Annotated in this window: 40 protein-coding genes (1 of these 40 running past the window's edge); 15 read left to right on the top strand and 25 right to left on the bottom strand. The window is 60.4% G+C overall.

Annotation, left to right across the window (positions count from 1 at the left end; genetic code table 11):
• The 3 genes from gltB to hemE form a co-directional block, all read left to right on the top strand.
• A protein-coding gene (gene gltB, locus QRN36_RS02530; RefSeq protein WP_285422687.1) for a glutamate synthase large subunit crosses the window boundary here: on the top strand, window positions 1-1,877 show its end. 2,569 nt of this gene lie to the left of the window's left edge; the window shows 1,877 of its 4,446 coding nt (coding positions 2,570-4,446); its start codon lies off the left edge, out of view; its stop codon occupies window positions 1,875-1,877.
• Between the two features lie 120 nt (window positions 1,878-1,997).
• Window positions 1,998-3,416, top strand: a complete 1,419-nt coding sequence (locus tag QRN36_RS02525) for an FAD-dependent oxidoreductase (protein ID WP_285422686.1) — start codon at window positions 1,998-2,000, stop codon at window positions 3,414-3,416.
• 192 nt (window positions 3,417-3,608) lie between these two features.
• Window positions 3,609-4,673, top strand: a complete 1,065-nt coding sequence (gene hemE, locus QRN36_RS02520) for a uroporphyrinogen decarboxylase (RefSeq protein WP_285422685.1) — start codon at window positions 3,609-3,611, stop codon at window positions 4,671-4,673.
• A 210-nt stretch (window positions 4,674-4,883) separates the two neighbouring features.
• Here hemE and QRN36_RS02515 read toward each other — a convergent pair whose 3' ends face one another.
• Window positions 4,884-6,152 (bottom strand): MFS transporter, encoded by a 1,269-nt coding sequence (locus QRN36_RS02515; protein WP_373568686.1) that lies wholly within the window; start codon window positions 6,150-6,152, stop codon window positions 4,884-4,886.
• Between the two features lie 117 nt (window positions 6,153-6,269).
• On the opposite strand from QRN36_RS02515, the gene QRN36_RS02510 reads away from it, so the two are divergent.
• On the top strand, window positions 6,270-7,160 hold the full coding sequence (locus QRN36_RS02510) for a LysR family transcriptional regulator (protein WP_285422684.1): 891 nt from the start codon (window positions 6,270-6,272) through the stop codon (window positions 7,158-7,160).
• A 35-nt stretch (window positions 7,161-7,195) separates the two neighbouring features.
• Here QRN36_RS02510 and QRN36_RS02505 read toward each other — a convergent pair whose 3' ends face one another.
• On the bottom strand, window positions 7,196-7,804 hold the full coding sequence (locus QRN36_RS02505) for a hypothetical protein (RefSeq protein WP_285422683.1): 609 nt from the start codon (window positions 7,802-7,804) through the stop codon (window positions 7,196-7,198).
• Between the two features lie 167 nt (window positions 7,805-7,971).
• Between QRN36_RS02505 and QRN36_RS02500 the strand changes: the two genes are divergently transcribed.
• Window positions 7,972-8,751, top strand: coding sequence for a ParA family protein (locus QRN36_RS02500; protein WP_285422682.1), 780 nt, complete (start codon window positions 7,972-7,974; stop codon window positions 8,749-8,751).
• 305 nt (window positions 8,752-9,056) lie between these two features.
• Here QRN36_RS02500 and QRN36_RS02495 read toward each other — a convergent pair whose 3' ends face one another.
• From QRN36_RS02495 to trxC, 3 genes are all read right to left on the bottom strand, one after another.
• The gene (locus QRN36_RS02495) at window positions 9,057-9,575 is read right to left on the bottom strand and encodes a DUF2778 domain-containing protein (protein WP_285422681.1); all 519 of its coding nucleotides are present in this window, start codon (window positions 9,573-9,575) and stop codon (window positions 9,057-9,059) included.
• Between the two features lie 159 nt (window positions 9,576-9,734).
• The gene (locus QRN36_RS02490) at window positions 9,735-10,115 is read right to left on the bottom strand and encodes a PAAR domain-containing protein (RefSeq protein WP_285422680.1); all 381 of its coding nucleotides are present in this window, start codon (window positions 10,113-10,115) and stop codon (window positions 9,735-9,737) included.
• Window positions 10,116-10,250: 135 nt separating this feature from the next.
• Window positions 10,251-10,685 carry a thioredoxin TrxC gene (gene trxC / locus QRN36_RS02485; RefSeq protein WP_285422679.1) on the bottom strand — a complete coding sequence of 145 codons (435 nt, stop codon included), beginning with the start codon at window positions 10,683-10,685 and terminating at the stop codon, window positions 10,251-10,253.
• Window positions 10,686-10,849: 164 nt separating this feature from the next.
• Here trxC and QRN36_RS02480 point away from each other — a divergent pair, with 164 nt between their 5' ends.
• Window positions 10,850-11,545 carry an aspartate/glutamate racemase family protein gene (locus tag QRN36_RS02480; protein WP_285422678.1) on the top strand — a complete coding sequence of 232 codons (696 nt, stop codon included), beginning with the start codon at window positions 10,850-10,852 and terminating at the stop codon, window positions 11,543-11,545.
• Window positions 11,546-11,939: 394 nt separating this feature from the next.
• A complete protein-coding gene (locus QRN36_RS02475; RefSeq protein WP_285422677.1) occupies window positions 11,940-12,848 on the top strand; it encodes a hypothetical protein in 909 nt (302 codons plus the stop codon).
• Here the strand turns inward: QRN36_RS02475 and selO are convergent.
• From selO to QRN36_RS02460, 3 genes are read right to left on the bottom strand one after another with little or no spacing between them, the layout of a single operon-like run.
• The gene (gene selO, locus QRN36_RS02470) at window positions 12,832-14,295 is read right to left on the bottom strand and encodes a protein adenylyltransferase SelO (protein WP_285422676.1); all 1,464 of its coding nucleotides are present in this window, start codon (window positions 14,293-14,295) and stop codon (window positions 12,832-12,834) included. The two genes, QRN36_RS02475 and selO, sit on opposite strands and share 17 nt — an antisense overlap.
• A gap of 48 nt (window positions 14,296-14,343) precedes the next feature.
• Window positions 14,344-17,712, bottom strand: a complete 3,369-nt coding sequence (gene mscK, locus QRN36_RS02465; protein ID WP_285422675.1) for a mechanosensitive channel MscK — start codon at window positions 17,710-17,712, stop codon at window positions 14,344-14,346.
• Between the two features lie 36 nt (window positions 17,713-17,748).
• Complete coding sequence (locus QRN36_RS02460) at window positions 17,749-19,491, bottom strand: potassium/proton antiporter (protein ID WP_285422674.1); 1,743 nt, start codon at window positions 19,489-19,491, stop codon at window positions 17,749-17,751.
• Between the two features lie 293 nt (window positions 19,492-19,784).
• Here QRN36_RS02460 and QRN36_RS02455 point away from each other — a divergent pair, with 293 nt between their 5' ends.
• Window positions 19,785-22,337, top strand: a complete 2,553-nt coding sequence (locus tag QRN36_RS02455) for a dermonecrotic toxin domain-containing protein (RefSeq protein ID WP_285422673.1) — start codon at window positions 19,785-19,787, stop codon at window positions 22,335-22,337.
• Window positions 22,338-22,347: 10 nt separating this feature from the next.
• Here the strand turns inward: QRN36_RS02455 and QRN36_RS02450 are convergent, their stop codons facing one another.
• Both QRN36_RS02450 and putA read right to left on the bottom strand, forming a co-directional pair.
• Window positions 22,348-24,150 (bottom strand): acyl-CoA dehydrogenase, encoded by a 1,803-nt coding sequence (locus QRN36_RS02450; protein ID WP_285422672.1) that lies wholly within the window; start codon window positions 24,148-24,150, stop codon window positions 22,348-22,350.
• A 244-nt stretch (window positions 24,151-24,394) separates the two neighbouring features.
• Window positions 24,395-28,348, bottom strand: a complete 3,954-nt coding sequence (putA, locus tag QRN36_RS02445; protein WP_285422671.1) for a trifunctional transcriptional regulator/proline dehydrogenase/L-glutamate gamma-semialdehyde dehydrogenase — start codon at window positions 28,346-28,348, stop codon at window positions 24,395-24,397.
• Between the two features lie 435 nt (window positions 28,349-28,783).
• On the opposite strand from putA, the gene putP reads away from it, so the two are divergent.
• Window positions 28,784-30,268 (top strand): sodium/proline symporter PutP, encoded by a 1,485-nt coding sequence (putP, locus tag QRN36_RS02440; RefSeq protein WP_285422670.1) that lies wholly within the window; start codon window positions 28,784-28,786, stop codon window positions 30,266-30,268.
• A gap of 76 nt (window positions 30,269-30,344) precedes the next feature.
• Here putP and QRN36_RS02435 read toward each other — a convergent pair whose 3' ends face one another.
• Window positions 30,345-31,016, bottom strand: a complete 672-nt coding sequence (locus tag QRN36_RS02435; RefSeq protein WP_285422669.1) for a polysaccharide lyase family 7 protein — start codon at window positions 31,014-31,016, stop codon at window positions 30,345-30,347.
• 322 nt (window positions 31,017-31,338) lie between these two features.
• On the opposite strand from QRN36_RS02435, the gene QRN36_RS02430 reads away from it, so the two are divergent.
• The 3 genes from QRN36_RS02430 (at window position 31,339) to QRN36_RS02420 (ending at window position 34,405) form a co-directional block, all read left to right on the top strand.
• Window positions 31,339-33,480, top strand: coding sequence for an EAL domain-containing protein (locus QRN36_RS02430; protein ID WP_285422709.1), 2,142 nt, complete (start codon window positions 31,339-31,341; stop codon window positions 33,478-33,480).
• Between the two features lie 54 nt (window positions 33,481-33,534).
• Window positions 33,535-34,038: a YgjP-like metallopeptidase domain-containing protein gene (locus QRN36_RS02425; protein ID WP_093465617.1), complete on the top strand. Its 504-nt coding sequence runs from the start codon at window positions 33,535-33,537 to the stop codon at window positions 34,036-34,038.
• A 70-nt stretch (window positions 34,039-34,108) separates the two neighbouring features.
• On the top strand, window positions 34,109-34,405 hold the full coding sequence (locus QRN36_RS02420; RefSeq protein WP_285422668.1) for a winged helix-turn-helix domain-containing protein: 297 nt from the start codon (window positions 34,109-34,111) through the stop codon (window positions 34,403-34,405).
• Window positions 34,406-34,444: 39 nt separating this feature from the next.
• Here QRN36_RS02420 and QRN36_RS02415 read toward each other — a convergent pair whose 3' ends face one another.
• Complete coding sequence (locus QRN36_RS02415; RefSeq protein ID WP_285422667.1) at window positions 34,445-34,903, bottom strand: GNAT family N-acetyltransferase; 459 nt, start codon at window positions 34,901-34,903, stop codon at window positions 34,445-34,447.
• Window positions 34,904-35,216: 313 nt separating this feature from the next.
• Between QRN36_RS02415 and QRN36_RS02410 the strand changes: the two genes are divergently transcribed.
• On the top strand, window positions 35,217-35,954 hold the full coding sequence (locus tag QRN36_RS02410) for an ABC transporter substrate-binding protein (protein WP_285422666.1): 738 nt from the start codon (window positions 35,217-35,219) through the stop codon (window positions 35,952-35,954).
• Here QRN36_RS02410 and yccS read toward each other — a convergent pair.
• The 12 genes from yccS to QRN36_RS02350 form a co-directional block, all read right to left on the bottom strand.
• Entirely contained in the window at window positions 35,935-38,142 is a 2,208-nt protein-coding gene (gene yccS / locus QRN36_RS02405; protein ID WP_285422665.1) for a YccS family putative transporter, read from the bottom strand. The genes QRN36_RS02410 and yccS overlap by 20 nt on opposite strands.
• 314 nt (window positions 38,143-38,456) lie before the next feature.
• On the bottom strand, window positions 38,457-39,635 hold the full coding sequence (locus QRN36_RS02400; RefSeq protein WP_285422664.1) for an NAD(P)/FAD-dependent oxidoreductase: 1,179 nt from the start codon (window positions 39,633-39,635) through the stop codon (window positions 38,457-38,459).
• Window positions 39,636-39,773: 138 nt separating this feature from the next.
• On the bottom strand, window positions 39,774-41,153 hold the full coding sequence (gene dbpA / locus QRN36_RS02395) for an ATP-dependent RNA helicase DbpA (RefSeq protein WP_285422663.1): 1,380 nt from the start codon (window positions 41,151-41,153) through the stop codon (window positions 39,774-39,776).
• A 244-nt stretch (window positions 41,154-41,397) separates the two neighbouring features.
• On the bottom strand, window positions 41,398-42,840 hold the full coding sequence (mdtD, locus tag QRN36_RS02390) for a multidrug transporter subunit MdtD (protein ID WP_285422662.1): 1,443 nt from the start codon (window positions 42,838-42,840) through the stop codon (window positions 41,398-41,400).
• Between the two features lie 133 nt (window positions 42,841-42,973).
• Window positions 42,974-44,299, bottom strand: coding sequence for a TldD/PmbA family protein (locus QRN36_RS02385; protein WP_285422661.1), 1,326 nt, complete (start codon window positions 44,297-44,299; stop codon window positions 42,974-42,976).
• The gene (locus QRN36_RS02380; RefSeq protein ID WP_285422660.1) at window positions 44,299-45,741 is read right to left on the bottom strand and encodes a TldD/PmbA family protein; all 1,443 of its coding nucleotides are present in this window, start codon (window positions 45,739-45,741) and stop codon (window positions 44,299-44,301) included. The genes QRN36_RS02385 and QRN36_RS02380 overlap by 1 nt, the downstream gene beginning before the upstream one ends.
• A 235-nt stretch (window positions 45,742-45,976) precedes the next feature.
• The gene (betA, locus tag QRN36_RS02375; protein ID WP_285422659.1) at window positions 45,977-47,677 is read right to left on the bottom strand and encodes a choline dehydrogenase; all 1,701 of its coding nucleotides are present in this window, start codon (window positions 47,675-47,677) and stop codon (window positions 45,977-45,979) included.
• Window positions 47,678-47,913: 236 nt separating this feature from the next.
• The gene (gene betB / locus QRN36_RS02370) at window positions 47,914-49,386 is read right to left on the bottom strand and encodes a betaine-aldehyde dehydrogenase (RefSeq protein WP_285422658.1); all 1,473 of its coding nucleotides are present in this window, start codon (window positions 49,384-49,386) and stop codon (window positions 47,914-47,916) included.
• An 83-nt stretch (window positions 49,387-49,469) separates the two neighbouring features.
• A complete protein-coding gene (betI, locus tag QRN36_RS02365) occupies window positions 49,470-50,069 on the bottom strand; it encodes a transcriptional regulator BetI (protein ID WP_285422657.1) in 600 nt (199 codons plus the stop codon).
• 309 nt (window positions 50,070-50,378) lie between these two features.
• Entirely contained in the window at window positions 50,379-51,560 is a 1,182-nt protein-coding gene (gene choV, locus QRN36_RS02360; protein ID WP_093465246.1) for a choline ABC transporter ATP-binding protein, read from the bottom strand.
• Complete coding sequence (gene choW, locus QRN36_RS02355; RefSeq protein ID WP_177182163.1) at window positions 51,557-52,405, bottom strand: choline ABC transporter permease subunit; 849 nt, start codon at window positions 52,403-52,405, stop codon at window positions 51,557-51,559. Before choW ends, choV begins: the two co-directional genes overlap by 4 nt.
• Window positions 52,406-52,469: 64 nt before the next feature.
• On the bottom strand, window positions 52,470-53,417 hold the full coding sequence (locus tag QRN36_RS02350; protein ID WP_285422656.1) for a choline ABC transporter substrate-binding protein: 948 nt from the start codon (window positions 53,415-53,417) through the stop codon (window positions 52,470-52,472).
• 477 nt (window positions 53,418-53,894) lie between these two features.
• Between QRN36_RS02350 and QRN36_RS02345 the strand changes: the two genes are divergently transcribed.
• Together QRN36_RS02345 and QRN36_RS02340 are read left to right on the top strand one after the other, a co-directional pair.
• On the top strand, window positions 53,895-55,271 hold the full coding sequence (locus tag QRN36_RS02345) for an L-serine ammonia-lyase (RefSeq protein WP_285422655.1): 1,377 nt from the start codon (window positions 53,895-53,897) through the stop codon (window positions 55,269-55,271).
• Window positions 55,272-56,103: 832 nt separating this feature from the next.
• A complete protein-coding gene (locus QRN36_RS02340) occupies window positions 56,104-57,207 on the top strand; it encodes a GlxA family transcriptional regulator (RefSeq protein WP_093465236.1) in 1,104 nt (367 codons plus the stop codon).
• Window positions 57,208-57,283: 76 nt separating this feature from the next.
• On the opposite strand, the gene QRN36_RS02335 is transcribed toward QRN36_RS02340, so the two are convergent.
• A partial coding sequence (locus QRN36_RS02335) for an integrase core domain-containing protein (protein ID WP_285422654.1) occupies window positions 57,284-57,671 on the bottom strand: 388 nt, incomplete at its 5' end.

Genomic DNA, 57,671 nt, shown 5'->3' with positions numbered 1-57,671 from the left:
TCGATTCGGCCGGCATTTCGCTGGGTGCGTTGTCGCCCGAAGCGCACGAAGCGCTGGCGGAGGCGATGAACCGTCTGGGCGCGCGTTCCAACTCGGGCGAGGGCGGCGAAGATCCGTCGCGCTACGGCACTATCCGCAGCTCCAAGATCAAGCAGATCGCGACCGGTCGTTTCGGCGTGACCCCTGAATACCTGGTCAACGCTGACGTCCTGCAGATCAAGGTCGCGCAGGGCGCCAAGCCGGGCGAGGGCGGTCAATTGCCAGGCGGCAAGGTCAACGGCCTGATTGCCAAGCTGCGTTACGCAGTGCCGGGCGTGACGCTGATTTCGCCTCCGCCCCACCATGACATCTACTCGATCGAAGACTTGTCGCAGCTGATTTTCGACCTCAAACAGGTCAACCCGGCGGCGCTGGTTTCGGTGAAGCTGGTAGCGGAAGCGGGCGTGGGCACCATCGCCGCGGGTGTGGCGAAGGCCTACGCTGACCTGATCACCATTTCCGGCTACGACGGCGGCACGGGCGCCTCGCCTCTGTCGTCGATCAAGTACGCCGGCGCGCCATGGGAAATCGGTCTGGCCGAAACCCATCAGACCCTGCGCGGCAACGACCTGCGCGGCAAGGTCCGGGTGCAGACCGACGGTGGTCTGAAAACCGGTCTGGATGTGATCAAGGCCGCGATCCTCGGCGCCGAAAGCTTCGGCTTCGGCACCGCGCCGATGATCGCACTGGGCTGCAAATACCTGCGCATCTGCCACCTGAACAACTGCGCCACCGGCGTGGCGACTCAAAACGACAAGCTGCGCAAGGATCACTACATCGGCACCGTCGACATGGTGATCAACTTCTTCACATACGTGGCGGAAGAAACGCGTGAGTGGCTGGCGAAACTGGGTGTCCGCTCGCTGGAAGAGCTGATCGGCCGTACCGACCTGCTCGACATCCTGCCGGGCGAAACCGCCAAGCAGCAGCACTTGGACCTGACGCCTCTGCTGGGCAGCGACCATGTGCCGGCTGACAAGCCGCAGTTCAGCCTGGTAGACCGCAACCCGCCGTTCGACAAAGGCCTGCTGGCCGAGAAGATGGTGGAGCTGGCCAAATCGGCTATCGAGGGTAAATCCGGCGGCGAGTACGAACTGGATATCTGCAACTGCGACCGTTCCATCGGCGCGCGGATTTCCGGTGAAATCGCCAAGCTGCACGGTAACCAGGGCATGAAAGACGCTCCGGTCACCTTCCGCTTCAAGGGCACGGCGGGTCAGAGCTTTGGCGTATGGAACGCCGGTGGCCTGAACATGTACCTGGAAGGCGACGCCAACGACTACGTGGGCAAAGGCATGACCGGCGGCAAGCTGGTCATCGTGCCGCCCAAGGGCAGCCCGTTCAAAACCCAGGACAGCGCCATCATCGGCAACACCTGTCTGTATGGAGCCACGGGCGGCAAGCTGTTTGCCGCTGGCACCGCAGGCGAGCGTTTCGCGGTCCGTAACTCTGGCGCCCACACCGTTGTGGAAGGCACTGGCGACCACTGCTGCGAATACATGACCGGCGGTTTCGTCTGCGTGCTGGGCAAGACCGGCTACAACTTTGGTTCGGGCATGACCGGTGGTTTCGCTTACGTGCTGGATCAGGACAACACCTTCGTTGACCGGGTCAATCACGAACTGGTTGAAATTCAGCGCATCAGCGGCGAAGCGATGGAAGCCTATCGCAGCCACCTGGAGCGCGTTCTGGCCGAATACGTGACAGAAACCGACAGCGAGTGGGGCCGTAATCTCTGGGAAAACCTGGATGACTACCTGCGCCGCTTCTGGCTGGTCAAGCCCAAGGCCGCCAACCTGAAGTCGCTGTTGTCCAGCACCCGTGCAAATCCGCAGTGAAGCAGCAGCAAGCTACAAGCTTCAAGCCGCAAGTTAACGGCAGTGCGTGATTTGCCTGCGAACATGGTTCTTACGGCTGCAGGTGTGTGACCTGCAGCTGTTGTGTAGAGGTTCTAGAGAATGGCTGAACGTCTGAGTAACGACTTCCAGTTCATCGATGTCGGGCGTAAAGACCCGAAGAAGAAACTGTTGCGGCAACGCAAGAAAGAGTTCGTGGAAATCTACGAACCCTTCAAACCCCAGCAATCGGCCGATCAGGCCCACCGCTGCCTGGGTTGCGGTAACCCTTACTGTGAATGGAAGTGCCCGGTGCACAACTTCATTCCCAACTGGCTCAAGCTGGTCTCCGAAGGCAACATCCTTGCGGCTGCCGAGCTGTCGCACCAGACCAACACCCTGCCGGAAGTCTGCGGTCGCGTGTGCCCGCAGGACCGTCTGTGTGAGGGCGCGTGCACGCTGAACGACGGTTTTGGCGCGGTCACCATTGGTTCGGTGGAGAAGTACATCACCGATACAGCGTTCGCCATGGGCTGGCGTCCGGACATGTCCCGTGTCGTACCGACCGGCAAGCGCGTTGCGATCATCGGTGCCGGCCCTGCGGGTCTGGGCTGCGCCGATGTACTGGTGCGCGGCGGCGTGACCCCGGTCGTGTTCGACAAGAACCCCGAGATCGGCGGCCTGCTGACCTTCGGTATCCCGGAGTTCAAGCTCGAGAAGAGCGTGCTGAGCAACCGTCGTGAAGTGTTCACCGGCATGGGGATCGAGTTCCGCCTCAATACGGAAGTCGGCAAAGACGTCACCGTTGACCAGTTGCTGGAAGAGTACGATGCCGTTTTCATGGGCATGGGCACTTACACCTACATGAAGGGCGGCTTCCCGGGTGAAGACCTTCCGGGCGTGCACGACGCGCTGGATTTCCTGATCGCCAACGTCAATCGCAACCTGGGCTTTGAAAAGTCGCCGGAGGCGTTTGTCGACATGAAGGGCAAGAAGGTCGTGGTACTGGGCGGTGGCGACACCGCGATGGACTGCAACCGCACGTCGATCCGTCAGGGCGCCAAGTCGGTTACCTGTGCGTACCGTCGTGACGAAGAAAACATGCCGGGCTCGCGCAAGGAAGTGAAGAACGCCAAGGAAGAAGGCGTGAAATTCCTCTACAACCGCCAGCCCATCGCCATTGTCGGTGAAGACAAGGTCGAGGGCGTGAAGGTTGTCGAGACGCGTCTGGGTGAGCCCGACGCGCGTGGTCGCCGCAGCCCTGAGCCGATTCCAGGCTCCGAAGAGATCATCCCGGCTGATGCCGTGGTCATCGCCTTCGGTTTCCGCCCAAGCCCGGCGTCGTGGTTCGAGCAGCACAGCATCGAGACTGACAGCCAGGGCCGCGTGGTAGCGCCGGAGCAAGGCAAGTTCAAGCACCAGACCAGCAACCCCAAGATCTTCGCCGGTGGCGACATGGTCCGCGGTTCCGATCTGGTGGTGACTGCCATCTTCGAAGGCCGTAATGCGGCTGAAGGGATTCTGGATTACCTGGGCGTGTAAACACGGCAGCTTCGAGCTGCAAGCCACAAGCTGCAAGCCGTGCGCGTACTGCTCCTGCTTGTGGCTTGAAGCTTGCCGCTTGTGGCTGGCCCCATGCGACAAATCGACCCGATAAATAAAAGGCACGGTACTGACCGTGCCTTTTGCGTTGGTGTCTGAGAAAATGCCCGCACTTTTTTTCCGGATGCCGCCATGACTGCCCTGAAGAACGACCGTTTCCTTCGCGCCCTGCTCAAGCAACCCGTAGACGTCACGCCGGTATGGATGATGCGTCAGGCGGGTCGCTACCTTCCGGAATACCGCGCCAGTCGCGCCAAGGCCGGGGACTTCATGAGCCTGTGCATGAATCCGGCGTTCGCCTGTGAGGTGACCCTGCAACCGCTGGAGCGTTACCCGCTGGACGCGGCGATCCTGTTTTCGGACATCCTCACCATTCCCGATGCGATGGGCCTGGGCCTGTACTTCGAAACGGGCGAAGGGCCGCGCTTCAAGAAAACCGTCACCACACTGGCCGATATCGAAGCGCTGCCGATTCCGGATGCGCAAAAAGACCTGGGCTACGTCATGGATGCGGTCAGCACCATTCGCCGCGAACTCAACGGCCGCGTGCCCTTGATCGGCTTCTCGGGAAGTCCGTGGACACTGGCGACTTACATGGTCGAAGGCGGCTCGTCCAAAGACTTCCGCAAGTCCAAGGCCATGCTCTACGACAATCCGCAGGCCATGCACCTGTTGCTGGACAAGCTGGCACAGTCGGTCACCGCTTACCTGAACGGCCAGATCCTGGCAGGGGCGCAAGCCGTGCAGATCTTCGACAGCTGGGGTGGCAGCCTCTCGGCGGCGGCGTATCAGGAGTTTTCCCTGGCCTACATGCGCAAGATCGTCAACGGCCTGATCCGTGAGCACGACGGGCGCAAGGTGCCGGTGATTCTCTTCACCAAAGGCGGCGGCCTGTGGCTGGAAAGCATCGCCGACGCTGGCGCCGATGCGTTGGGCCTGGACTGGACCTGTGACATCGGTGAAGCCCGTCGTCGCGTGGGCGGCAAAGTCGCACTGCAAGGCAACATGGACCCGACCGTGCTGTATGCGCGTCCGGAGGCCATTCGCCAGGAAGTCTCGAACATCCTCGCCAGCTACGGCAGCGGCACTGGTCACGTCTTCAACCTCGGCCACGGCATCACGCCTGAGGTCGACCCTGCCAACGCAGGTGCCTTCATCGAAGCCGTGCACGAGCTGTCAGCGAAATACCACCAGTAAGCGCTGAACCTCACCTATAAAACGCCCGGACTTGCCGGGCGTTTTCATTTGGGTGGGGTCATGCTGCTTGGAATTCCCACGGCGTGTAGATCCTGTCAGCAGTTGTCGAGATCGTCATAGGAGTAAAGCGTGAATCAAATATTCACGCCTTACTGCCAGGCCATGTGGATGCGGAAGATGTGAAACGAATCCAGGGTTTGTAGGACAGACTCAAACCTTCACGTTCACTGCCAATGGTGGCACTTTCGCGAGTTTCAGCGCGGCGCCCAAGGCAATCAGCAGCAGGATGCCGATGAAGATGCCGATGCCATTCCAGCCCGCGTAGTGCCAGAAGACGCCGCCGCCGGTGCCGGCCACGCTGGAGCCGACGTAGTAGCTGAACAGGTACAGCGATGATGCCTGGCCCTTGGCCTTGATGGCGCGACGGCCGATCCAACTGCTGGCGACGGAGTGAGCGCCGAAGAACCCGAAGGTAAACATCAACACGCCGACGATGACGATCGCCAATGGGCTGAAGAGGGTGAGTGTCACGCCGACGAGCATCAACAGAATCACGGCCCACAGCACGTTGCGGCGGCCCAGTTGATCGGCGAGCGCACCGATTTTCGCGGAGCTGTAGATGCCCGACAGGTACACGACAGAGAACAGGCCAACGACCGCCTGACTCAGGTTGTACGGATCTGCGAGCAGTCGGTAGCCGATGTAGTTGAACAGCGTGACGAAGGCGCCCATCAACAGGAAACCCTCCAGAAACAGCCACGGCAGGCCGGCATCGCGAAACTGCAAGAGGAAGCCGTCCAGCAGATTGCGGCCGTTGAGTGGACGAGCGCGGAAATTGCGCGACGGCGGCAGAATCTTCCAGAACACACAGGCGGCTGCCAGCGCGATGACGCCCATGATCGACAGCGATGCATGCCAGCTGACGAAGTCGCTCAATACGCCAGTGATCACGCGACCGCTCATGCCGCCAATCGCGTTGCCTCCGATGTACAGGCCCATCGCCAGGCCGATGTGTTGCGGATGGATTTCTTCGCTCAGGTAGGTCATTGCCACGGCAGCCAGCCCGCTCAACGATAATCCGACCAGCGCGCGCATGAACAGCACTCCTTCCCAGGTTGGCATGATCGCGCTGGCGATGGTGAAGATCGCGGCCGAAAACAACGAGAAGACCATCACTGACTTGCGCCCCAGCCGGTCAGAGATCGGTCCGGTGATCAGCAGGCCGATGGCGAGCATCGCGGTGGACACGGAGAGGATCATGCTGCTCTGCGCAGCGTTGATGGAAAAATCGCGGGACAACACCGGCATCATGGGCTGGACGCAGTAGAGCAGGGCAAACGTCGCGAATCCGCCGGAAAACAGTGCCAGTACGGTGCGAATGAACGCGGGGGTGTCTTTTTCAATATAGGCGTCGCCGAGCGGGATGGCGGCTTCGATGACCTCGGAAGCGGGCGCGGCGGCAGATGCAGCAGTATTCACAGGTGACCTCAGAAGGGGAGCAGTGCGGCGATAGGAAAAAGCATATAGCCCGCTAACGATCCTTTCCAATATATTGTTCGACCTGTTTGATAGCTTCTACGACCTAATGAGATCGCCATGGAATTACGCCATCTGCGTTACTTCATCGCGGTGGCTGAAGAGCTGCACTTCGGGCGTGCCGCTGAATCCCTCGGGATCTCTCAGCCGCCCCTCAGCCAGCAGATTCAGGCACTTGAGCAGGAACTGGGGGCGCCTCTGTTCGAGCGCACGAATCGACGCGTGGCGCTCAGCGAAGCCGGCCGACTGTTCCTCGATGAGGCGCGCCTGGTGCTGGCGCAGGTCGAAAAGGCCTCTGACGTCGCGCGAAGAGCGCAACTCGGCGAGCTGGGCGAGCTCAAAATCGGCTTCACCGCGTCGGCGCCTTTCACCTCGAGCATCCCCAAGGCCATCTTCGCCTTTCGCCAGCGTTACCCCGCCGTGCACTTGGCGTTGCAGGAAATGAGCAGCAAGGAAGTCGCGGAGCGACTGGAAGAAGAGTCGATGCAGGTGGGCATCATGCGGCCATTGCCGTTGCCGGACTCACTGGTTGCCGTCGAATTGTTGCGCGAGCCGCTGGTGGCGATTCTGCGGTCCGATCATCCGCTGGCCGAGGGCAGCGCTGACGGTATCCACCTCAGGGAGCTGGCGAGCGAGCCGTTCGTGTTTTTTCCACGTACCTATGGCAGCGGGCTGTATGCGCAGTTGCTGAGTCTTGCTCGAGAGGCAGGCTTCAGTCCTTTGTTCACTCAGGAAGCAGGCGAAGCCATGACCATCATCGGGCTGGTGGCGGCAGGACTGGGAGTCACCGTCCTGCCGGCCTCGTATCAGCGCATGCGCATCGACGGTGTGGTGTACAGGACTTTGCTCGACCCGGATGCCACGTCGGCGGTCTGGCTGGTGCAACGCCGGGATCAGAAATCGCCGATGGCCAAGGCTTTCATCGAGCTGGTGACGCGCAAGGCCGGGTGAGGTCTCGACATGTCGCTGGCTTGCGCGGCGCGGAGTCAGCGGCTTGCCTTGCCTCTTGCAGGGCTCAGCAGATAGCTCGTGCCATCAGACAGCGTCACACGGAAAAAGCCCTCAGAGGCGTAGCTGACCTGCCAACGTCCCTCAAGGCTTCTCTCATAAGGTTGCAGTGCAACGCCCGGGTAGACGAACCGCACTTCTTGCACGGAAGTCAGCGCGAACAGCACTGCGCCGAATAAATCCCGTGCATCGTAGTCGGCATCCGATTTGGCTCTGTCTTGCCAACCGTCGTTCGTGAGGTCCTGTTTGGCGAGCAGCGTTCCGGATGCACCGGTCAGGGTGAAGCGCACGCCGTGGTCTCGTTTCTTGATTTCCAGCAGTGGGGCTTGTTGTCCGTCATCCGGCTGATGTTGGGCATGCAGGACAATTGGCAGCTTCAAATGAGGCACCTGCGCCGGCAGCGTTTCTCGGTCAGCGCACGCGCCCAGCAGCAACAGCATGCTGGCCAATAACAGGTTTCGGATCATCGACTTACCTACGATTTTGAAGGGCGCCGCCAGCGTTTGCGCAATCGGCACATGGCAGGCGGGCGCAGCGGCCGTCATTATCGGGCCGTTACCGCATACAGGCAAATCATGGTCACGCAAGGCGATACCGTGATGGAGCCTTCCGCCGTTTGCCCGCTGCAGTTGTCGTCCGGTTATCCGATTTCTCCTGGACACTCGCCCTTGTTGCCCGGATTGCCTAGACTCGGGACCATTCATGCGGTCGCCGGGCGACCCTTCATGGCAAGACAACGACAGGGAGTTCCTACATGCGGCGTGTGGTGTTCAATCAGAAAGGCGGCGTCGGAAAATCCAGCATCGCCTGCAATCTGGCGGCAGTCAGTGCTCATGAGGGTTACCGTACGCTGCTGATCGACCTGGATGCTCAGGCAAACTCGACGCAATACCTCACGGGGCTGACCGGCGAGGAAATCCCGATGGGCATCGCCGACTTCTTCAAGCACACGCTGTCTTCGGGACCCTTTTCCAAAAAGAACCAGGTGGACATCTACGAGACGCCCTTCGAGAACCTGCACGTGGTGACGGCCACGGCGGAGTTGGCTGATCTGCAGCCCAAACTTGAGGCCAAGCACAAGATCAACAAACTGCGAAAGCTGCTCGACGAGCTCGACGAAGACTACGACCGCATCTATCTGGACACGCCTCCAGCGTTGAATTTCTACGCCGTTTCCGCGCTGATCGCCGCCGATCGCGTGCTGATACCCTTCGATTGCGACAGCTTTTCCCGTCAGGCCCTGTATGGCCTCCTGAAAGAAGTGGAAGAGCTCAAGGAAGACCACAACGAAGACCTGGAGGTGGAGGGCATTATCGTCAACCAGTTCCAGTCACGTGCCAGCCTGCCGCAGCAGATTCTCGACGAACTGATCGCCGAGGGGCTGCCGGTCCTGCCGGTTTATCTCAACAGTTCGGTCAAAATGCGCGAGTCTCATCAGGCCAATATGCCGCTGATCCATCTGGATCCCCGGCATAAGCTGAGCCAGCAATTCGTTGAGTTGCACCATTTGCTGGAGAGCAATACTGCGCATTGAGACCGCGATCAAGTGCCCGGGTTTCAGAGTCCTCGATGCCCGACTGGGTGTCTTCTCGCTAGTGTGGCTCTCGGGCGCGCAATCGCCTGAAGAGCCTGATAATCACGCGATATGCAATGACCGCGGCGACTAGGTCAATCAACCACATGGTGGGAAAATAGAGGTTTTCCGGGTTGGATATACCCAGAAGATTCGCCGCATGCATCCAGTATTCGAGTTGTGCCAACGGCATGGGATATGGATACGTATGCAGAAATAGAACCGCTGATGTCAGCAAGGTTAAAAATAGTAAAACCCTGCACGCCTTACGGGCAACTGCTTGCATGTGCAATGACCTCTATCCACCCATAAGCCTGTAATCCTGTGGATCTCACGGGAATTTTGTCGGTGCTGGCGAACGCGTTTCGGATCATCGTGAAGTCGGAATGATGCTGAAGCGTTATGCAGCCTTGTGAAATACCTAGAGGTCCGATTGGGTGCAGACGAAAGCTTCCTCGTGTGACGCCGTTGACCCATGTGAAGTCGTCAATCTTTCCGTCATCCCTATACAGCGCAAACCATTCGCTATGATCGGTGGGTGTATCAGTCATCCAGGTCGGAATGTCTTTAGCCAATGTGTAAACCCTGCTCAAGAATCCTCCTCCTGGTCGATCAACGATCCAGTATTTCCCCGGAGGCAATGGACCGTTATCTGGGATGGCGAAACAGCCGCCCCGATTCCGGTAGATGCCGTTGCCAGAGAAAGCCATGAAGCTGCCAACACCATAAATGGCTAAGGAGGAAGACTCTGCGTTGTTAATTATGAATCGTCCGTGAAAAGGCATTGAAACTCCCGTCGATAATTGCCTGTGGCATCCACACAGCATTTGCCGAATACTCGATATCTGACTCGATGACGGTACGCAGCGCCATGTTCTGGTGCTGTCAGTTCCTTCGCGTTAGCGTGTAGGGAAAGTCGCAAAGGCTGATGCTCTGCAACAGTGCTAGAGAGGTGCCGATGGGAGGTCAGGCTGGATGGATTTAGCCAGGCGCTTCGCCCGCTTACGCGCCTGATCTGCCTCATCCTTGGGAATGGAAATGGCGGCGTCCATATCAGCCACCAGTTGGTCCTGGCTGGCGATCAGTCGATTGATACCTTCGCAACAGCCACATTTCACAGCCTGTGCGTGGGTCGCCACCGCAATCAGTGCATCAATGAACGTCGGGTTGCCTTCGCAGATGAACCCGACCTGTTCGCATGCCGGGCACCACACCGGGTCGCCCATGCGCGCAAGCTGTCGACCTTCGCACGCCAACGTTCCTGATGCCTTGAGTACTGTGCCGCCTGTCGTAGTCGAATCGCCTTCTCTGATCACGAATGTCATCGCTTGTCGCTCCAGGGTGCCGGTGTGAGCGGTAACCCTAGACGCGGTTTTCGATGTTTTTTCGGGCTCGGGGTCGTTTCAGAAGAAGCCTACGACACGCGCTGTCGGATGCTGCGGACCTTGTAGAAACGGCTTTCAAATCCCTTGGCTGCTTAGCCAGGCGGTCAGTTGCTGGAGCGGCATGGCGCCGCTTTGTCGAGCGACTTCGCGGCCGTTCTTGAACAGAATCAGGCTGGGAATCGATCGAATGCCCAGTTGCGCCGACAGTTGCGGGTTTGCCTCACTGTCCAGTTTGGCCAGGCGGACGCGGCCACTCAACTGCAATGCTGCTTGTTCGAACGTCGGGGCGAAGGACTTGCACGGCCCGCACCAGTCCGCCCAGACATCCACCAGCAACGGCAGATCGCCTTTGATCTGGCCCGCATAATCGCCTTGAGTCAGGTTGAAGGGTTTGCTCAGCAGAACGGCCTGTTTGCAGCGGCCGCACTTGGGCTGATCGCTCAGCCGGTCGGCGGGAATGCGGTTCAGGCCATTGCAATGCGGGCACGGGATCAACAATGAGTCGGACATGACAGACACCTGGAGATGGGCTAGTGACCGATAAGTGGAGCCGGCAGGCGGCTTTATCAAGCTGGGTGACGCCAGACTGTACCGCAAGCTTCAAGCGTTTCTGTCACTGGCCTGGCGGCAGGTTCGGGCCTAGCCTGCTGCTGTGACTTTGACGGGAGGCCTGCATGAAAACCTTGGGTGTATTGGGCGGAATGAGCTGGGAATCCACCGCCACCTATTACAAATGGCTCAATGAAGGCGTGCGCAATGAGCTGGGCGGGCTTCATTCGGCACCGTTGCTCCTGCACTCCGTGGATTTCGCCGGCATCGCCGCGCTGCAGAAGTCAGGTCAGTGGGAGCTGGCGGGCGAGCAACTGGCCGAAGCGTCCAGAGGGCTGGAACGCGCCGGAGCGGGCGCGATCCTGTTGGCGACGAACACCATGCACAAAGTCGCGACCGCAATCGAAGGTGCGGTCGACATCCCGTTGCTGCACATCGGCGATGCCGTTGGCCAGGCCCTGCAGGGTAAAAACGTGACGTGCGCCGCGCTGCTCGGCACGCGCTTCACGATGCAGGAAGACTTCTACAAACGTCGCCTGTCCGAGCGCTTCGGTATTGAAGTGGTATTGCCGGACCCGGATGCCATGGCAGAAATCGACCGCATCATCTTCGCCGAGCTCTGCCTGGGCCAGTTTCACCGGCCTGCCCGCGCCTTCTATCTGGGCGTACTCGAACAGCTTCGCGAGCAGGGCGCTCAGGCCGCGATTCTTGGCTGCACCGAGATCGGCCTGCTGCTGGATGGCGTGCAAAGCCCTTTGCCGCTGGTCGACAGCACCGAGGAGCACGTGGCGATGGGGCTGACATGGTTGTTGAAAGGGTGATGAAGTTATTTCCCACAGCATTGGCGGTATCTTCGCGGGGCTAGTTTCACTGGGCGCGAGTCCACCCATCCGATCACCAGATCGCAGATTCACTCACACGTGAAGGCCGAGCCCATTCCTCGATTCGTCCGCTGATTACGCCTGTTTATCGTGATCCGCGGCCCTGCCGCCTGACTTTTTATCCAATAGAACGCCCTGATTGGCCAGCTAGCCGCAGGCATCGGCCCCGCATAGCTTCACGCTCAGGGGCGTTGCAGTCGCTTGAAACCATCGCCCCTGTCCATTCATTGTCAGAGAGTCGTCGATGATCAGCCAGATTCAGGCCGCCGTTTCCGCCATCATCTCGAGTAAAACGCCAGCGCTGTCAGCTGGGCAGAAAAGTGATCAACCTGCTGTGGATAAGACGGAGCCGGCAGCCGCCGACAAGGCGAGCTTTTCCACGCTGGCCAGTCAGCTCAACGACTGCGCCGCGCGAGCAGCCAAACGGGATGCTGGAATGACCCACGCCGAACTGGGGCAATACGGGCGCAATCGCATCAGTGAGTTCCTGATCGAAAGCCGCACCGTCAACAGCGGGACGCGCGCCATGGAAGTGCCCAAGACGAATGACCCCGAACTGCTGGACCGTGCACGCGAGGCCAGTGCGTTCGTGACCCGGACACTGGCCGGTGACAAGAACGCCAAGAGCCCGTTTGAAAATCTCTCGCGAGAACAACTGAACCTGATTGCCTTTGACGACAGCGCCACCTTCACCCTCAACGAGCGACGCGCGGCGTGGCATGGCGTGCAAAAGTTGGACGAGGCCTGGCGTAAGGTTGCGATTCCCGAAGGCGTCATCGAGCAGACGCGCACCGGCAAAGCGTCGAAGTTCTACAACGAGGCATTGAGCTACTTCAAGGCATTGCCCGCGATCGAGAAAGCAGTCGATTACCCCAAAGATGCCGAGGCAATCCTTGAGGCGCGCATCAAGGACGACAAGACACTGCCAGGCCTGCCGGGAACCTCGATGCGACAAGCCGCGGATCGCAAATTGACGCTGTACGACATTCTCGCGGGCATCGTTGACGCTTCCAGGGACAAGAAAACCGATGCTGCAAACCCGGTTCACACGAAGAAATTCAGCCCGAGAACCTCGCCGGTCGCCACGAGCTGGACCGAAAAATTCCTCAGTAAGGAAGTCGTGAAAGCGGCGGCCAAGCCGGCTGTTCAGCCAGCGGTAGCAGGTAGCCAGACCACTCCCGCCGCCGGGCAGCCTGCACCCGCCAACAAGACCGGATCAGCGGCACTCACGAAGAACAACTGATCTCCAGATGCTTGCCCCAATCCGGTGGACGCTGTGCATAGCTGTCCATTCCGGCCTGCTCTTCGAACGGTTTGCACAGCACCTGATGGAGGCGGCGGACTTCGCTGTAGTCGCCTTGTTCGGCGGCTTCGATGGCACGCTGGGCCAGGTAGTTACGCAGGATGTACAGCGGGTTGACGGCGTGCATGCGCGTGCGGCGTTCTTCCTCGCTGGAGGCCGGCTCCCGCGCACTGCGCGCTTTGTAAGCGTCGGCCCAGGCATCGAAACCCAGCATGTCGACGAAGTCGTCGCGCAGTCGGCTCACGGCGAGCTCAGCGGATTCGTCTCCCAGGCGGCGGAAGAACAGGCTGTAGTCGACGCCACTGTTCTGCATCAGTTGCAGCAGGCGTGCGATCAGGTCCGCGTCGTCTTCTTCGGCGGTCGTCAGTCCCAGGCGACGGCGCATCAGGTCAAGGTAATGTGCCTGGTACAGCGGCAGGAACAGGCCCAGCGCTTCACGCAAGGCTTCGACGCTGATGAACGGCGTGAGCGCCTGAGCCAGCGCGCTGAGGTTCCACTGTCCGATCGGCACCTGATTGCTGAAGGAATAGCGACCTTCGTGATCGGAATGGTTGCAGATGAAGTGCTGGTCGAAGTCGTCGAGGAAGGCGAACGGGCCGAAGTCGAACGTGATGCCCAGAATCGACATGTTGTCGGTATTCATCACGCCATGACAGAAGCCGTAGGCCTGCCATTTGGCGATCAATTCGGCCTGACGCTCGACGATCGTACGAAACATCGCCAGATACGGTTCAGGCTGTTCACGGCACTCGGGGTAGTGCAACGCCAGCACGTGATCGGTCAGTTCTTTGAGTTGTTCGTTCTGCTTGGTGTAGAAGAAATACTCCAGGCTGCCGAAGCGTACATGACTTTGCGCGAGGCGCAGCACCATCGCGGCGCGCTCTTGGGTCTCGCGCCAGACCGGCGTGCTCGAGCCTATTACGCAGGCGGCGCGACTACTGGGAATGCCCAGCGCGTGCAGCGCCTCGGAGGCCAGGAACTCACGAATGGAAGAACGCAACACCGCGCGACCATCGCCCATTCGTGAGTAAGGCGTCTGACCGGCGCCCTTCAGGTGCAGATCCCAATGCTCGCCGGCATCGTTGTACACCTCGCCGAGCAGCAGGCCTCGACCGTCGCCAAGGCGCGGGTTATAGGAGCCGAACTGATGACCGGAATAGACCATTGCGCGAGGGTCGGCTTCGGCCCAGAGCTTGTGACCGCTGAAGAGTTCGGCAAACACCGGCTCTTCGGCTTGCGAAGGATCCAGATCCAGCAATGCCAGCGCCGCATCGCTGGCCACCACCAGTCGGGGTTCGGCGATCGGCTCGGGCAGCACGGACGTGGAAAACGCGTCACCCAAACGGGCAAAGCGGTTGTCGAAGGTCAGCTCGTCGAGGGCTTTCAAGGGATGCCTCCAGCAGAATGTTCAGCCATTCTGCTGGCATTACCGATGTCAGTCGAGCCTGACGTCCGGCGGCTCGGGCACGTCTTTGGGAGCGGCAGGCACCGGGGCGGGTGCTGAGAGGGTTTTGTGCTCCTGCTCGATCGGCACCATCTTGTACTCCTGTCCCTGCATGTTCTTGAGGTAAACCTCCATTTGCCGGAACGAGATGTTGATGTGCTGCTTCTTGAATTCCTTGTTAATGAACCGGTTGATCTCGTCGAGCACCGGGTTTCGGTCGCCCAGGTCGCGCACGTGCATGCGCAGTTCGTGGTCCAGCGTGCTTTCGCCGAAGTTCAGGAAGTACACGATAGGCGCCGGCTCTTTCAGCACGCGGGGGTTTTCGTTCGCGGCTTTGAGCAGCAGGCTGCGCACCAGGTCAAGGTCCGAGCCGTAATCCACACCCAGCTTCAGCGTGACGCGAGTGATGGTGTCGGTCAGCGACCAGTTGATGAGCTGACCGGTGATGAACGTCTTGTTCGGGACAATGATGTCCTTGCGGTCAAAATCGGTGATGGTCGTGGCGCGAATGCGGATCTTGCTGACGGTGCCGGACAGGTTGCCGATGGTGATGGTGTCGCCGATTCGGACCGGACGCTCGAACAGGATCATGATGCCGGAGATGAAGTTGGCGAAGATCTCCTGCATGCCGAAACCCAGGCCGACCGACAGCGCCGCCACCAGCCATTGCAGTTTGTCCCAACTGACGCCCAGCGCCGAGAGCGTCGAGACGAAACCCACGCCGGCAATCGTGTAGGACAGCAGTGTCGTGGTGGCGTATGAGCTGCCCTGCTTGAGGTTCAGCTTCGACAGCACCAGCACTTCGAGCAAGCCGGGCAAGTTGCCGGCCAGTACGAAGGTGATCCCGATGATCACCAGCGCGCCGATCAGGTCGCCGAGGCTGATGGGCACCATGCTCATGGTGGGACCGGTGCCGCTGGTGTATTCGTAGAGCGTGATGTTGTCCAGATAAGAGAAGACGGTGATCAGGTCGGCCCAGACGAAATACAGCGCGCCGATGAAGCCCCCAATCAACGCGAGTCGGATCAGTCGCAGCGATTGCTGGTTGACCTGCTCGATGTCCAGCGTCGGTTCTTCGATCAGCGTTTCACCTTCGCCCGCTTCCTTGGCCGCCTGACGTTTGCTCAGCGCGCGCTGATACGCGAGGCGACGGGCGGCAACGCTGAGCCCGCGGACGAATGCCGCCTCGATGACGAGCCAGAGCATCAGCAGATAAAGCGTATCGATCAGCCGATCACTGAGCTTGAGCGCGGTGTAGTAGTAGCCGAAACACACCGCCAGAAACAGCGCGACCGGCAGCGCCGTGAACGCAAGGCCGACAGCGCGGCGGAACAGCGATGCGTTCTGGTGCGCCGGACTGGTCAGCAGCAAGCGCCCGAGCAGCCAGGTCATCATCGCGTAACAGGTGAGCACCACCGCGATACCGATGACATCGTCGGCCAACGCCGAAGGTTCGTGCTCTGCGACGGCGACGACGGTCACCAGCGCAAGGACCACCAGACCGAGGCGTCGAATCCAGCCACGGAGGAACTCGACCTGAGGTTTGTCCCAGCGGAAGTGCAGCTGCGCGACGCCGCCCGGTGCGAGGATGCGATAGGCGGTATAAAACACCAGCCAGGCGAGCGAGACCTGCAGCAGGGCGGCGCCCAGGTTAATGTTCTGCCCGCGGGCGTCGATTTGCAGCGCAAAAGCGCAGAGCGCGAGGGCGAGCGACAGGGGCATGGCCAGCAGTATGTTGATGAGGATGGCCAGCGGCGTCTGCCATTGCCGGTCACGCTTGAAATGGCCGATGTCGCCATGCAGGCGGTTGAGCTTGTCGTAAAGCGCTTTGCGTTTCCACATCAGCGCGCCGATCACCAGCAACAACGGCAGGAAGATCAGCGGACGCTGAGTCAGCCCATCTTTCAGTTCGCTGATGCTGGAGGTCCACGGCAGCGTTGTGAGCTGCTTCATCAGGCGCGGCTGAACACGCTCGAACCACTCGAGGTCCAGCGGTTTGTTGCTGGGAATCCAGAACATCTGCTCATCCAGCGTCTCGCGCAGGCTGATCGCTGTGCTGACGAGCTGCTTCTGATTGAGCTGCAGGGTGATGGATTCATTGAGCAGCGCACTCAACTCGCGATTCAGGCGCTCGAGCAGATCGCTGCGTGTGGTCGCCAGGTCCAACAACGTTTTGCGCAGGGCGGGGGTGACGTCTTCCGGCTTCTGCGTCGCGAGCAACGTTTCGACATAAGCGCTCGGGCTGCTCATCTGTTCGCGTTGTTGATTGACTTCGAACTGATACAGCCGGATATCGGCGATTTCGTCCGCCAGGCCGCTGTCGAGCTTCAGCTTGGGCAGCGATTGCTTCTGTTTGTAGAGAATCTTGGAGAGCAGCAAGCTGCCGCTGAGCACGTTGATCTGCTCATCCAGCGCTTGATCGGTCTGGGTAAGGGCATCGAGCTGAGTCTTGGTCTTGAGGTTCTGCTGGGTCAGCTCGTTGAGCCGGTCCGTGCCGCGCAGCAGGTAATCGGACAGCTTGAGGTTCGCGGCGCTCTCGGTGGCCAGCAGGCTACTGCCGCCAGCTTTCTGCGCCTCGATCGACAGCTGCGTCACGGTTTCCTGGGACTGGGCACGGCGTTTGTCGTTGATCAACGTCTGCAGGTCCTGGATTTCCTGATCCTGACGACTGACCTTTTCGGTGAGCAGATCGTGCTGGCTGCCGCCCAAGTCCTGAAGCTGGCTGTTACCGGCCAGTTCCTGACGACGCAGGGCGATCAGCGCGTTGATAGAAGCAAGCTCGGCGTTGAACTGGTTGCGCTGATCGGCGTTGATCGCCTTGCCACCGTCCTTGCCTGACTTGAGGATGCTGTTGATCGTCTGAATACGCGTCTGCGCGCTGCTGATTTCGGCCTGAGCCCGTTCGGGGCGTGTCTGCGCGGTGATGGTCAGGCTGTTGGCATCGTTCAGCGCTTTTTGCAGATCGGACTGCTGAGTGCTGCGCTGGCTGAGGATCTGCTCGAGCTGCGGCACATCGAGATTGGCATAGCGCTGAGCGACCGGCATCGGTTTACTGGCTTTGAGCTTGGCCAGCTCGCGCTGGTTTTCGCTGGTCTGCCGCGGTGCATCGGTCAGCTGTTTCTTCAGATCATCGAGCTTCTGCTGATTGTCTTTCTGCGCGGCGATGAACTTGAGGGTCTGTTCCAGAACTTGCTGCAGCGCTTTCTGATCATCGGCCGAGAGCTTGCGGTCGGCGATTTTGTCCAGGCTCTGCTGGACGGCTTCGCTGGAAGGTGGAGGCGTATCGGCGGCGAGCGCCGGAACAGACGACAGGCATAGCCCAAGCAGGGCCGAGGCAAAAAAAGTACGCAGCGTGAACATAGACACCGGGTCGAGCGATCAGGAATGAGGAGCAGTTTAGAGGAACAACCCGGGACCGGGGCGGCTTCCTTCGGGGAATCTGACGCCCACTTTGAGGATCTTGTTCCCCTCCATAACCGCAACTGTCCAAATAGTTCCGTTCCATTCGACCTGGTCGCCCACAATCGGCGCGCCGCGATTTTTCTGAATGATGAACTGGCTCAGCGGCATATTTGAATCCAGCCCGTCGAGCTTCAGACCGTACAACGCCGCGACAGCCCCGAGCTGAGCGTCTCCCTCCAGAACGAAGTCACCGAAGAAGCGCAGATCCAGACCGCGTTGTGGTGCCTGACTGAACAGTTTTCCGAGGGCTGGAAGGTCGTGTTCATGCCCGATCACGCACAGCAGGTCACCCACTTCCAGCACCGTACTACCCGACGGATGGAGCAGTTGCTGCCCCCTGAACAGCGCCGCGATCCGCGTGCCTTCCGGCATTTTCAGCTCTCGCAGCGCCGCGCCGATGCACCATTTTTCTGCGCCGAGCCGATACACGAACAGCTCCCACTCACTGGTGACGTGCACCTCCAGCGCCGCGCGGGAAATAGGCGCCGGATCGGGTGGAACCGTCACTTTCAGCAGTTTGGCAACCCACGGCAGGCTCGTGCCTTGAACCAGCAGCGAGACCAGCACGATGAAGAACGCGAGATTGAAGTACAGCTGAGCATGGGGCAGCCCCGCCATCAACGGGAACACCGCGAGAATGATCGGCACCGCGCCGCGCAGTCCCACCCAGGCAATGAAGGCTTTCTCACGTCCGTGGAAGACCTTGAACGGGAGCAGCCCGGCTACCACCGACAGTGGACGGGCGACCAGAATCATCCACAGCGCCAGCCCCAGCGCGGGCAGCGCGATTGGCAGCAGATCGTGTGGCGTGACCAGCAACCCGAGCACGAGGAACATGCCGATCTGAGCCAGCCAGGCCATGCCGTCGAGCATGTGCAGAATGCCGTGGCGGCTGCGGATAGGCTTGTTGCCCAGCACCAGGCCGCACAGATAAACCGCCAGGAAGCCGCTGCCGTGGATGGCGTTGGTCAGGGCGAAAACCGCCAGACCGCCTGCGATGACCAGAATCGGATACAAGCCGTTGGCCAGATTGATCCGGTTGACCAGCTGCAGCATCAGCCAGCCGCCGCCCAACCCGATAATTGCGCCGATGCCGAACTCTTGAATCAAATGGCCCAACAGGCTCCAGTGCAAGCCGGTCTGGCCGCTCGCGATCATGTCGATCAGCGTTACGGTCAGGAACACCGCCATTGGGTCGTTGCTGCCGGATTCGATTTCCAGGCTGGCGGTGACCCGTTCGTTCAGGCCTTTGCCGCCGAGCAGCGAGAACACCGCCGCTGCGTCCGTGGAGCCGACGATGGCGCCAATGAGCAGTCCCTGGATGATATTCAGGTCGAACAGCCAGGCCGCGACCATGCCGGTCAGCCCCGTGGTGATCAACACACCGACGGTTGCCAGCGACAACGCCGGCCAGAGCGCCACGCGGAAACTGGCGACCCGAGTACGCAAGCCGCCATCGAGGAGGATGACCGCCAGCGCCAGGTTGCCGACCAGATAAGCCGTGGGGTAGTTATCGAAGATGATGCCGCCGCCGTCGACACCGGCGGTCATGCCGACCGCCAGGATGATCACCAGAATCGGAATGCCGAGTCGCGATGACAGCGAGCTGACCAGAATACTCGCACCCACCAGCAACGCGCCGATCAGGAACAGGCTGTTGATGGTCGTGGCATCCAAGTGCGGTACTCCAGACGAAAGTGATAAATGCATCCGTGAACTGACCATGCAGTCCGCGTGCCAAGGGATTTAACCTGTTGAATTGGTTGGCTGTCAAAGCGTAATTGCGCAAGGCCAGGCACTTGGAGCGGGTGGAATCGACTGGTCACCGGGCTGCGGCCGGTGCAGTTCGGAGGATCAGTGTCGGCGTGCGCACCTGGGGAGCGTCGCGAGGCCCCATAACTATTTATGGCAGATCGCACCTTGAATTCTGATTACGTCATGCGTTCATTCAGGAAGAAGCGATCCGCTCCATGCATGTTTCAAACGCAGTCGTAACAACCGAGTCAGACGAAAAGCAGCTCAAACGAACAGCAAGTGACTACGTCGCCGATTATCCCGATCTCCACGAACTGGCCAGATCCGCAGCGCAGAAGATTATCTTCAGCCACACGGGCAAGCACCTCGATCCCGCTCGCGTGTACTGGCACAGGTTTTCATCGGCCAGCAGCAGTCGGCTGTCTTTCAACGGCTGGAGGCACGGCAGCGCTCCGGTGGAGTCGATGACGATGATCGAGCTGATGATTCATCGTTTCAATGTCAGTGACCAGCAGTCTGCGGATGAGCTGGGGCCGTACAGCGGTTTCTACACGGATGACGCCAGCCATGAGTGCTTCGACGAACGCAATGAAGTCCGGATGCGGCCAGAAGATGTGCTTCGGGATTTCTGGGCATTGGATTTCAGCGCGGGCTATCGGCGCAGGATGGACCGGTTCTGGGCTCGACACAGCGACAATTTTTGCGTGCTGGGCAAAGCCAGATTTCTGGCCTGCGCGGCGGCGAGTTTTGGACAGAATCTTCTTTCCCTCGCCGATTTCCAGCTGTTGCGAAGCATCGTCACGACTGATCCGGTGTCAACCCTGGCACACCTGCGAGCGCCAGCAGCGCAAGGCAACTCGGTCTTTTATCTGGAGCTGGGCGAGTTCAAGGCGCGAGATGTCCTGCGAATAGTCGGCGCGGGCGATCGGCAGATTCTGTATTTGAGTGGAGATGCAGCGCCGTTCCGATGCTTTGATTCGCACCAGCACTTGTATGAATGGCTTAAAGCACAATTTCTGTCAGCACGGACGCGGCCTGCGATCTGCGCCCGGTTTCTTCGCTCGACTGGGGATTGGCAGGTGCGTCGCGAGGCGTTCCAGCGCAACGTGGCGCAATTGTTAAGTCGAGCACAGGACCCTGAGGGACCCGACCAGCTCGTCAATCCGGGGCATGTGCGCATACCGGGCGACCCGTTCGTTCACCTCCGGGATCTGGCGCGCCGCGAAATGCGTGAGGATGCTGACACGCTGCTGATCAGCAATAGCGATCTGCGCAAACGCATCTGGCTCGGCTATCTGAACGCGTTTCTTTCGGTCTTTGGCAATCTGGCGCCGCTGGCCTGGCCGATGGCCCTGGCGGTTGTCGGCGCGAGCGCAATCAGTCTCGGTCTGAGTATCGATCAGGCGGTCAACGGCACTTCGGCGCCGCAGCGCCGGGCGGGTATCCAGAGCGCGATCAATAGCGCGATTTACTTGTTCTTCAACCTGCCATTTCTGCTGCAGATGGGCGGGGGCGTCAGGTCGGCGGCGACGCGGGTCACCCTTTCGACGGATGAGTTGCCCGCCGATCCCTTGTCAGGCATGCAAGGCGACAGGGTTCTTGAAATGCAGGTGCCATCGGCGCAAGAAGGCCGCTTCAGAGGAACCTACTCGTTGAATAATGGCGAGACATGGGTGTTGATTGACGGCGAGGCGCGTCGGGTCATGTTTGATGAAAGTCTGGGGTCTTGGGTGATGGTGGAGGCAGGCAATCCGTTTGCCTTCGCAGGTCGCTGCCCGCTGCGTCTGAACCCGGATGGCCAATGGCAGCGCCTGCCACGGGCCGGGTTGTCTGGCGGCATGCCGATGGACGCAGCCGTCGCGGCAGTCGCTGATCAACCTCGTTTTACAACCGTGCAATCTGCGTTCTGGGACCGTTTCATGCAGCTTGATCTGTTCAATGAACAGCTTCATTCCAGCGACGCGCTCGCTCGACAGAAAGCCGTGGTCGAAGTGTTCCCGCTGGAACCGGACGAGGTCACTTCCCTCGATTCGGAAGGTGAAGATATCCACTTCGACGAATGGGGCGCCAGGCATCATGTGTTTCGCACTCATGACGGCGAGTACGTCGCATCCAGCATCCGGCAGTACACCCGGGAGGACGACGCGTACAACCAGTTCCTGCGCACGGGTGTACCGAAATATCCTGAACAGATCGCAATGCTCCAGCGGCTTGCGACCGATGTGGCGACCGTGGGCTGTAACAATGACGTCGCACTGTATCGAGGTGGGAGCGGCGCGCGAGGCACATCGGGGGCTTTTTTCCGTACGGGCGAGGTTCGCTCAGGTGATGTGCTGGTCAACACCGATATCACCTCGTTCAGCGAGAACCCCTACATGGCGAGAACCTTCGCCAGTAATCAGGGCGGGATGCACGCCAGCGCCACGACCGCACCGATTCTCTTCGATGAAACCAGCGTGGTGTTCGTACTCCCTGAAAAAAATTATCTGAACGCCGTGCCAGTCGCGCCCTTTTCAGCGAACCCAGAGGAGGCCGAGTCTATTTTCTTGCCGGGGCATTATTTTCAGATCGACAGCATCGAACACGTTCTCGGAACGTTTTATCAATTCATGAAAGTGCAATTGCGTGAGGTCGCAGGGCCGATAGAAGGGAAAAAGCTGCTTGATCTGCGAACGGGGGAAGCTTTTAGCCGCGAGCGTTTTGCAGTCCTTCTTGGACCGGACGCGAAAACGCTGACCGACACCTTCTTCCCCCTTTCCACCCATTAACGGCGAGCCGTCAAAACCACTCATCCTGCATCGACAGGCAGGCGTCGTCCCGGCGTTCGAGAATCGCCAGTTCGTGATGACATCCCGGTACTTCCCACGTCAGAAAGTACCGGGCAGCTTGCAGCTTGCCGTTGTAAAAACGCGTGTCGGACTCGTCCGCCCCGTTCAATCCCTCTCGGGCGCGAATCGCTTGCTCCAGCCAGCGCCAGCCAATCACGGTATGGCCGAACGCTTTCAGGTAGAGCGCTGAGTTGGCGAGGGTGGCGTTGACTTTGCCCTGTGCCAGATCGGTCAGCAGCCCGATGGTGACGGATTGAAGGCGTGCAACCAGCTGCTCGAGCGGCTCACGCAGGGCATCGAGCGCTTCATGCGTCTGTGCCTGCTCGCAGGTGTGGGCGATCAGCCTGATCAGTTGCTTGAGGCCTGCGCCTCCATTCTGCGCCAGCTTGCGTCCCAGCAAGTCGAGCGACTGAATCCCGTGCGTCCCCTCGTGGATCGGGTTCAGCCGGTTATCCCGGTAGTACTGCTCCACCGGGTATTCCCGGGTGTAGCCATGACCGCCGAGAATCTGAATCGCCAGCTCGTTGGCCTTGAGGCAGAACTCCGAAGGCCAGGATTTGACGATCGGCGTCAGCAGGTCGAGCAGTTCGTGGGCCTGTTTGCGCTGGTCTTCACTTTCGCCGGTCTGGGTATCGTCGAACAGGCGCGCGGCGTATAGCCCCAAATCAAAGGCACCTTCGACATAGGCCTTCTGCGTGAGCAGCATGCGTCTGACGTCGGCGTGCTGAATGATCGATACCGGCGCGGCCTGTGGATTCTTGCTGTCGGGCAGCCGACCCTGCGGACGCTCGCGTGCGTATTCCAGCGAATACAGATACCCCGCATAGCCCAGCATGACCGCGCCCATGCCCACGCCAATCCGTGCCTCGTTCATCATCTGGAACATGTAGCCGAGCCCCTGATGCGGCTTGCCCACCAGATAGCCTACGCACTGCCCGTTGTCGCCGAAGTTCAGCGCTGTGGACGTCGTTCCGCGCCAGCCCATCTTGTGAAACAGCCCGGCGAGTAACACGTCGTTTCGCGGCCCCAGACTGCCGTCGTCGTTTACCAGGTATTTCGGCACGATGAACAGCGAGATGCCTTTCACGCCGGGTGGCGCGTCGGGGAGCTTGGCCAGCACCAGATGCACGATGTTTTCCGACAGCGGGTGATCGCCTCCGGAGATGAAAATCTTGTTGCCGCGCAGGCGATAGGTCCCGTCTTCCATGGGTTCGGCGCGGGTCCGGATGTCGGAGAGCGATGATCCGGCGTGAGGTTCTGTCAGTGCCATGGTGCCGAAAAACCGGCCCTCGATCATGGGCTGCAGAAAGCGGCCTTTCTGTTCGTCGCTGCCAAAGCTTTCGATCAGGTTCGCCGCGCCCATGGTCAGGAATGGATAGGACGTGGTGGCGGCGTTGGCCGACTGGAAGTGCGCGAAGCAGGCTTGCGACAGCAGCGTCGGCAGCTGCATGCCACCGGCTTCGAAGTCGCGCGCGGCATTGAGGAAGCCTGCTTCGAGAAACGCGTCGACAGCGGGCTTCACCTCCGGGATCAGGACCGCCTCGCCGTTCTCGTAGCGCGGCTCGTGCTCGTCATTCTTGCGGTTGTGCGGCGCGAAGTATTTTTCGGCAATGGTGCGCGCAGTCGTGATCGCCGCATCGAACGTCTCGCGACTGTGCTCGGCAAACCGTTCACGCCGGGTCAGCGCTTCGGCATCCAGCACTTCATACAGCTCGAAAGCCAGATTGCGCGAACTGAGCAGCGTCTCGGACATGGCAGCGTACCTTTTGATGAATTGCCGTCGAGTCTAGGTAGGCGCGGAAGGGGTGAACAGGAAGATTGATTTGCGTGATGGAGGGGTAGTACGTGGGGTGAATGCCTTGCAGCGAATCTGTGGGGGTGAGCGAACTCACTCCCGCAGAAATGCGTGGAGCATCTGCGGCTGTCCGACTCGCCGGCGGTGGGCCTTTAAGGCGCCGCCGCTGGCAAGCCAGACTGCCATGGCTATCAGCGATCAATCAGCCGATCGTCATGAGGCTCGCATTACCGCCCGCTGCCGCTGTGTTGACGCTCAGCGCGCGCTCGATCACCAGGCGTTCCAGGGCGATCCCGGTTTCGCCTTTGGACAGGCCGTGCACACCGATAATCGCGCCGCCACGTTGGGCAACCTGCTCGCAGATGGCGCGCAACTGGTCCGAATCGCCGTGATGCAGAACGGCGTCGAGCGAGACGTCCTCCTTGCTCCAGTCGGCCACCAGTTTGATGCGTGCCTGCACATCCTTGGGAAGGCGATTGCGCAGCGATTTTCCTGGTTCTGCGTCCGGAACGATGGCCGTGCTGCCCACTGCCATGACAGCGGCAAGTTGTGCCAGCAGGTCGGTTTCGTCTTCAGCCAGGCACAGCACGTGTTCGCGCGGCAGAATGCTGTAGGTGTTGCGCTCGCCGGTCGGACCGATCAGCGCGCGGGTCACGCCGCTTTGCGACTGCTCGGCAAACTGCGCGCACAGGGCTTCCAGCTCAGGCTGCTGCTGGCTTGCCGCCCACGCCTTGAGGCTGTTCAGCGGCTTGAGCATGGCGTCGCGCATTCGCGTATCGGGAGCCACCTGAGCGTCCCGCGCGGCGAACGACTTTTGCACGGCATCGACCGGTCGCGTCGACAGCAGGCGATACAGGTACAGCGGACCGCCCGCTTTTGGGCCGGTGCCCGACAGGCCTTCGCCGCCGAACGGTTGCACGCCGACCACAGCGCCGACGATGTTGCGGTTGACGTACATGTTGCCCGCATTGACGGTATCGATGACCTTGGCGATGGTCTCATCGATGCGCGTATGCACGCCCAGCGTCAGGCCATAACCGGAGGCGTTGATCTGGCCGATCAACTGGTCCAGTTCCCTGCGCTTGTAGCGAACGACGTGCAGCACAGGGCCGAAGATTTCGCGCTGCAGTTCGTCGAAGCTTTCGAGCTCGATCAGCGTCGGCATCACATAGGTGCCGCGCTTGATTTCATCGCTGTCGGCAATCGCCACCTGATACACCGCGCGGCCTTTGTCGCGCATGGCTTGAATGTGTTTCTCGATGCCGGCCTTGGCGTCGGCGTCGATGACAGGACCGATGTCTACGGACAGGCGCTCGGGGTTGCCCAGGCGACTTTCGGCCATGGCGCCTTTGAGCATCTCGATCACGCGATCGGCGGAGTCTTCCTGCAGGCAGAGGACACGAAGGGCCGAGCAACGCTGGCCGGCGCTGTCGAAGGCCGACGAGACGACATCAATGACCACCTGCTCGGTGAGCGCCGAGGAGTCGACGATCATTGCGTTCTGGCCGCCGGTTTCAGCGATCAGCGGAATCGGACGTCCTTGAGCGTCGAGACGACCGGCGATGTTGCGTTGCAGCAGACGCGCGACTTCCGTGGAGCCGGTGAACATCACGCCTTTGACGCGATCGTCGCCGACAAGGCGGGCCCCCACGGTTTCGCCGCGGCCCGGCAGCAATTGCACCACGCCTTCAGGAATGCCGGCTTCAAGCAGGATGCGCACGGCTTGAGCGGCCACCAGCGGCGTCTGCTCGGCAGGCTTGGCCAGCACCGGGTTGCCAGCCGCCAGCGCTGCTGCGACCTGACCGCTGAAGATCGCCAGCGGGAAGTTCCATGGACTGATGCACACGACCGGGCCGAGCGGGCGATGAGCGTCGTTGCTGAAATCGTTGCGCGCCTGCACGGCGTAATAACGCAGAAAGTCCACGGCTTCACGCACTTCGGCGATGGCGTTGGCGAAGGTCTTGCCGGCTTCACGGGCCAGCAGGCCCATCAGCGGCTGTATTTCGGCTTCCATCAGGTCGGCCGCGCGCTCCAGAATGGCGGCTCGCTCGGCGGGCGGCGTGGCCTGCCAGATCGGGCCGGCACTCAAGGCGCTGAGCAAGGCGTTGTCGACGTCTTCCAGGCTTGCTTCCTGGACATGACCGACCACATCGCGCAGGTCGGACGGGTTCAATACGGGTGTCTGAGCACCTGCGCTGACCGGGCTGCCCAGCATCGGCGCGGCTTTCCAGTCGTTATGAGCCGTGGCGAGCAGGGCAGAGGACAGCGACGCCAGGCGATGTTCGTTGGCCATGTCGATGCCGGCGGAATTGGCGCGCTCGCTGCCGTACAGATCACGCGGCAATGGAATGCGCGGATGTGGCAGGCCAAAGCCGCCTTCCTGGGTGGCCATGCGCTCGATCGTGGAGACGGGGTCGGCGACCAGTTCCTGGATCGAAATCGACTGATCGGCGATGCGGTTGACGAACGAGGTGTTAGCGCCGTTTTCCAGCAAGCGGCGAACCAGATACGCCAGCAAGGTTTCGTGGGTGCCGACCGGTGCGTACACGCGGCACGGACGATTCAGCTTGCCGTCGGCGACCTTTCCGACAACCTGCTCGTAGAGCGGCTCGCCCATGCCGTGGAGGCACTGGAATTCGTACTGGCCGGGGTAATAGTTCTGGCCCGCGATGTGGTAGATGGCCGACAGGGTGTGGGCGTTATGGGTCGCAAACTGCGGGTAAATGACTTCCGGCACGGAGAGCAGCTTTCGGGCACAGGCGATGTAGGAAACATCGGTGTACACCTTGCGGGTATAGACCGGATAACCTTCCAGGCCCTCGACCTGGGCGCGTTTGATCTCGCTGTCCCAGTAAGCGCCCTTCACCAGACGGATCATCAGGCGATGGCGGCTGCGGCGAGCCAGATCGATCACGTAATCGATCACGTACGGGCAACGCTTCTGGTAAGCCTGAATCACGAAGCCGATGCCGTTCCAGCCCGTCAGTTGAGGTTCGAAGCACAGACGCTCGAGCAGATCCAGCGACAGCTCCAGACGATCTGCTTCTTCCGCATCGATGTTCAGGCCGATGTCGTACTGCTTGGCGAGCAGGGTCAGCGACAGCAGGCGAGGGTAGAGCTCCTCCATCACACGCTCGTACTGCGCGCGGCTGTAACGCGGGTGCAGCGCCGAGAGCTTGATGGAGATGCCCGGACCTTCGTAGATGCCGCGGCCGTGGGAGGCTTTGCCGATGGAGTGAATGGCCTGCTCGTAAGACGCCAGGTATTTCTGCGCGTCGTGCTCGGTCAGCGCCGCTTCGCCGAGCATGTCATAGGAGTAGCGAAAGCCTTTGGATTCGAATTTGCTGGCGTTGGCCAACGCTTCGGCAATGGTTTCGCCGGTCACGAACTGCTCGCCCATGAGGCGCATCGCCATGTCGACGCCCTTGCGGATCATCGGTTCGCCAGACTTGCCGATGATGCGGCTCAGCGAGGAAGTCAGTCCCGCTTCATTGTGGGTGCTGACCAGTTTGCCAGTGAGCAGCAGGCCCCAAGTGGCGGCGTTGACGAACAGCGACGGGCTGTTGCCCAGATGCGGCTGCCAGTTCCCGGTGCTGATCTTGTCGCGGATCAGGGCGTCACGGGTGCCCTTGTCAGGAATACGCAGCAGCGCTTCGGCCAGGCACATCAGCGCCACGCCTTCCTGCGACGACAGCGAAAACTCCTGCAGCAAGCCCTGGACAATGCCCGCACGGCCGCCGGCGCTCTTCTGGTTACGCAGCTTTTCGGCAATCGAGGCGGCGAGTTTGTGAGTCGCATCGGCCATCTGGGCAGGCAGGCGCGCCTGCTCCAGCAGCATGGGAACGACTTCAGGTTCAGGGCGACGATAGGCCGACGTGATCGCGGCGCGAAGCACCGACTGAGGCAGGATGCTCTCGGCAAACTCAAGAAACGCCTGATGGCCATTTTCGGCGGGCAGCTCGCCGTGGTCATCGGCGTCTTTGGCGTTCAGGCCATTGAGTTCGTTCAGGGTTGCACCACCCTCGAGTTTCTCCAGGTAATTGAAGATCGCCTGTTTGATCAGCCAGTGCGGCGTCCGGTCGATGGACTGTGCAGCTGCTTTCAAACGCTCGCGGGTCGGGTCGTCGAGTTTGACACCCAGGGTGGTGGTCGCCATGTCTTGTCCTCATGAAAGCCACGATTCGTGTGGCTATAGATGGCCTCAAGAGTAGCTGCGCTTGGGGCGGGGTGCAACCGGGTGCAACCGGTTTTTGCCGAATATTTCTGGCGTGTTTTCCAACCGTCTGATTGCGCCTCGTGAAGCACCGTTTGCGTGCTTCAGTGCTCGAAATGACCTGTTTCGGCGCCGATGGGCTTATTGCGCCGACTTGCGCGCCATGAAATTGTAAGAAGGTGCAACTTGGCCGGAATTTCGGGTTGCACCTGTCCGGCTGTGTCCACTAGCATGCCCCGCCTTGGTGCAGCCAAGTGTTCTCTACGTCGCCGACATCGCGGACGGGCGTTAGGTACGCGAACGGTGAGCCTGCGACTCTGCGGTGCGCAGCGCAATCGGCCTCGTTCGCGCCCATAAAAACAACGGCAGGGCATCACAATGAGCGTCAGCAACCCCACCTTGATCACCTTTGTGATCTACATCGCGGCAATGGTCCTGATCGGACTGTTGGCCTACCGCTCCACTAACAATCTCTCGGATTACATTCTCGGCGGCCGCAGCCTCGGCAGCGTCGTCACCGCGCTTTCTGCTGGCGCCTCGGACATGAGCGGCTGGCTGCTCATGGGCTTGCCGGGCGCGATCTATATGTCCGGCCTGTCGGAAAGCTGGATCGCCATTGGCCTGATCGTCGGCGCTTATCTGAACTGGCTGTTCGTCGCAGGCCGTCTGCGCGTGCAGACCGAACACAACGGCGATGCCCTTACGTTGCCGGATTATTTCTCCAGCCGTTTCGAAGACACCAGCGGCCTGCTGCGGGTCATCTCGGCCATCGTCATCCTGCTTTTCTTCACGATTTATTGCGCGTCGGGCATCGTGGCGGGCGCTCGGTTGTTTGAAAGCACGTTCGCCATGCCTTATGAAACCGCTCTGTGGGCGGGCGCTGCGGCGACGATTGCCTACACGTTCATCGGCGGTTTCCTGGCCGTTAGCTGGACCGACACGGTCCAGGCAACATTGATGATCTTCGCCCTGATCCTCACGCCGATCATCGTGCTGCTGGCGACCGGCGGCGTCGATACGACTTTCCTCGCGATCGAGGCCAAGGATCCTGCCAATTTCGACATGCTCAAGAACACCACCTTCATCGGCGTGATTTCACTGATGGGCTGGGGCCTGGGCTATTTCGGCCAGCCGCACATTCTGGCGCGCTTCATGGCCGCAGACTCGGTCAAGTCGATCGCCAGTGCGCGGCGTATCTCCATGGCCTGGATGATCCTCTGCCTGGGCGGCACCGTTGCAGTGGGTTTCTTCGGTATCGCCTATTTTTCGGCGCACCCGGAGCTGGCAGGGCCGGTCAACGAAAACCATGAGCGAGTGTTCATCGAGCTGGCGAAGATCCTGTTCAACCCATGGATTGCCGGTGTACTGCTTTCGGCCATTCTGGCGGCCGTCATGAGCACGCTGAGCTGCCAGTTGCTGGTGTGTTCAAGCGCGTTGACCGAGGACTTTTACAAGGCTTTCCTGCGCAAAGGTGCCTCCCAGCGCGAACTGGTCTGGGTGGGCCGGGCGATGGTCCTGTTGGTGGCGCTGATTGCGATTGCGCTGGCGGCCAATCCGGAGAACCGGGTGCTGGGGCTGGTGAGTTATGCATGGGCCGGCTTCGGCGCCGCGTTCGGCCCGGTGGTGCTGATCTCGGTGGTCTGGAAAGGCATGACCCGCAACGGCGCGCTCGCGGGGATTCTGGTCGGGGCGATCACAGTGGTGGTCTGGAAGCACTTCGAGTTGCTGGGGCTGTACGAAATCATCCCGGGCTTCATCTTCGCCAGTGCCGCCATCTTCCTGTTCAGCTCGATGGGCAAGGGACCGACGCCCGGTATGCTGACTCGCTTCGAGGCTGCGGAGAAAGAATACCGAGCGGCCTGATCCGTCTGGCTCATGAAGAAACCCGCGCTCGAAATGACGCGGGTTTTTTCATTTCAGCCTCAGCGCCTGAAAGGGCTCAGCCTTTGTTGTGATCGGTATCGAGGTTGAAAAACATGGCTTTGCCGCCTTCGCTGGTATAGCCCGTGTTGTCCTGACAATAGACGCCGGCCTTGAAATACAGCTGCTGTTTGCTCCACGTCGCGCTGATCCGGTCGTTCCAGACCATGCCGCGAGCGGTCACGCTGAGCAATCCCGCCTTGTTCAAATGGATGACGTAATTGAAAGTCTCGTTGAGCGGCACGTCTTCGGCAATGGTGATGACGCGGGCTTTCTTGTCCTTGGGATGAAAGCGCACTTTCGCAACGATGTTGCCCATGTGAGTAGCGTCTTTGTACTGATATTCCACTTTGAGCAGCGGCTGGGTGCTCTCATAAACGTGGATCTGGCCGATGACGATCTTGCCGGACGACGGCACCTGAATGACCTTGAGCTTGGCCCGCAGGAAATTGTCCGCGTCGGGGTAATACCAGTTATGGAGGGTGCCGTTGGACCAGGTTTCGCGCAGCTCGGTGCGGGGGTAAATGGCATTGGCTGTCTTGCTGCCGGTGACCGGAACCCAGAAACTCACATTGGATGAACCGGATTTGAAATATTTACCGTCATAGCCTTGGATCAGTTGTTTGGTCTCAATCGTGGCGGGGGGCGAGCCCACAGGAATGCTCAGATTCCACGTGCCTAAATCAATCATTTTCTCTTTCGTCCGATGTGTCTCATTGCCAGCAAACGCGTCTGGCGCAAGGGTTAGGGGGCGCTCCTTATACGGTTCGAAAATGGATTTGTTAACGTCAATCCGTCGAGTGGCTAGCGTCAATGTGCCTCCATTTTTGTTGCGGGACAGGCAGGCGCTGACGTACGGTGCAGCTACCGTTAGTCGGGAGGTAAACGGATTTGCGATGGCAAAACGGTGGCCTTCCTTCTCTTTTCCACATTCGGGGCTAGAGTATCTGCCTATCGGATCATCGGCGGAGCCTGTTCCCCCGGGCAGTAAGTGAATGATGAGTAGTAGCAGCATGGATCGCGTGCAACCCCTGCCTCCCAATGGCAAGTCAGTCCTATTGGTAGTCGATGACTACCCGGAGAATCTCGTCACCATGCGTGCGGTCCTGCAACGACAGGACTGGGAAATCGTGACGGCCAGCTCAGGCATGGAAGCGTTGGGCCTTTTGCTCGACGTGGACGTGGACCTTGTCTTGCTCGACGTGCAGATGCCTGAGATGGACGGCTTCGAAGTCGCCCGTCTGATGCGCGGCAGTCAGCGCACACGCCTGACGCCCATCATCTTCCTGACCGCCAACGAACAATCACGCGACGCCGTGCACAAGGGTTATGCCAGCGGCGCGGTGGATTACCTGTTCAAGCCGTTCGACCCCAATATCCTCAAGCCCAAGGTGCAGGCCCTGCTGGAGCAACAGCACAACCGGCGTGCCCTGCAGAAACTCAGCCGAGAGTTGGAGACGGCGCGGGCGTTCAATGCTTCGGTGCTGGCCAACGTCGGCGAGGGCATTCTGGTGGTCGACGAAGACGGCATCATCAGCTTCGCCAACCCGGCCATTTGTCGCTTGCTGGGCATGACCGACGGCGAGCTGCGGGGCACGGATCTGTGCAGCTACCTTCAGGAACCCTGCTTCACCGAATGGAAAGAATCGGGGTTCTACCACCACTACCGCCGCGCCGACACGTATCGCGTTCACGATGCCGTATTGCGTACGCCCGAGGGGCGTCAGGTGCCGGTGGCCTTGTCCTGTGCGCCGCTGCCGGAAGAGCAGAAAGCGATGGTGCTCAGCGTGCTCGACATGTCGGTGGTGCGCGACCTGTATCGTCAGCTTGAACAACAGGCCGTGACTGACTCGCTTACCGGCCTGCTCAACCGCCGGGGCTTCTATCAGACGGTCGAAGGCATGCTGCTGCGCAACGAGCACTCGGGCAAATACCTGGTGGTGTTGTACCTGGATCTGGACGGCTTCAAGCACGTCAACGACTCACTCGGGCACGACGCAGGCGATCAGGTGTTGCAGTGGGTCGGCGAGCAATTGAAGGATTGTTTGCGCCCTTACGACGTTCTGGCGCGAATGGGTGGCGACGAGTTCGTGGTCGTGATCGACGGACTGGATTTCCCCGAGCACGCGGCCAAGGTTGCCGAAAAACTCATCGAGCGTGTCTCGGCTCGCCGTCATATCGACGGGATCGAGGCAACGCTGGGCGCGAGCATCGGCATTGCGGTTTACCCTGACTGCGGCACCAATCTGGATGGTCTGCTGCGGGCGGCGGACATCGCCATGTATGAGGCCAAACGGGCAGGCCGACATCAGTATCGATTCTTCGATCAGTACATGAACGGCCGCGCGCGCTCGCGTCTGATGCTCGAAGAAAGCGTGCGTACGGCCATCGATGGCAAGGATTTTTCGATGGTGTACCAACCGCAGATCAACGTCACCACTGGCCGGATCCGGGGTTTCGAGGCGCTGCTGCGCTGGCAGCATCCCGATGCGGGCGATGTGCCTTCCGGCGTGTTCATCCCGTTGCTCGAAGAGACGCGCCTGATCAACAAGCTGGGCGGCTGGATTTTCGAGCAGGGCGCTGCCCAGCGGCAGCGCTGGAATGGCGTGTTCCCGGACGATCTGATCATGAGTGTCAGCGTCAGTCCGGCGCAGTTCAGCATGCCCAATCTGGCAGCGGAACTGCAGCGGGCCATCCATTTGCACGGTCTGCATCCGCGTCAACTGGAAGTCGAAATCACTGAGCCTTCGCTCGTGCACAATCTGGTTCACAGCCGCCAGCAGTTGCGAAGCCTGCACGACATCGGCGTGCGCGTGTCGCTGGACGACTTCGGCGCAGGCGACAGCTCACTGGCGCATCTGCGCAATCTCGATCTGGATACGCTCAAGCTGGACCGACATTTCATCGGCGGCATGATGGGCTCGCCTCGGGACCTGGCGGTCGCGCGCAGCATCATCGATCTGTGCCGGATGCTCGACATCGACGTCATTGCCGAAGGCGTCGAAACCCAGGAGCAATATGACTGGCTGGTGGCGAACGGCTGCCAGCTCATGCAGGGGTTTCTGCTCGCGCATCCTTTGGAGCCCAAAGAAGCAGAACGCTTCGTGCATCCCGTCCAATTGCCGGTCGCCGAGCGGCTGCTCGATCAGGGCTGACGGGGTAGACTGGCGACTTTTCAGCGACACGACCGGACCATGACCTCCACAGCATTGATGCCGCTCAAATACCTGCAGGCTTATCCGCAAACCCTGCAGGATCAGGTACGTCAGCTGATCGTGCAGAATCGGCTGGGCGATTATCTGGAGCAGCGCTACCCCGATCGCCACGAAGTGCAGAGCGACAAGGCGCTGTATGCCTACGCGCTGGCGCTCAAGCAGGAGCATCTGCGCAACGCCCCGAACATCGATAAGGTCTTATTCGACAACCGGCTCGACCTCACGCACCGGGCGCTCGGCCTGCACACCACTGTTTCACGCGTGCAAGGCGGCAAGCTCAAGGCGAAGAAAGAAATCCGCGTGGCTTCGCTGTTCAAGGAGGCCGCTCCGCAGTTCCTCAAAATGATCGTCGTGCACGAGCTGGCGCACTTCAAGGAATCGGAGCACAACAAGGCGTTCTATAAGCTGTGCGAGCACATGCAGCCGGGGTATCACCAATTGGAATTCGATCTGCGCGTCTATCTGACCTGGCGCGACCTGCAGTCTGCCGATCGATAGTCGGCTGCCGCAGCACATGTCGCTCGGTGCGCGTTAAGCTGCTCGCTCTCACACCCCAAAGGATCTGGCGATGGACGTCAGCAAGACCAAAAGCAGTTTCTATCGCCGTTTGTATGTGGCGTATCTGATCGACAGTGAAATCGCCGCGAGCGTACCGGCGCTCACCGAAGTCACTGGCATGCCGCGACGCACCGCGCAGGACACGATTGCGGCATTGGCCGATCTGGATATCGTCTGTGAGTTCGAACAGCTGGACGGCGCCCGCAATCATGCGGGCGGTTACCGGATTCGTGACTGGGGCGCGATCGACAAGCACTGGATCGAACGCAACGTGCAGCAGATCAAGGCGGTGTTGGGTTATCCCTGACGCCGAAGCGTTCGGCGCTCGCGTTGGAAAGTCGCGGGATCAGTCCAGATCTCGGCGCATGCCAATGTGCGGAATACCGTCTTCGAGGTAAACCTCACCCACCGGATTGAATCCATAACGGCTGTAATAGCCCTGCAAGTGGGCTTGGGCGGACAGATAGATCGGCTGATCGGGCCACTTTCGCTCGGCATGATCCAGCGCCTGCACCATCAATTCGTGGCCCATCCCTTTGTTGCGTATCGAGGGTGCAGTGACCACCCGGCCGATGGTCACATCGCCGTCCTGTTGAATCGGGTCCAGCAGGCGCAGATAGGCAACCAGTTCATCGTTCTGCCATGCCATCAAATGGCAGGTGTCACCCAGCAGATCCTGGCCGTCGACGTCCTGGTACCAGCATTTCTGCTCGACCACGAAGACTTCTGCGCGCAGTTTCAAGATGGCGTACAACTCTTCCTTGCCAAGGTCGGTATGGTGTTTGCAAATCCAGTTGATAGACATGAAGCCGGCTCACGAAAAGAAATCCATGCCGGATACTAAACGCTTATGGGCGTCAGTCCAAAGTGGCCCGAAAAGGGCGGTCGTCGACGCGATTCCTACATTGCTCGAAATTCTTGAACTGCGGCACAAACATCGCCTTCATATAAGTTGTGGAAAGTGCCGAAGAGGTCTTCAATGGAGGCCACTTGCTATTACCGTAATCGCTTTTCTGCCGGGCTGATCAACGTGCCCGTCGCTCGCATCAGGGATGTCACCGTGCCGCGTTATCGCAGCTGAAAATTGCAGGCAATCCGTCTGCCTAAGGATCTTGAGCATGCCGCGTTTGCTTCGAGCCATGGCCTTGCTGGGAATGCTGCTGATCGCGGATCAGGCATGGGCGCAAAAGCTGCGCCTGGCCGGCGACGCCTGGGCCCCTTACTCAGATACCTCGCTGCTCAAGGGAGGGCTTTCCACGGACCTGATCCAGACCGCATTTGCCCGCGCCGGTTACGCCACCGAATATGAACAAGTGCCTTGGGCCAGAGCTGTTCACGGAGTGAGCGAGGGGCGGTACGACGTGCTGATCAACGCTTGGTACAGCGAGGATCGCACCTTGATCGGGCAGTTTTCGCAGGCGTACCTGATCAACCGGTTGCGTTTCATCAAGCGCAAGGACGCCAACGTCGATTTTCAAGACCTCGTTCAGCTGCATCCACATTCCATCGCAGTGGTGCGCGGCTACGCTTATTCGCCTGAATTCGATGCCGATGCTCTGCTCAAGAAAGTCCCGGTGGCAAGCTTTTCTACCGCCGTGCGCATGCTGGTGGCGGGCAGGGTAGAACTCACTGTGGAGGATGAATACGCGGCGCGGTTCGCGCTCAGTCACGAGCCGGCAGAGGTGCGGGACAGCGTCGAATTTCTGCCCCGCTCATTGAGTGAAAACAGCCTGCACATTCTTGTCAGCCTGAAACATCCCGATCACGAGAAAATTGTCGCGGCCTTCGACAAGGCCATCGCCGCTATGAAAGCCGATGGCTCCTACGACACGCTCTTCAAGCTGCACGGTCTGTGATTGCAGGTTCTTTCACAGGCTCTTTGATCAAATGCGCCGCCAGCGTTCTCAGCGGACCGAGCTGGCGACAGATCAGCGCGAGTTGAGTCTGCACCAGACGTTGCCCCTCATCGATCTCTTCCGGCATTTGCTCAAGCTCGGTGGCCAGCGCTTCCTCTGCATCGCTGTGCACGGCCACCGGCTCGCGCATGGCCAGGCTCTGGGCAATCTCGTCGATGCTCGACGCCAGACTCGCGCCAGCCCCTTCGATCAACTGCTCGCGTACTTCGCTGGGCAATTGGGTTTCCCGGTGCGCGCCAAGTCCCGACAGATAGCTCAGCAGCGTGTGTGAGAGCACCAGAAAGCGGAAGCCCACATCGGCTTCCTTGCGGAAATGGCCCGGCTCCATGAGCATGTTCGCCAGCGTCGTCGAGAGCGCGGCGTCAGCGTTGTGGGCGTTGCGTCGGGCGAGGCGATAGGCCAGATCGTCGCGTTTGCCCTGCGCATACTGCTGCATGATCTGGCGCAGATAGATGCTGTTGCAGGACAGCGTATTGGCCAGCACCTTGTTGAGCCTGCGACCTTGCCAGTCGGGCAGGAACAGGAACACCGCAAGACCCGCGATCAGGCTGCCCAGCAGCGTATCCATCAGCCGCGGCAGGAACAGGCCGTAGCCGTTGCCGACCTGATTGAAGCAGAACAGGATCATCACCGTGATCGCCGCGGTCGACAGCGTATAGCGCGTGGTGCGATTGACGAAGAACACAACCCCGGCAAGCACTGCGCACATCGATTGCAGCACCGGCGTGGTGATCAGGTCGAACAGAATCCAGCCCGCCGTGAGGCCGATCGCCGTGCCGATGATGCGTTGCCCGAGCTTGCGCCGGGTTGCACCGTAGCTTGGCTGGCACACGAACACCGTGGTCAGGATGATCCAGTAGCCCTGCGAAGGATGAATCAGATGCACCATGATGTAGCCGATCACCAGCGCCAGCGGCAGACGCAGCGCGTGGCGGAACAGCAGCGACGTGGGCGTCAGCTGCAGGCGCAGCCGGGTCCAGACATCCTTGAGGTTACGCGGCGAGCGGTCGAGCAGGCTGCTGTCAGTCGCATCGGCCAGGGCATCGGGATTACTGGCATCGCTGAGCAGGCGGTCCAGCGTGCCGAGGTTGTTCGCCAGTGCACGCAGGGAGCGAAGCAGGCCGCGCCAGGCGGGATTGCTTTGAATGCGCAGGTGTTCGAGGGACGCGCGCAGGTCGTCGAGCGCGTGGGCGAAACTGTCGTCGTAGATGAACGGCTGGCGCAGCTGAATGGAAATCGACAGATCGCGGCAGGCATTGCCTTGCTGGCGCAGCAGGCGCTGACAGCGGAACAGCACGTCGCTGTGGAAGAAGGCCTCGGCCAGCGAGTTATAGGGATAGTGCGACGAGCTGGCGCGCTCGTGGATGTCCTGGGCGAGGAAGTACAGCTTCAGGTAACGACTGACCTTTGAGCCGGGACGACCACTGCCGACGCGGTTGAGGATGATTTCCTTGGTGACGTTGAGCGCGGCGACGACCTTGCCGTTCTGTTTCGCCAGTTCCAGACGTTTGGCCTCGACATCCAGCGTACGGATAGGCTCGAATAGGTCGGACTTGAGCTTGAGGTAGAGGCCGAGCTCGCGAAACAGCCGCGCCAGCGCTTGCTGCACCGGTTGGTTGGAGAACAGCATCTGCCACAACACCGACAGCAGGCCGTACCACGCAGCGCCAGCCACTAGCAGCATCGGCTCATGCCAGAAATCCGTGACTTCGCCTCCGCGCTGATCCACGCCGATCATGGTGTAGACCGAGAGAATCAACGTGGCGTAGGCGATGGCGCCGTAACGCTCACCCAGAGCGCCCAGCATGGTCAGGCAGAACGCCGCCAGGGCGAACGCGCAGATGAAGACGACGGGGTAGGGGAACAGCAGCTCCACGGAGAGTGCTGCGATGCTGAAACACACCAGCGTCACGGCCAGCGCGTTCAGGCGGCCTTGCCAGCTGTCGTCAGTCTCGGACAGTGCGCTGGCAATGACCCCGAGGAAAAGCGGGATCAGCAGCGACATTTCGTTCTGGTACCAACACAGCGCCATGCTGCCGGTCAGCGCGATGAACACCCTGACGCTGTAGGAAAATTTGTCCAGCGCCCACAGGCGGCGGAAGGTATTGCGCAACGATTTCGATGCCATGAACGCTGACGGCCCTGTTCGCGATTGATTCTGCTGACGGATATGTACAGCGCCGGATGCGTGCTGTACATCCGCTTAGCAAAATTTATTCCGCGAGTCTGGGGGCAAGTTGTCGCTCAAGCACACAACGGTGGGAGTGAGCCGACTGTCTTTAACGCCCCCTTTCGACCCATGGCGTGACACCCGACGCCTTCCCGGCCGAAGTCTGTCCTACGAAAGGCTCGCAGCGTCTGGAGGACCGGTTTCAGCCGGGAAGAGGCTGGTGCATGCTGTCGAGATGCGGGTTGCTACGTTGTCAGCCAAAAAGGTGAACGTCAGACAAACTGCGCTGCCGCGTACGCGGACGCCCAGGCCCACTGGAAGTTGAAGCCACCGAGATGACCGCTGACATCCAGCACTTCGCCGATGAAGTACAGCTTGGGCGATTTCAGCGATTCCATGGTTTTGGAAGACACTTCGCGCGTATCGATGCCGCCCAGCGTGACCTCTGCGGTGCGATAACCTTCGGTGCCCGCCGGCACCACCTGCCAGTTCGACAGCTTCCCGGCGATGTCGGCAAGCTCGGCGTGGGTGTACTGCTTCATGGGCCTGGACACGAACCACTGCTCGGCAATCAGGTTGGCCATCTTTTTCGTGAACAGCTCGCCCAGCAATGTCTTCAGCTCGCTGTTCGGGCGTTCCGCTTGCTGAGTGCTCAGCCATTCATGAGCGTCGTGATCGGGCAGCAGATTGATTTCCACCGTATCGCCCGGGTTCCAGAACGATGAGATCTGCAGAATGGCTGGCCCGCTCAGACCGCGATGCGTAAACAGGATGTTCTCGCGAAAACTGGTGTCGTTGCAGCTCACCAGACAATCGACCGACGTGCCGGACAGTTCGGTGCACAGCTCTTTGAGCTGGTCGGTAATGGTAAATGGCACCAGCCCGGCGCGGGTCGGCAGCAGGGTGTGGCCGAATTGCTTGCCGACCTGATAACCGAAACCGGTTGCGCCCAGCGTCGGGATCGACAGCCCGCCGGTGGCGATGACCAGAGATTCGCAGTTGATGACACCCAGCGTGGTTTCCAGCCGATAACCGCTTTCGGTCTTCTCGATGGTCTGCACGGAGGTGTCCATGTGCAGGCTCACCTCGGCGTCATCGCATTCGCTGAGCAGCAGGCCTAGGATGTCGCTCGACTTGTTATCGCAGAACAGCTGGCCGAGTTTCTTCTCGTGATACGGCACGCCGTGCTTGCCCACCAGCGCGATGAAGTCCCATTGGGTATAGCGCGCCAGCGCCGACTTGCAGAAGTGCGGGTTCTGCGACAGGAAGTTGGCTGGCTCGGTGTACATGTTCGTGAAGTTGCACCGCCCGCCGCCCGACATGAGAATTTTCTTGCCGGGTTTATTGGCGTGATCGATCAGCATGACCTTGCGGCCGCGGTTGGCAGCTGTGAATGCGCACATCAAACCTGCGGCGCCGGCGCCGATGATCACAACGTCAGTAACGGGCAAAGCGGTGTCCTCTGGGGGAATATCGAAACATGATCGTGGGAGTGCCGTCCCGGACGCTCTGCGTCCAGGCGACGCGGTGCGTCGCACAATGCGTTCCCACGCAGAGCGTGGGAACGATCAGGGGGTATTCAGGTGGTTTTAGAGAATCCGCACCCGCAACGACTTGCCCTTGATCTTGCCGTTGTTCAGGCGATCCAGTGCCTGTTTGGCGATGCTGCGCTCAACGGCCACGTAGGCCTGGAAATCGAAGATCGCGATCTTGCCGACTTGGGCGCCGGGAATCCCCGCTTCGCCGGTCAGTGCGCCGAGAATGTCGCCGGGGCGCAGCTTGTCCTTGCGACCCGAGCCAATGCACAGCGTTGTCATCGGCGGGAGCAGCTTGCCGCCCTCTTTGCGCGTCAACTGGTCGTATTGCTGCCAGTTCAGCGGCGCCTTCTGCAGTGCTTCGACAGCCCGCGCACGCTGGCTTTCACCTGGGGCAACGAGGCTGACCGCGATACCGGTCTCGCCTGCACGGCCGGTACGGCCTACGCGGTGAATATGGATTTCGGAGTCACGGGCCAGCTCGACGTTGATCACCATGTCCAGGGCATCGATATCCAGGCCGCGAGCGGCCACGTCAGTCGCCACCAATACAGACGTGCTTCGGTTGGCGAACATCGCCAATACCTGATCGCGATCGCGCTGCTCCAGATCGCCGTGCAGGCCGACTGCCGACATGCCTTTGGCGCACAGGTGATCGACCACTTCCTGAACCTGTTGTTTGGTGAAACAGAACGCCACGCAGGATTGTGGACGGAAATGGTCGAGAACCTTCACCACCGCTTCCAGACGTTGCTCGGGCGCGATTTCATAGAAAATCTGCTCGATCTGGCTATCGGCATGCAGCGCCTCGACCTTCACGGTCTGCGGATCGCGCATGAATTTGGAGGCCAGTTGCTTGATGCCGACCGGGTAAGTGGCCGAGAACAGCAAGGTCTGACGACGCTCAGGCGTCTGCTCGATGATGTCGGCGATGGCGTCGTAGAAGCCCATGTCGAGCATGCGGTCGGCTTCGTCGAGAACCAGTGTGTTCAGGCCATCCAGCACCAGCGAGCCCTTGCGAAGGTGCTGCTGGATGCGGCCGGGTGTGCCAACGATGATGTGCGCGCCATGCTCCAGCGAGCCGATCTGCGGGCCGAAAGGCACGCCACCGCAGAGGGTGAGCACCTTGATGTTGTCTTCGGACCGGGCCAGACGACGAATTTCCTTGGCCACCTGATCGGCCAGTTCTCGTGTCGGGCACAGCACCAGTGCCTGGCAGCCGAAGTAACGCGGGTTGATCGGGTTCAGCAGGCCGATGCCGAAGGCCGCGGTCTTGCCGGAGCCGGTCTTGGCCTGGGCGATCAGGTCCATGCCCTTGAGAATCACCGGCAGGCTCTGCGCCTGAATCGGCGTCATCTGGGCATAACCAAGGGACTCCAGGTTAGCCAGCATGGCGGCGGAAAGGGGCAGCGTGTTGAAAGCGGTGTTAGTCACGGGACGGGCCTGCAAAACAAAATGTCGCGCAGTGTATCAGGTCGCAGGCCCCGGCTTGGGGCTGGGGGCGATAAATGGTGAGGGAATTAATGTGCAGATCTCGGCAGTCTGCCGGGCACAAAACCTGTAGGAGTGAGCTTGCTCGCGAATGCTGAGTCTCAGCCACCGAAGCTCCGGCGGATGTACCGGCCTCTTCGCGAGCAAGCTCGCCCCCACAGGTGTTCGTTGTTACCCCGGACGTGCATCACGCCTCGATCTCAGGCTCGGTCTGTGGCTTGCGCGGCGGGTTTTCCGGGGGCATGCGTGGTGACAGTTGCAGGAAGATCGAAGCAGCCAGCATCGCCAGCACACCCACGCAAAGGAACGTCAGCTGGAAGGCGCCCAGCACACTGCTGACCTCGCCTGTCGACACGTCATCGGTGAAACCACCCAGCAACGCCGCCGCACACGCCACGCCAAGGCTCAGCGACAGCTGCGCCACCACCGACAGCAGGCTGTTACCGCTGGCGGCGCTGGCGTCGTCCAGGTCAATGAGCGTCACCGCGTTCATCGCCGAGAATTGCAGCGAGTTGACGCCGCCCAGCAGGGCCAGATGAATCAGCAGAAACCAGTAGGGCGTGTCGGCGCTCACCAGCGCCATGCTCGCAAGCAAGATGCCCAGCAACAGGGTGTTGCCGGTCAATACGATGCGGTAGCCCAGTCGCTCGATGGCCCTCGTCGCCAGCGGCTTGGCAAACATCGCCGCCAGCGCCAGCGGGATCATGCTCATCCCGGCGTGGGACGGCGAATAACCCAAGGCGACTTGCAGCATCAGCGGCACGAGAAACGGCAAAGCGCCGCTGCCCAGGCGGGCGAACAGGTTCCCCATGATGCCCACCGCGAAACTGCGCGTGCGGAACAGCGAGGCAGAGAACAGCGGCGCCTCGACATGGCCCGCGCGCAGCCAGTACGCCGCCAGACAAGCCATCCCGCCGAACAGCAGCATCACGACGCGCAGGTGCGGCAGATGCAGCTCACCCAGACCTTCCAGGGCGATGGTGATCAGCACCATCGATGCGCCGAACAGCCCGAAACCTACCAGATCGAAACGGGTACGGCCGCCGCCTTGCAGATCGGGGATGAACTTGCGCACGGCGAAGCAGCCCAGAATCCCGACCGGAATATTGATCAGAAAAATCCAGTGCCAGCTCAGGTATTCCACCAGCCAGCCGCCGACCGTCGGACCCAGCAGCGGGCCGAGCAGCGCAGGCATGGTGATGAAACTCAGGATGCGCACCAGTTCGGTCCGCGGATAGGCACGCAGCACGATGAGCCGCCCGACCGGCATCATCAAGGCACCGCCCAGGCCTTGTACCACGCGGGCGGCGACCAGCATGCCAAGTGAGTTGGACGCCGCGCACAGCAATGAACCGAAGCTGAACAACAGAATGGCGCTGAAGAATATGCGCTTGATGCCAAAACGGTCGGAGATCCAGCCCGAGGCTGGAATCAGCAGCGCGATGGTCAGCATGTACGCGATGATCACCGACTGCATGCGCAGCGGATCTTCCGACAGCGAACCTGCCATCGAAGGCAGGGCGGTGTTGAGAATCGTGCCGTCCAGACTCTGCATGAAAAAGGCGATGGCGATGACCCAAGGCATCCAGCGCAAGGTTCGGGCGTCCAACTGCGGCGTCGAGGTCGGCATATGAAGTTCGAGGTCCTTTTGTGTCGATCATTGTAGGCGTGAGCTTGCTCGCGAGAGCGTTCTGTCTGCCCACGAGCAGCACTTGACGTTGCGCTATTGCGAGCAAGCTCAAACCTATATGGATTGCGTCTGGCTACAGCGTCAGTGTCAGCTTGCTGATCAGCGCTCCCGGCAGCAGATTCGAGGCTGTCTGACGTTGACTGTAGGTACTCGTCGACAGGATGAGTTCCCTTTGCGCCGTCAATTGTTCCAGCGAGTCGCCCAGCAGGCTGAAGATACTGTCGTCGAAACGCATGGTGCTTACCGGCGCCTTGATCTTGCCGTCTTCGACCCAGAAGGTTGCAAATCGGGTCATGCCGGTCATGCGCCCGGCGTTGCGGTCGGAGAAATTCAGGTACCAGAGGTTGCTTATGTACAGCCCGGTACCAAGCGCCTTGAGCACGTCGTCCAGCGCCAGCGCGCCACCGTTCATGCTCAGCGCGCTGGGCGACTCGCCCCAGCCTGCGCCGTTGGCGACAAGGCCATATTCGGCAGCGCTGCGGGAATCGATCAGCCGGTCTCTGGCGATGCCATCCGCCACCAGCGACAGATCGGAGCGCCGATACCCTTCGCCGGAAAACGCCGGCGACAACGAACCGGTCACCTGCTCGTCCAGACTCACCAGAGGGCTCAACGCGGCATGAGCGTCGTACAACCGTTGCAGCGGACTGGTTTTGTTGGCCAGCGACTGGGCTGAAAAGCCGCCCCAGCAGAGCATGCCGATGACTTCCTCCAGCGCAGCCGGAGCGAGATAAGCGCGGTATTGGCCGGGCGCAAGCTTGTGCGCCGGGCGACCGAGAAACTCAAGTTGCTCGCGAGCCAGCGCAAAGCGGCGGGTAAATGCCTCGTCGTCCCATTGGTGACCGGCGTAGTTGGCTTTCACCGCCTGGCCGTTTTCATGAAACAGGGACCAGTCGAAGTTGAAGCTGTTGGCCTGATGCCAGCCCAGCGCGCCGCTGGAACTGGCGAAACCCCGGTAGATCGGACCTGCCGCATAGATGCCGACCAGATCGAGCCCTTCGCCGAGTTGCGCGATGCGGTCCACCACCTGTGCGCTGTCCGGCAGCGGCGTGTCTTGCACGTTGCTGCTGTGCCACGGCTCGTCGTTGAGCGACAGATAAGGATCTTGCGGCAGGAGCGTCAGGGTTTCGCGCAGTTGCTCGAGCGCTTGCTTCAAACGCTGTTGATCCACGTCGCTTTCGCCTGACAGCGTCAGGTCCAGATTGGCGTGGCGACCGTTGGCGATCAGCTTGAAATAAACGCTGGCCTGCTGCACATGCCCCGCCTGCCTGACCTTGCCGTGGTTGAAACGGATGAAATCCGACGCTTCGGCGTTGTAGCTGAGCGTGAAGCGCTCTTCGAATGTGATGGCAGCGCTCAACCCGTTGGCAAGTGCATGGAATTGATCTTGATGGGACATCAGGCGTCACCTCCGAAAACGTCGACATTGGCGAATACGCAGGCTGGCGAAGCGTGGCCCACGCGAACCACCTGATTGGGCTCGCCCTTGCCGCAGTTCGGCGTGCCGAGCACCTTGGATGTGCTCGCATCGCCGACCGCGCTGAGGCTGCGCCAGAATTGCGCGGAAATGGCGCGGTAGTTCGGGTTTTTCACCACACCCTTGATCTCGCCGTTCTCGATCAACTGACCCCATTCGCAGCCGAACTGGAATTTGTTTCGCGCGTCATCGATCGACCAGGAGCGATTGGTGCTCATTAGGATGCCGTGCTCGATGCCGCTCACCAATTGCTCCATCGATTGGTCGCCCGGCTCGATGTTGAGGTTGGCCATGCGATCGATCGGCGCGCGGTTCCAGCTGCACGCGCGGCTGTTGGCGACGCCTTCCACGCCGGATCTGTACTGCGACAGCGCGCCACCCAACGGCCGTTCGAGAATGCCGTCCCTGATCAGAAATTGCTTGCTGGCGCGCGTGCCATCGTCGTCGTAACCGTAGCTGGCGAGCTGTTCGGGAATGTCGGGATCGAACGTCACGTTAAGCAGGCTGGAGCCATATTGCAGGCTGCCGAAATCGCTGACGTTGACGAAGCTGGTGCCCGCGTAATTGCGCTCGTCGCCCAGGATGCGGTCCAGCTCCAGCGGATGGCCGATGGATTCGTGAATCTGCAGGATCATCTGATCGGGCAGCAACAGCAAATCACGCGGGCCGGTGGGCGTGTTGGGCGCCATGATCAGTTGCAACGCCTGATCGGCGACCTGCCTCGCAGCACCGATGATGCCGCAAGCGTCGATGACTTCCGCGCCGCCCTGCTGGCCGAAATTCTCGCGGCCCAGGCTGCGGGTCTGGCTGTCCTGGCCGTCGTATGCGGTCACGCTCAGCCCGGGAAACACAAAACGGTGCGCCTGACGGATCTGCGCTCCGGCGCTGTTGAGGTAGATCTGCTCGACGTTTTCCAATCCCAGACTGACCTGCCAGTTCACCAGACGTTCGTCATGCGGAACGTTGGCGGACTCACTGCCAAGCAGTGCGTAGCAGTCGCTCAACGATGGAAAGGCGCTGTTCAGATTGGGTGAAAGATAATCCGCGCAGCTGGTGGCGACAGGCTGGTCGCTCAGATCGAGCAGAGCGTGTGAGGCCAGCATCCGGGCCTGATTTTCAGCGCGCTCAAGAGCCGCCTGCAGGCCGCGTTGCGAGAGGTCGTTGGTGGCGGCGTACGCCTCGACGCCGTTGATGCGCACCGTCAGCATCGCGCCTTCGTCGGTACTCAGGTGTGGCGGTTCGGCGATGTTCTTGCGCACCGAGAGGTGTTGGCTGGTCTGTTTGACGTAACGCAGAGAGAAAAACTGAGCGCCGCTGCGCAGGGCTGCGAACCGCTGCTTGAGGTGAGCGGAAAAGTCGAACATGCAGGAAAGCTCCTTGGCGATTCGGACAGGCAACGGTCCGAATCATAGCGCGCTTGAGCCCTGCGGCGGGACGTGAATTCCCGCACTGTAGGAGCGTGGCTTGTCCCGCGATCTGCGGGGAACCGGCAGCAAACTCTGCAAATGCGGTTTTCCTGGTACACCGAGTTTGCCGATTTTACGACGGGTTCCCCGCCGATCGCGGGACAAGCCACACTCCTACGAGTGCGCGTCCTCCTCAGGCTGTGTGGCCAATCTCCCGCATCGGCGTGCCACGCACCGGCGCATCGCCTGCCACGTAGTACTTCGCGGTGCTGCGCGGCAAGGGCGCGCGGCCGCGGATTTTGTCGGCGATCTTCTCGGCAATCATGATGGTCGGCGCGTTGAGGTTGCCGGTCGTGATCAGCGGCATGATCGAGGCGTCCACTACGCGCAGGCCTTCCATTCCATGCACGCGGCCCTGACCATCGACCACGGCCATCTCGTCGTTGCCCATCTTGCAGGAGCAGGACGGGTGATACGCCGTCTCGGCGTGCTCGCGGACGAATTTATCCAGCTGCTCATCGGTCTGCACCTCGATGCCCGGGCTGATTTCGCGACCACGATATTTGTCCAGCGCAGGCTGTTGCATGATTTCGCGGGTCAGGCGGATGCCGTCACGAAATTCCTGCCAGTCCTGTTCGGTGGACATGTAGTTGAAAAGGATGCTCGGGTACTCGCGCGGATTTTTCGACTTCAGTTGCACACGGCCGCGGCTCGGCGAGCGCATCGAGCCTACGTGGGCCTGAAAGCCGTGTTCACGCACGCCCTTGCTGCCGTTGTAATTAATCGCAACGGGCAGGAAGTGATACTGAATGTTCGGCCACTCGAATTCCTTGCGCGAGCGAATGAACCCGCCGGCTTCGAACTGGTTGCTGGCGCCGATGCCCTTGCCCAGAAACATCCATTCAGCACCGATGGCAGGCTGGTTCCACCACAGCAGCGACGGGTACAGCGAAACCGGTTCCTTGCAGGCGTATTGCAGGTACATCTCCAGATGGTCCTGAAGGTTCTCGCCAACGCCCGGCAGGTCGTGAACCACAGGGATATCGAGCTTTTGCAGCAGCGCCGCGGGACCCACGCCGGAGCGCTGAAGAATCTGCGGCGAAGCGATCGCGCCGCCGCACAGCAAGACTTCCTTGCGCGCGCGGGCTTCAATGCGGGTGTCGCTGTCGCCCACCAGATAAGCCACGCCTACGGCGCGCTTGCCGTCGAACAGGATCCGGTCGGTCAGGGCATGGGTGACGATGGTCAGGGTCGAGCGCTTCTTGGCCTCGTCCAGATAACCGCGCGCCGTACTCGCGCGGCGGCCGAATGGCGTGACCGTACGATCCATCGGACCGAAGCCTTCCTGCTGGTAACCGTTGAGGTCGTCGGTACGCGGATACCCCGCCTGCACGCCCGCTTCGACCATCGCCGCGAACAGCGGATTATTGCCGGCTTTGGGCGTGGTCACGCTGACCGGGCCATCGCCGCCGTGAAAGTCATTGGCGCCGATGTCGCGGGTTTCCGCCTTGCGGAAGTACGGTAGGCAGTCGAGATAGGACCAGTCTTCCAGTCCTGGGTTTTTCGCCCAGCCGTCGTAGTCCATCGCATTGCCACGGATGTAGCACATGCCGTTGATCAGCGACGAGCCACCCAGGCCCTTGCCACGGCCGCACTCCATGCGACGGTTGTTCATGTGCGGCTCTGGCTCGGTTTCGTATGCCCAGTTGTAGCGACGGCCTTGCAGCGGGAAGGCCAGCGCGGCCGGCATCTGGGTGCGGAAGTCGGCGCGGTAATCCGGGCCGCCCGCTTCGAGCAGCAGAACAGTGACGCCCGGGTCTTCGGTGAGACGGGCTGCCAGGGTGTTACCGGCCGAGCCTGCGCCGATGATGATGTAATCGAATTCTTGGGACATTGAAGATGCTCCCTCTTCAGAAAGTGGGCGGTCGAGAGAAGCAGGGGGGAGCAATAGGCATGCTCGACCCCTTGCACCCCATGCTAATGCGCCAGCCGAACTGGCCTCGGGACCTGTAGGAGTGAGCTTGCTCGCGATAGCGGCGGATCAGTCAGCAGAGATGCAAGATGTACCGACGCCTTCGCGAGCAAGCTCACTCCTACAATGATTGCGTTCGACTGTAGGAGTGAGGCGGGTCAGAACACCGAGGCGTAATCGCCCAGCTCGACCTGTACCGATTTGATCCGGGTGTACTGCGCCAACGAGCTGATGCCGTTTTCGCGGCCCACGCCCGACTGTTTGTAGCCGCCGACCGGCATCTTCGCGTCGGACTCGCCCCAGGCGTTGATCCAGCAGATACCGGCTTCGAGCTGATGAATCACGCGATGAGCGCGGTTCAGGTCTCGCGTCACGATGCCGGCGGCAAGGCCGAAATCGGTGTCGTTGGCGCGGCGAATCACTTCTTCCTCGGTGTCGTAGCTCAGAATGCTCATGACCGGGCCGAAGATTTCTTCTTTGACGATGGTCATGTCGTCGCGGCAATCGGTGAAAACGGTCGGGGCGACGAAGGCGCCGTTGCCGAACTCGCCCTCGGTCAGGCGATCGCCGCCGATCAACAGACGGGCGCCTTCTTCCTTGCCTTTGGCGATGTAGCCCAACACGCTTTCCATGTGCGCAAAGCTCACCAGTGGGCCAAAGTTGGTGTTGTCGTCCTGCGGGTTGCCGACGCGGATGCGCTTGACGCGTTCGATGATTTTGGCTTCGAAGGCGGACTTCAACGCGCTCGGCACGAAGACGCGGGTGCCGTTGGTGCAGACCTGACCCGAGCTGTAAAAGTTGGCCATCATCGCGATGTCGGCGGCGCGATCCAGATCGGCGTCCTCGAAAATGATCAGCGGCGATTTGCCGCCCAGCTCCATCGTCACTTCCTTGAGTGAGGAGCTGGAGGCGCTGGCCATCACTTTCTTGCCGGTATCGGTCCCGCCCGTGAACGAAATCTTCTCAATGCGCGGGTGCTCGGTCAGCCAGGTGCCGACTTCGCGGCCGCTGCCGGTCAGGACGTTGAAGACGCCGTCTGGAACGCCTGCTTCGGTGTAGATTTCGGCCAGTTTCAGGGTCGTGAGCGAGGTGACTTCGCTGGGTTTGAAGATCATTGCGTTACCGGCTGCCAGCGCAGGCGCGGATTTCCACAAGGCGATCTGGATTGGATAGTTCCACGCGCCGATGCCGACGGTCACGCCCAGTGGTTCGCGGCGGGTGTAGACGAACGAAGTGTCGCGCAGCGGAATCTGCTCACCTTCGATGGCCGGGATCAGACCGGCGTAGTACTCAAGCACGTCAGCGCCGGTAACGATGTCGACGTATTTGGTTTCGGAAATGGATTTGCCAGTGTCCAGGGTTTCCAGCGCGGCCAGTTCGTCGTTGCGCTCGCGCAGGATGTCAACGGCACGGCGCAGGATGCGCGAACGCTCCATGGCGGTCATGGCGGCCCAGATCTTCTGGCCTTTCTCGGCGCTGACCACAGCGCGCTCGACGTCGGCTTCGGTCGCGCGCTGAACCTTGGCAAGGACTTCGCCGTTGGCGGGGTTGATGGCTTCAAAGGTCGCGTCGCTGCTGGCGTCGACGTAACCACCGTCAATGTAGAGTTTTTGCAATTCGAAACGGGCCATAAAGTCCTCGCAGTTGTCTGTGATGGGCGTTGATCGGGTGCGCCGTGCGCAGTGCCGATCTCTATTCGGCGGCCTGCCGTCTATCAGGAGCAGCGCGCCGCTTTTGCCAGTTGCAAATCCATGTATTCGTAGGCGATCTGTTGCGCCTGTTCGGTATCGAACGCATCGCCCGACAGCGCGCCGCGCAGCCACAAACCGTCGATGAGCGCCGCCAGGCCGCGTGCTGCGGTGCGTGCGTCATCCAGTGGCAGGACGCGGCGGAACTGGCAGCACAGGTTTGAATACAGGCGGTGATCGTTGATCCGTTGCAAGCGGTGCAACGAAGGCGAATGCATGCTGGTTGCCCAGAAGGCGAGCCAGGTTTTCATTGCCGGTCCGTTGACCTGGCTGGCGTCGAAGTTGCCTTCGATGATCACCTTCAGATGAGCGCGAGGGCTGTCATCGGTCAGCGCCTGACGACGCTCGGCGACATTGATGATCAGCGCGTTCATCAGATGGCGCATGGTCGCTGCGATCAGGCCGTTTTTGTCCTGAAAGTAGTGACTGATGATGCCGTTGGAGACGCCCGCCAGCTTGGCGATCAGTGCAATGCTGGCGTCGCCCATGCCGACCTGATCGACCGCCGAAAGGGTGGCCTGAATCAGCTGTTGACGGCGTATGGGTTGCATACCGACCTTGGGCATCTGTGAGTCTCCTTGGCTCGCCGGGTGATCGTGAAGGACTGAAAAACGGCCTTCAGTCTAGTGCTTTTTAATTGAACGTTCAATCAACAAAAAACCATGGGCGTGCGGAAAGGTTGTGAATGGCAGCGTCTGCGAGGCCGAAGTCGATCATCTGTGCTGATCGTTCCCCACGCTCTGCGTGGGAATCCCGCCCCTGACGCTCCGCGTCATACCGTTGGACGCGGAGCGTCCCGAGATGCATTCCCACGCGGAGCGTGGGAACGATCAGATCAGATCTGCTAGAGGTATTGCGTTAAGCGTGTGTCGCGATCAACCGTGATTCTTGCCAAGCAACGCGTGGTACAGCTCGCTGTCGCCCAGGATGCCGACCAGCTGGTTGTTCTCTTGCAGCACCAGTTTGTTGCCGGTGTGGTAGCGGATCTGCAGCGCCTCGCGCATGCCGATGTCCGAATGCACGACCGTCGGTTTGCGGCCCAGGTTTTCCACGGACTGCCCCGGTTCCCAGCTTTGCAGATCAACAGCCGCGCCGTGCTGATGCAGGCCCTTGATGGTGTTGCCGTCGGCCAGGTCGATCCAGGAATCGTCGCCCGGATCCAGGCAGACCTGGGAGCCGTTGATGCGCGTGCAATCGTTGATCGGGCGCATCAGGCTGCGGCCGCACAGCACGTTGAGCGGGTTGGTGTGGGCCACGAACGTACGCACATATTCGTCCGCCGGGTTGAGCACGATTTCTTCCGGCACGCTGTACTGGATGATCCGGCCATCTTTCATGATCGCGATGCGCGTGCCGAGCTTGAGCGCTTCGTCCAGGTCGTGGCTCACGAACACGATGGTCTTGCTCAGTTTCTTCTGCAGTGCCAGCAGCTCGTCCTGCAGGCCTTGGCGGATCAACGGGTCGAGCGCGGAGAACGGCTCGTCCATCAGCAGAATGTCGGCGTCCATCGCCAGCGCACGGGCCAGACCGACGCGCTGCTGCATGCCGCCGGAGAGCTCGTCGGGCTTCTTGTTGCGCCATTGGGTCAGGCCGACCAGTTCGAGTTTCTCGTCAACCAGCTGGCGGCGTTCTTTCTCGGGACGGCCCTGCATTTCCAGACCGAAGCTGATGTTCTCGCGAACCGTCAGCCACGGCATCAGGGCGAACTTCTGGAACACCATGGCGATGCGCTTGGTGCGCATCATTTTCAGTTCGGCGGGTGTGCAGTTGGCGATGTTGATCTGTTTGCCTTCGTGCTCCACGAACAGCGAGCCGCGGCTGACGGTGTTCAAGCCGTTGATACAGCGCAGCAGACTGGATTTGCCTGACCCGGACAAGCCCATCAGCACGCAGATTTCGCCCTTGTTGATTTCCAGGCTGGCTTTTTCGACGCCAACGATCTGTCCGGTCTTCTTCAGGATTTCTGGCCGCGTCAGGCCCTGATCCAGCAGCTTGAGAGCCTCACGCGGGTCTTTGGAGAAGACGACGTCTACCTGGTCGAATTTGATGATGCTCATGCGTCGGCCCTCACTTTAGCGTCGGGTTGTTTGCAGATACGGTCGAGCATGATCGCCAGCAATACGATCGCAAGGCCTGCTTCGAAGCCCAGTGCGATATCAGCAGTGTTCAGTGCGTTGACCACAGGTTTGCCCAAGCCATCGGCGCCCACCAGTGCCGCAATCACCACCATCGACAACGACAGCATGATGCACTGAGTGATACCGGCCGCAATGCTGGGCATGGCGTGAGGCAGTTCGATTCGGGAAAGCAGTTGACGACGGGAGCAGCCGAAGGCTTTGCCGGCGTCGAGCAATTCCTGCGGTACGTCGCAGATGCCCAGATAGGTCAGACGGATCGGTGCGGCAATCGCGAACACCACCGTGGAAATCAGACCAGGAACCACACCGAGCCCGAAGAGGGTCAGGGTAGGGATCAGGTACACGAAAGTCGGGACAGTCTGCATCAGGTCCAGGATCGGGCGCATGCAGGTGTAAAACATCGGCTTGTGCGCGGCAACAATGCCCAGCGGCACACCGATGACCACGCAGACCAGGGTCGCGAACAGCACTTGCGCGAGGGTCTCCATGGTTTCCTGCCAATAACCCAGGTTCAGGATCAGCAGAAAGGAAATGACGACAAAGGCGGTCAGGCCCCATTTGCGCTGGATGTAATGGGCAAGCAGAGCTATCAGGCCGATCAGGACGAAGGGGTTGAACCAGGTCAGACCCGAGGTCAGTCCGTGGATCATGGTTTCCAGCGACGATGCGATGGCGTCGAACGTGCTGGCGCCATGTTGCGTCAGCCAGTCAACGAAGCCTGCAATGTACTGGCCTAGGGGGATTTTGTGATCAGTCAGCATGATATCGGTTGTCCGCGTGCGGGATGAAATGAGGACAACAGGCGGGCGTACCCGCCTGCGTGTCGAGTTACTTCGTCAGCTCGGCTTTTGCGGCCTCCAGGCCAGGTTTACCGTCCACTGTGGTCACACCTGCCAGCCAGGTGTCGAGTACTTGTGGGTTCTTCTTCAGCCATGCCTTGGCTGCGGCATCAGGCTTCATCTTGTCGTCCAGAATGTTGCCCATCAGGGAGCTTTCCATCGGCAAGGTGAAGGACAGATTCTTCAGCAGTTGGCCAACGTTGGCGCACTCGGTGGTGTAGCCCTTGCGCACGTTGGTGTAGACCGTCGCCTGGCCGAAGTTGGGGCCGAAGAAATCGTCGCCCCCGGTCAGGTACTGGATTTTGAACCGGGTGTTCATCGGGTGCGGTTCCCAGCCCAGGAACACGACGTCGGTGTTGCGTTTGGTGGCGCGGTCGACTTGCGACAGCATGCCCGCTTCGCTGGATTCCACGACCTTGAAGCCTGCGTCTTTCAAGCCGAAGGCATTCTTGTCGATCATGCTCTGGATCAGGCGGTTGCCGTCGTTGCCGGGCTCGATGCCGTAGATCTTGCCGTCGAGCTCTTTCTTGAATTTGACGATGTCGGCGAAATCGTGAAGGCCTTTGTCGTAGAGGGCTTGCGGAACGGCGAGGGTGTATTTGGCGTTTTCAAGGTTGGCGCGGACGGTTTCAACGGTGCCGGCATCGCGATAGGCCTTGATGTCGTTTTCCATGGTCGGCATCCAGTTGCCGAGGAAGATGTCCATGTTCTTGCCATCGGCCAGCGACTTGTAGGTCACGGGCACGGAAATCATGGTGGTTTTGGTCTTGTAACCCAGCGACTGCAGCACCACGCTGGTGACAGCGGTCGTCGCAGTGATATCGGTCCAGCCTACGTCAGAAAAATTGACCATCTTGCAAGCGGCGGGCTCTGCGGCCTGAGCCAGAACGGGCAGACTCAGCACAACGCCCAGCAACAGCTTTTGTGAACCTTTCATGGTTGGACTCCTTAGGTGTTTTCTTCTCGTCATCAGCCGAGGCTGACGCGTTTTCTGGTGTCGGCGAGTCAAGGGGGAAAACAGCTCTATCACTGCGTCTGGCGATTGAGTCGTTAACGATCATGTAACAGGGAAAAACAAACGCCTACAGGGTGCGTCGTAACCAGTACATAGGGGGTCGTATCCAGTGTCAGTGACGTCGCTTACAGATTTTTTCCCCGTCCGCCGACCGGTTTTCGAGTGTCTATGCGGCAAAAAGTGTCGAAAACAGTGAGGCTTCTTTCTGGCGAGTCGGCTCCTGCGCGCGCATGTGCAGCGGCGACGTTCGTGGACATGAGTGAGTCGGTGTGAGACGCCGCCCTTCGAGATAAAAGGCTGATGATGCCGCCATCTCGACGGATGACAGCTTCAGCGTAGCAGTTCCGTCGCCGGCCGCGCGGCGCGCCGGGAACCCTGTTTTGCGGAGGTTTGCGGTTAATGGCTATCAGCGTTTTCGACCTGTTCAAGATCGGTATCGGCCCCTCCAGTTCTCATACCGTGGGGCCAATGCGTGCAGCGGCGTTATTCGTGCAAGGGCTGCGCGAGCGTGGCCAGCTGGCGTCGGTCACGCGCATCGAAGTGCAGTTGTATGGCTCGTTGTCGGCAACCGGCGTCGGTCACGGCAGCGACAACGCAGTGATCATGGGACTGATGGGCGAGTGGCCTGACGCAATCGATCCATCGCAGATCGGCCAGCGCATCGCAGAGCTGCGCGAAACAGACACGCTGATGCTCAACGGCGATCATCCGGTCGCCTTCGTGTGGCAGCGCGACATGTTGCTGCTCGACGAAAACCTGCCGTATCACCCCAACGCCATGACGCTAATTGCATTCGATGCACGTGGCGAGGCGTTTCGCGACACGTATTACTCGGTCGGCGGAGGATTTGTCGTTGACGAGGCGCAGGCCGCCAGTGGCATTCTCGATGCCGACAACACGGTACTGCCTTACGATTTTTCCAGCGCTGATGAGCTGCTGATGCTGTGCGAGACAAATAATCTGCGCGTGTCGGAATTGATGATGGCCAACGAAAAGGTCTGGCGCAATGAAGAGGAGATCCGCGCCGGCCTGATGCGCTTGTGGAAGGCCATGCAGGATTGCGTCGAGCATGGCCTGAAAGAAGAGGGCATCTTGCCAGGCGGGCTGAATGTACGCCGTCGAGCGGCGCGTCTGCATCGCAGCCTTCAAGAACTCAATAAACCCAATGTCATTGGCTCGACGTTGAGCGCAATGGAGTGGGTCAACCTGTTCGCCCTGGCGGTCAACGAAGAAAACGCCGCAGGCGGGCGCATGGTGACGGCGCCCACCAACGGCGCAGCGGGGATCATTCCTGCCGTGCTGCATTACTTCGTGAAGTTCAGTGATGAAGTCAGTGAAGCGAACGTGGTGGATTACTTCCTCGGCGCGGCGGCGATCGGCATTCTCTGCAAAAAGAACGCCTCCATTTCCGGGGCTGAAGTCGGCTGTCAGGGCGAGGTCGGCTCGGCATGCGCCATGGCAGCCGCGGGGCTGGCGGATATCCTCGGGGCCACTCCCGAGCAACTGTGCAACGCCGCCGAGATCGGTCTGGAACACAACCTTGGCCTGACCTGCGATCCGGTCGGCGGTCTGGTTCAGGTGCCCTGTATCGAACGCAACGCGATTGCTGCCGTGAAAGCCATCAACGCTGCGCAGATGGCGTTACGCGGGGATGGTAAACACTTCATCTCCCTGGATCGCGTCATCCGCACCATGCGCGACACCGGCGCGGACATGCACGACAAATACAAAGAGACTTCGCGCGGCGGATTGGCGGTCAGTGCGGTTGAATGTTGAGGCGTTGACTCGGCGGCACCTGATCTGACGCCTTCGTGAGCAAGCTCACTCCCACAGGGTTTGCGTCGTAGGCAGCGATGACTGGCAACGGCCAACCCATGGGAGTGAGCCAACTGTCTTTAATCCCCTCTTGATCAGCGGAGTAATACCCGATGCCTTCCCGGCTGAAGCCGGTCCTACGAAAAACTTGCAGCGTCTGTAGGACCGGCTTCAGCCGGGAAAAGGCCGGTGTATGCGGTGGAGATGCAGCGTCTGGAAATCAGACTTCGTCAGATGGCGGCCCCGAGCATGCGCGCTGCCACAGGGGATTTTGGTGTTTTGGCGAGCGGCGTCACGCCGCGTGATAGCTGGGAGTGAGCCTGCTCACCAAGGGCTCGTGCCCGTCGTTGATCATGGGGGCGGAACATCCTCGCAACACGGCGCTGCTCGCTTTTCGCTCACGTTTCGATCCCGCCGCTACCTTTTGGCGCGGAGGCCGCCGGACATGGCGCAAAGCCATGCCACACCGGCGTTATCCGCTGCGCCGCCTGTCACCTGTGCATGCGGTGACACTCCAGCTCGTGCTGGCATTTGGGCACTTCACAAAAGTGCTACTGAATTGCTCAGCCCGCCCACTGTTTACAAGGCCTTGCGTTCAGCAGGTCGCTAATCGAACGCTCATGTCGCTCCCGAATAGACGCATCGCGACGTCGCAATCAGGGTTTATTGAATGCGCATTCAAGTTTAGGCATGGCATTTGCGTTGCAATAACAAAGCTCTCCACTGATGAGAGCAAACAACAAGAGCCTCTTCTTGGGGCCATCAACCGCTTTTCGTGTGAGGAGATACCGTGATGACTTCGTTCAACTCCGGGGCACAACCCCAGAACCGTGCGCCTCAATCCATCGGCTTTTTGCTGCTGGACAATTTCACACTCATTTCCCTTGCATCAGCGGTTGAGCCACTGCGTATGGCTAACCAGCTTTCTGGCCGTGAGCTGTATCGCTGGACCACACTGAGCGTCGACGGCGGCCAGGTCTGGGCCAGCGACGGCCTGCAAATCACCCCTGACGCGGCCATGCACAAGGCGCCGGTGCTCGACACCGTGATCGTCTGCGGCGGCGTCGGCATTCAGCGCACGGTCACGCGCGAACATGTGAGCTGGCTGCAGAGTCAGGCGCGTCAATCCCGCCGCCTTGGCGCCGTTTGCACCGGCAGCTGGGCACTGGCCTGCGCGGGCCTGCTCGATGGTTTCGATTGCAGCGTGCACTGGGAATGTCTGGCCGCGATGCAGGAAGCTTTCCCGCGCGTTGCCATGAGCACTCGCCTGTTCACCCTTGATCGCAACCGCTTCACCAGTTCGGGCGGCACGGCGCCGCTGGACATGATGCTGCACCTGATCAGCCGCGATCACGGGCGTGAACTGTCCGCTGCAATCTCGGAAATGTTCGTCTACGAGCGTATCCGTAATGAGCAGGATCATCAGCGCGTGCCGCTCAAACACATGCTCGGCACTAATCAGCCGAAGCTTCAGGAGATCGTCGCCCTGATGGAGGCGAACCTTGAGGAGCCGATCGACCTCGACGAACTCGCGGTGTATGTCTCGGTGTCCAGGCGTCAGCTGGAAAGGCTGTTCCAGAAATACCTGCACTGTTCGCCGTCACGCTATTACCTCAAGCTGCGCCTGATCCGTGCGCGTCAGTTGCTCAAACAGACGCCGATGTCGATCATCGAAGTGGCGTCGGTCTGCGGCTTCGTTTCGACGCCGCACTTCTCCAAGTGCTACCGCGAATATTTCGGCATTCCACCGCGTGACGAACGCGTCGGCTCCAACACGGCACAGCAAGTGGCGATGATGCCGATTCCGCAAGCGATGGTGCTCGCGCCGCTGTCGGGCCCGCTGTCTGCGCTGAGCCAGGCGCGTAATGAGTCGACGTTTGCGAGTGTGAGGTTGTAACAGGCTCACGCATTATGTGCGTGCTGTAGGAGCGCGCTTGTAGTGGTCCAGTTTTTTTGGACCATTATGTAGGAGTCTAGGCCGCCAGCTTTTCGAAAATCGCTGGCGGCAGGTTGTTCGATGCAGAGTGACAGCGTCGATGGTTGTAATGGGCGATGAAGTCCATCACGTCGCGCTCTGCCTCGAAGTGATTGGTGTAACCGTTTTCGGGTGACCAGTCGTGCTTCTGCGATCTGAAATAGCGCTCCACAACCGCGTTGCCCCAACAATTTCCACGTCGGCTCATGCTCTGCACGATCTGTTTTTCAGCCAGATAATTCACGAAACGATCCGCGGTGTACTGGCATCCCTGGTCCGAGTGGAACACCAGCTCGGTTCCCGGTCTGCGCAGTCCCACCGCGAGCTTCAAGGCCTGCAACGAGAGTTCGGTATCGGCCGTTCTTGAAAACGCCCAGCCCACAATT

Origin of the sequence: Pseudomonas sp. efr-133-TYG-103a, assembly GCF_030209235.1 — a bacterium.
GTDB lineage: Bacteria > Pseudomonadota > Gammaproteobacteria > Pseudomonadales > Pseudomonadaceae > Aquipseudomonas.
Note: the sequence above shows the minus strand (reverse complement) of the source record. Positions and strands in the feature narration are given on the sequence as shown.

Excerpts from the sequence above, each read along its gene's own strand:
- QRN36_RS02385 (WP_285422661.1), bottom strand. The coding sequence starts at position 44,299 with ATGTCCCATCAAGATCAATTCCATGCACTTGCCAACGGGTTGAGCGCT.
- mscK (WP_285422675.1), bottom strand. The coding sequence starts at position 17,712 with ATGTTCACGCTGCGTACTTTTTTTGCCTCGGCCCTGCTTGGGCTATGC.
- QRN36_RS02480 (WP_285422678.1), top strand. The coding sequence starts at position 10,850 with ATGAAAACCTTGGGTGTATTGGGCGGAATGAGCTGGGAATCCACCGCC.
- QRN36_RS02410 (WP_285422666.1), top strand. The coding sequence starts at position 35,217 with ATGCCGCGTTTGCTTCGAGCCATGGCCTTGCTGGGAATGCTGCTGATC.
- putA (WP_285422671.1), bottom strand. The coding sequence starts at position 28,348 with ATGGCGACCACCACCCTGGGTGTCAAACTCGACGACCCGACCCGCGAG.
- putP (WP_285422670.1), top strand. The coding sequence starts at position 28,784 with ATGAGCGTCAGCAACCCCACCTTGATCACCTTTGTGATCTACATCGCG.
- QRN36_RS02495 (WP_285422681.1), bottom strand. The coding sequence starts at position 9,575 with ATGCCTTTTCACGGACGATTCATAATTAACAACGCAGAGTCTTCCTCC.
- yccS (WP_285422665.1), bottom strand. The coding sequence starts at position 38,142 with ATGGCATCGAAATCGTTGCGCAATACCTTCCGCCGCCTGTGGGCGCTG.
- QRN36_RS02340 (WP_093465236.1), top strand. The coding sequence starts at position 56,104 with ATGACTTCGTTCAACTCCGGGGCACAACCCCAGAACCGTGCGCCTCAA.
- QRN36_RS02345 (WP_285422655.1), top strand. The coding sequence starts at position 53,895 with ATGGCTATCAGCGTTTTCGACCTGTTCAAGATCGGTATCGGCCCCTCC.
- QRN36_RS02450 (WP_285422672.1), bottom strand. The coding sequence starts at position 24,150 with ATGTCCGAGACGCTGCTCAGTTCGCGCAATCTGGCTTTCGAGCTGTAT.
- betB (WP_285422658.1), bottom strand. The coding sequence starts at position 49,386 with ATGGCCCGTTTCGAATTGCAAAAACTCTACATTGACGGTGGTTACGTC.
- QRN36_RS02430 (WP_285422709.1), top strand. The coding sequence starts at position 31,339 with ATGGATCGCGTGCAACCCCTGCCTCCCAATGGCAAGTCAGTCCTATTG.
- choV (WP_093465246.1), bottom strand. The coding sequence starts at position 51,560 with ATGAGCATCATCAAATTCGACCAGGTAGACGTCGTCTTCTCCAAAGAC.
- betI (WP_285422657.1), bottom strand. The coding sequence starts at position 50,069 with ATGCCCAAGGTCGGTATGCAACCCATACGCCGTCAACAGCTGATTCAG.
- QRN36_RS02415 (WP_285422667.1), bottom strand. The coding sequence starts at position 34,903 with ATGTCTATCAACTGGATTTGCAAACACCATACCGACCTTGGCAAGGAA.
- mdtD (WP_285422662.1), bottom strand. The coding sequence starts at position 42,840 with ATGCCGACCTCGACGCCGCAGTTGGACGCCCGAACCTTGCGCTGGATG.
- QRN36_RS02420 (WP_285422668.1), top strand. The coding sequence starts at position 34,109 with ATGGACGTCAGCAAGACCAAAAGCAGTTTCTATCGCCGTTTGTATGTG.
- QRN36_RS02350 (WP_285422656.1), bottom strand. The coding sequence starts at position 53,417 with ATGAAAGGTTCACAAAAGCTGTTGCTGGGCGTTGTGCTGAGTCTGCCC.
- betA (WP_285422659.1), bottom strand. The coding sequence starts at position 47,677 with ATGTCCCAAGAATTCGATTACATCATCATCGGCGCAGGCTCGGCCGGT.
- QRN36_RS02500 (WP_285422682.1), top strand. The coding sequence starts at position 7,972 with ATGCGGCGTGTGGTGTTCAATCAGAAAGGCGGCGTCGGAAAATCCAGC.
- QRN36_RS02510 (WP_285422684.1), top strand. The coding sequence starts at position 6,270 with ATGGAATTACGCCATCTGCGTTACTTCATCGCGGTGGCTGAAGAGCTG.
- QRN36_RS02380 (WP_285422660.1), bottom strand. The coding sequence starts at position 45,741 with ATGTTCGACTTTTCCGCTCACCTCAAGCAGCGGTTCGCAGCCCTGCGC.
- hemE (WP_285422685.1), top strand. The coding sequence starts at position 3,609 with ATGACTGCCCTGAAGAACGACCGTTTCCTTCGCGCCCTGCTCAAGCAA.
- QRN36_RS02435 (WP_285422669.1), bottom strand. The coding sequence starts at position 31,016 with ATGATTGATTTAGGCACGTGGAATCTGAGCATTCCTGTGGGCTCGCCC.
- QRN36_RS02455 (WP_285422673.1), top strand. The coding sequence starts at position 19,785 with ATGCATGTTTCAAACGCAGTCGTAACAACCGAGTCAGACGAAAAGCAG.
- QRN36_RS02525 (WP_285422686.1), top strand. The coding sequence starts at position 1,998 with ATGGCTGAACGTCTGAGTAACGACTTCCAGTTCATCGATGTCGGGCGT.
- trxC (WP_285422679.1), bottom strand. The coding sequence starts at position 10,685 with ATGTCCGACTCATTGTTGATCCCGTGCCCGCATTGCAATGGCCTGAAC.
- QRN36_RS02490 (WP_285422680.1), bottom strand. The coding sequence starts at position 10,115 with ATGACATTCGTGATCAGAGAAGGCGATTCGACTACGACAGGCGGCACA.